The 57,671-nt window shown below is 57.2% G+C and carries 49 protein-coding genes and 1 tRNA gene (1 of these 50 running past the window's edge); 26 read left to right on the top strand and 24 right to left on the bottom strand.

Annotated features, from left to right (window positions below):
- On the bottom strand, positions 1–813 hold the 5' portion of the coding sequence (locus tag H6G62_RS04195) for an SLC13 family permease (protein WP_199324733.1). 1,113 nt of this gene lie to the left of the window's left edge; the window shows 813 of its 1,926 coding nt (coding positions 1–813); the start codon lies at positions 811–813; the stop codon falls past the left edge of the window.
- A 655-nt stretch (positions 814–1,468) separates the two neighbouring features.
- Between H6G62_RS04195 and H6G62_RS04190 the strand changes: the two genes are divergently transcribed.
- The gene (locus H6G62_RS04190) at positions 1,469–2,269 is read left to right on the top strand and encodes a Crp/Fnr family transcriptional regulator (protein ID WP_190492860.1); all 801 of its coding nucleotides are present in this window, start codon (positions 1,469–1,471) and stop codon (positions 2,267–2,269) included.
- A gap of 17 nt (positions 2,270–2,286) precedes the next feature.
- Here the strand turns inward: H6G62_RS04190 and H6G62_RS04185 are convergent, their stop codons facing one another.
- Positions 2,287–2,688, bottom strand: coding sequence for a hypothetical protein (locus H6G62_RS04185; RefSeq protein WP_190492859.1), 402 nt, complete (start codon positions 2,686–2,688; stop codon positions 2,287–2,289).
- A 227-nt stretch (positions 2,689–2,915) separates the two neighbouring features.
- Between H6G62_RS04185 and H6G62_RS04180 the strand changes: the two genes are divergently transcribed.
- Together H6G62_RS04180 and H6G62_RS28235 are read left to right on the top strand one after the other, a co-directional pair.
- The gene (locus H6G62_RS04180; RefSeq protein WP_242051818.1) at positions 2,916–3,695 is read left to right on the top strand and encodes a glycoside hydrolase family protein; all 780 of its coding nucleotides are present in this window, start codon (positions 2,916–2,918) and stop codon (positions 3,693–3,695) included.
- Between the two features lie 193 nt (positions 3,696–3,888).
- Positions 3,889–4,023 carry a hypothetical protein gene (locus H6G62_RS28235; RefSeq protein WP_277882997.1) on the top strand — a complete coding sequence of 45 codons (135 nt, stop codon included), beginning with the start codon at positions 3,889–3,891 and terminating at the stop codon, positions 4,021–4,023.
- Between the two features lie 276 nt (positions 4,024–4,299).
- On the opposite strand, the gene H6G62_RS04175 is transcribed toward H6G62_RS28235, so the two are convergent.
- Both H6G62_RS04175 and H6G62_RS04170 read right to left on the bottom strand, forming a co-directional pair.
- A complete protein-coding gene (locus H6G62_RS04175; RefSeq protein ID WP_190492858.1) occupies positions 4,300–4,443 on the bottom strand; it encodes a hypothetical protein in 144 nt (47 codons plus the stop codon).
- 186 nt (positions 4,444–4,629) lie between these two features.
- Complete coding sequence (locus tag H6G62_RS04170) at positions 4,630–6,654, bottom strand: tetratricopeptide repeat protein (RefSeq protein ID WP_190492857.1); 2,025 nt, start codon at positions 6,652–6,654, stop codon at positions 4,630–4,632.
- Positions 6,655–6,985: 331 nt separating this feature from the next.
- On the opposite strand from H6G62_RS04170, the gene H6G62_RS04165 reads away from it, so the two are divergent.
- Positions 6,986–7,058: transfer RNA gene (locus tag H6G62_RS04165), tRNA-Thr, on the top strand.
- A gap of 462 nt (positions 7,059–7,520) precedes the next feature.
- On the opposite strand, the gene H6G62_RS04160 is transcribed toward H6G62_RS04165, so the two are convergent.
- The 3 genes from H6G62_RS04160 to H6G62_RS04150 all read right to left on the bottom strand — a co-directional run bounded on the left by H6G62_RS04160 (position 7,521) and on the right by H6G62_RS04150 (position 10,848).
- A complete protein-coding gene (locus tag H6G62_RS04160) occupies positions 7,521–8,702 on the bottom strand; it encodes a bifunctional sterol desaturase/short chain dehydrogenase (RefSeq protein ID WP_190492856.1) in 1,182 nt (393 codons plus the stop codon).
- Between the two features lie 120 nt (positions 8,703–8,822).
- The gene (locus tag H6G62_RS04155; RefSeq protein ID WP_190492855.1) at positions 8,823–9,992 is read right to left on the bottom strand and encodes a hypothetical protein; all 1,170 of its coding nucleotides are present in this window, start codon (positions 9,990–9,992) and stop codon (positions 8,823–8,825) included.
- 70 nt (positions 9,993–10,062) lie between these two features.
- Positions 10,063–10,848 (bottom strand): RNA polymerase sigma factor SigF, encoded by a 786-nt coding sequence (locus H6G62_RS04150; protein ID WP_190492854.1) that lies wholly within the window; start codon positions 10,846–10,848, stop codon positions 10,063–10,065.
- Between the two features lie 576 nt (positions 10,849–11,424).
- Between H6G62_RS04150 and msrP the strand changes: the two genes are divergently transcribed.
- The gene (gene msrP, locus H6G62_RS04145) at positions 11,425–12,414 is read left to right on the top strand and encodes a protein-methionine-sulfoxide reductase catalytic subunit MsrP (protein ID WP_190492853.1); all 990 of its coding nucleotides are present in this window, start codon (positions 11,425–11,427) and stop codon (positions 12,412–12,414) included.
- Here msrP and H6G62_RS04140 read toward each other — a convergent pair.
- From H6G62_RS04140 to H6G62_RS04130, 3 genes are all read right to left on the bottom strand, one after another.
- Entirely contained in the window at positions 12,411–12,875 is a 465-nt protein-coding gene (locus tag H6G62_RS04140; RefSeq protein ID WP_190492852.1) for a DUF2214 family protein, read from the bottom strand. The genes msrP and H6G62_RS04140 overlap by 4 nt on opposite strands.
- Positions 12,876–12,952: 77 nt before the next feature.
- Entirely contained in the window at positions 12,953–13,783 is an 831-nt protein-coding gene (locus tag H6G62_RS04135; RefSeq protein ID WP_190492851.1) for a type 1 glutamine amidotransferase, read from the bottom strand.
- An 84-nt stretch (positions 13,784–13,867) separates the two neighbouring features.
- Entirely contained in the window at positions 13,868–16,198 is a 2,331-nt protein-coding gene (locus H6G62_RS04130; protein WP_190492850.1) for an ATP-binding protein, read from the bottom strand.
- A gap of 362 nt (positions 16,199–16,560) precedes the next feature.
- Here H6G62_RS04130 and cobN point away from each other — a divergent pair, with 362 nt between their 5' ends.
- From cobN to H6G62_RS04105, 5 genes are all read left to right on the top strand, one after another.
- Positions 16,561–20,619 carry a cobaltochelatase subunit CobN gene (cobN, locus tag H6G62_RS04125; protein WP_190492849.1) on the top strand — a complete coding sequence of 1,353 codons (4,059 nt, stop codon included), beginning with the start codon at positions 16,561–16,563 and terminating at the stop codon, positions 20,617–20,619.
- A 259-nt stretch (positions 20,620–20,878) separates the two neighbouring features.
- Positions 20,879–21,148, top strand: a complete 270-nt coding sequence (locus H6G62_RS04120; protein WP_190492848.1) for a YciI family protein — start codon at positions 20,879–20,881, stop codon at positions 21,146–21,148.
- 68 nt (positions 21,149–21,216) lie between these two features.
- Positions 21,217–21,882 (top strand): DUF938 domain-containing protein, encoded by a 666-nt coding sequence (locus H6G62_RS04115; RefSeq protein WP_242051817.1) that lies wholly within the window; start codon positions 21,217–21,219, stop codon positions 21,880–21,882.
- 90 nt (positions 21,883–21,972) lie between these two features.
- The gene (locus tag H6G62_RS04110) at positions 21,973–23,013 is read left to right on the top strand and encodes an agmatinase family protein (protein ID WP_190492847.1); all 1,041 of its coding nucleotides are present in this window, start codon (positions 21,973–21,975) and stop codon (positions 23,011–23,013) included.
- A gap of 327 nt (positions 23,014–23,340) precedes the next feature.
- Positions 23,341–24,945: a TM0106 family RecB-like putative nuclease gene (locus H6G62_RS04105; protein ID WP_347239289.1), complete on the top strand. Its 1,605-nt coding sequence runs from the start codon at positions 23,341–23,343 to the stop codon at positions 24,943–24,945.
- Between the two features lie 91 nt (positions 24,946–25,036).
- Here H6G62_RS04105 and H6G62_RS04100 read toward each other — a convergent pair whose 3' ends face one another.
- From H6G62_RS04100 to H6G62_RS04090, 3 genes are all read right to left on the bottom strand, one after another.
- Positions 25,037–26,167 carry a response regulator gene (locus H6G62_RS04100; RefSeq protein ID WP_190492846.1) on the bottom strand — a complete coding sequence of 377 codons (1,131 nt, stop codon included), beginning with the start codon at positions 26,165–26,167 and terminating at the stop codon, positions 25,037–25,039.
- 166 nt (positions 26,168–26,333) lie between these two features.
- Positions 26,334–28,064: an EAL domain-containing protein gene (locus tag H6G62_RS04095; RefSeq protein ID WP_190492845.1), complete on the bottom strand. Its 1,731-nt coding sequence runs from the start codon at positions 28,062–28,064 to the stop codon at positions 26,334–26,336.
- A 52-nt stretch (positions 28,065–28,116) separates the two neighbouring features.
- On the bottom strand, positions 28,117–28,806 hold the full coding sequence (locus H6G62_RS04090) for a response regulator (protein WP_190492844.1): 690 nt from the start codon (positions 28,804–28,806) through the stop codon (positions 28,117–28,119).
- Between the two features lie 592 nt (positions 28,807–29,398).
- Between H6G62_RS04090 and H6G62_RS04085 the strand changes: the two genes are divergently transcribed.
- Positions 29,399–30,634 carry a hypothetical protein gene (locus H6G62_RS04085; RefSeq protein ID WP_242051816.1) on the top strand — a complete coding sequence of 412 codons (1,236 nt, stop codon included), beginning with the start codon at positions 29,399–29,401 and terminating at the stop codon, positions 30,632–30,634.
- 21 nt (positions 30,635–30,655) lie between these two features.
- Here the strand turns inward: H6G62_RS04085 and H6G62_RS04080 are convergent, their stop codons facing one another.
- From H6G62_RS04080 to tsaB, 5 genes are all read right to left on the bottom strand, one after another.
- Positions 30,656–31,375, bottom strand: a complete 720-nt coding sequence (locus H6G62_RS04080) for a response regulator transcription factor (RefSeq protein WP_190492843.1) — start codon at positions 31,373–31,375, stop codon at positions 30,656–30,658.
- 250 nt (positions 31,376–31,625) lie between these two features.
- On the bottom strand, positions 31,626–32,045 hold the full coding sequence (locus H6G62_RS04075; protein WP_190492842.1) for an OsmC family protein: 420 nt from the start codon (positions 32,043–32,045) through the stop codon (positions 31,626–31,628).
- A 105-nt stretch (positions 32,046–32,150) separates the two neighbouring features.
- A complete protein-coding gene (locus tag H6G62_RS04070) occupies positions 32,151–32,603 on the bottom strand; it encodes a hypothetical protein (protein ID WP_190492841.1) in 453 nt (150 codons plus the stop codon).
- A 145-nt stretch (positions 32,604–32,748) separates the two neighbouring features.
- Positions 32,749–33,213 (bottom strand): hypothetical protein, encoded by a 465-nt coding sequence (locus H6G62_RS04065; RefSeq protein ID WP_190492840.1) that lies wholly within the window; start codon positions 33,211–33,213, stop codon positions 32,749–32,751.
- A 521-nt stretch (positions 33,214–33,734) separates the two neighbouring features.
- On the bottom strand, positions 33,735–34,406 hold the full coding sequence (tsaB, locus tag H6G62_RS04060) for a tRNA (adenosine(37)-N6)-threonylcarbamoyltransferase complex dimerization subunit type 1 TsaB (protein ID WP_242051815.1): 672 nt from the start codon (positions 34,404–34,406) through the stop codon (positions 33,735–33,737).
- Between the two features lie 422 nt (positions 34,407–34,828).
- Here tsaB and H6G62_RS04055 point away from each other — a divergent pair, with 422 nt between their 5' ends.
- The 7 genes from H6G62_RS04055 (at position 34,829) to H6G62_RS04025 (ending at position 43,802) form a co-directional block, all read left to right on the top strand.
- The gene (locus tag H6G62_RS04055) at positions 34,829–36,904 is read left to right on the top strand and encodes an NAD(P)H-quinone oxidoreductase subunit 5 (RefSeq protein ID WP_190492839.1); all 2,076 of its coding nucleotides are present in this window, start codon (positions 34,829–34,831) and stop codon (positions 36,902–36,904) included.
- A 406-nt stretch (positions 36,905–37,310) separates the two neighbouring features.
- On the top strand, positions 37,311–38,909 hold the full coding sequence (locus H6G62_RS04050; RefSeq protein WP_190492838.1) for an NAD(P)H-quinone oxidoreductase subunit 4: 1,599 nt from the start codon (positions 37,311–37,313) through the stop codon (positions 38,907–38,909).
- A 411-nt stretch (positions 38,910–39,320) separates the two neighbouring features.
- On the top strand, positions 39,321–42,101 hold the full coding sequence (locus H6G62_RS04045) for a UvrD-helicase domain-containing protein (protein WP_190492837.1): 2,781 nt from the start codon (positions 39,321–39,323) through the stop codon (positions 42,099–42,101).
- A 455-nt stretch (positions 42,102–42,556) separates the two neighbouring features.
- Entirely contained in the window at positions 42,557–42,745 is a 189-nt protein-coding gene (locus tag H6G62_RS04040; protein ID WP_190492836.1) for a hypothetical protein, read from the top strand.
- Positions 42,746–42,883: 138 nt separating this feature from the next.
- Positions 42,884–43,195: a DUF433 domain-containing protein gene (locus tag H6G62_RS04035; protein ID WP_190492835.1), complete on the top strand. Its 312-nt coding sequence runs from the start codon at positions 42,884–42,886 to the stop codon at positions 43,193–43,195.
- Positions 43,196–43,660, top strand: a complete 465-nt coding sequence (locus H6G62_RS27295) for a DUF5615 family PIN-like protein (protein ID WP_347239288.1) — start codon at positions 43,196–43,198, stop codon at positions 43,658–43,660.
- A complete protein-coding gene (locus H6G62_RS04025) occupies positions 43,653–43,802 on the top strand; it encodes a hypothetical protein (RefSeq protein ID WP_190492834.1) in 150 nt (49 codons plus the stop codon). Before H6G62_RS27295 ends, H6G62_RS04025 begins: the two co-directional genes overlap by 8 nt.
- 237 nt (positions 43,803–44,039) lie before the next feature.
- Here H6G62_RS04025 and H6G62_RS04020 read toward each other — a convergent pair whose 3' ends face one another.
- A complete protein-coding gene (locus H6G62_RS04020) occupies positions 44,040–44,315 on the bottom strand; it encodes a hypothetical protein (RefSeq protein WP_190492833.1) in 276 nt (91 codons plus the stop codon).
- Between the two features lie 36 nt (positions 44,316–44,351).
- Between H6G62_RS04020 and H6G62_RS04015 the strand changes: the two genes are divergently transcribed.
- Complete coding sequence (locus tag H6G62_RS04015) at positions 44,352–44,930, top strand: class I SAM-dependent methyltransferase (RefSeq protein WP_190492832.1); 579 nt, start codon at positions 44,352–44,354, stop codon at positions 44,928–44,930.
- A complete protein-coding gene (locus tag H6G62_RS04010) occupies positions 44,887–45,513 on the top strand; it encodes a Mor transcription activator family protein (RefSeq protein WP_190492831.1) in 627 nt (208 codons plus the stop codon). The genes H6G62_RS04015 and H6G62_RS04010 overlap by 44 nt, the downstream gene beginning before the upstream one ends.
- A 197-nt stretch (positions 45,514–45,710) precedes the next feature.
- Here H6G62_RS04010 and H6G62_RS04005 read toward each other — a convergent pair whose 3' ends face one another.
- Entirely contained in the window at positions 45,711–46,160 is a 450-nt protein-coding gene (locus H6G62_RS04005; RefSeq protein ID WP_190492830.1) for a hypothetical protein, read from the bottom strand.
- 284 nt (positions 46,161–46,444) lie between these two features.
- On the opposite strand from H6G62_RS04005, the gene H6G62_RS04000 reads away from it, so the two are divergent.
- Positions 46,445–46,984: a tyrosine-type recombinase/integrase gene (locus tag H6G62_RS04000; protein WP_190492829.1), complete on the top strand. Its 540-nt coding sequence runs from the start codon at positions 46,445–46,447 to the stop codon at positions 46,982–46,984.
- A 7-nt stretch (positions 46,985–46,991) separates the two neighbouring features.
- Here H6G62_RS04000 and H6G62_RS03995 read toward each other — a convergent pair whose 3' ends face one another.
- Entirely contained in the window at positions 46,992–48,068 is a 1,077-nt protein-coding gene (locus tag H6G62_RS03995) for a tyrosine-type recombinase/integrase (protein ID WP_190492828.1), read from the bottom strand.
- A 245-nt stretch (positions 48,069–48,313) separates the two neighbouring features.
- Here H6G62_RS03995 and H6G62_RS03990 point away from each other — a divergent pair, with 245 nt between their 5' ends.
- The 5 genes from H6G62_RS03990 to H6G62_RS03970 all read left to right on the top strand — a co-directional run bounded on the left by H6G62_RS03990 (position 48,314) and on the right by H6G62_RS03970 (position 53,367).
- Positions 48,314–48,913, top strand: a complete 600-nt coding sequence (locus tag H6G62_RS03990; protein WP_190492827.1) for a DUF3038 domain-containing protein — start codon at positions 48,314–48,316, stop codon at positions 48,911–48,913.
- Positions 48,914–49,057: 144 nt separating this feature from the next.
- The gene (locus H6G62_RS03985) at positions 49,058–50,524 is read left to right on the top strand and encodes a DUF4335 domain-containing protein (protein ID WP_190492826.1); all 1,467 of its coding nucleotides are present in this window, start codon (positions 49,058–49,060) and stop codon (positions 50,522–50,524) included.
- A gap of 210 nt (positions 50,525–50,734) precedes the next feature.
- Positions 50,735–50,938, top strand: a complete 204-nt coding sequence (locus tag H6G62_RS03980) for a DUF751 family protein (protein ID WP_190492825.1) — start codon at positions 50,735–50,737, stop codon at positions 50,936–50,938.
- A gap of 222 nt (positions 50,939–51,160) precedes the next feature.
- Positions 51,161–51,646, top strand: a complete 486-nt coding sequence (gene rbfA, locus H6G62_RS03975; protein WP_190492824.1) for a 30S ribosome-binding factor RbfA — start codon at positions 51,161–51,163, stop codon at positions 51,644–51,646.
- Positions 51,647–51,666: 20 nt separating this feature from the next.
- A complete protein-coding gene (locus tag H6G62_RS03970; RefSeq protein WP_190492823.1) occupies positions 51,667–53,367 on the top strand; it encodes a glycoside hydrolase family 3 N-terminal domain-containing protein in 1,701 nt (566 codons plus the stop codon).
- Between the two features lie 31 nt (positions 53,368–53,398).
- Here the strand turns inward: H6G62_RS03970 and H6G62_RS03965 are convergent, their stop codons facing one another.
- The 3 genes from H6G62_RS03965 to H6G62_RS03955 form a co-directional block, all read right to left on the bottom strand.
- On the bottom strand, positions 53,399–55,657 hold the full coding sequence (locus tag H6G62_RS03965) for a caspase family protein (protein WP_190492822.1): 2,259 nt from the start codon (positions 55,655–55,657) through the stop codon (positions 53,399–53,401).
- 45 nt (positions 55,658–55,702) lie between these two features.
- Positions 55,703–56,884, bottom strand: a complete 1,182-nt coding sequence (sat, locus tag H6G62_RS03960; RefSeq protein ID WP_190492821.1) for a sulfate adenylyltransferase — start codon at positions 56,882–56,884, stop codon at positions 55,703–55,705.
- A 470-nt stretch (positions 56,885–57,354) separates the two neighbouring features.
- A partial coding sequence (locus H6G62_RS03955; RefSeq protein ID WP_190492820.1) for a transposase occupies positions 57,355–57,671 on the bottom strand: 317 nt, incomplete at its 5' end.

Genomic DNA, 57,671 nt, shown 5'->3' with positions numbered 1-57,671 from the left:
CACGGTGTATTCGCGGGGGTCATCCACTTCGGTGATGGCGGGTTTGCGGTTGGGCAGCAGCCAGCGCTGGGCCAAAATCAGCAGCAGTATTCCCGCTAGGGCACAGGGCACCCCCACGGGCACCAGGTCAAACAGCCCCAGGCCGGGGTAGTCGGTTTCGGCAATCAGCAGCCCATTCACCACCAGGTTGGTGCTGGTGCCGATCAGAGTACACATGCCTCCCATGATGGCGGCATAGCTGAGGGGAATCATCAGTTTGGAGGGGCTAATCCGCAGCTTGCGACACCAATCGCTGACCACGGGGATGAACATGGCCACGATGGGGGTGTTGTTCAAAAACGCGCTCATACCCACCACGGGCAGCACCAGCCGCGCCATAGCCTGGGTTTGGCCCTTGGGCATCCCCAGCACGGTTCGCGAAATCATATCCAGCCCCCCGGTTTGTTGCAGCCCCGTCACCACGATGTAGAGCACCGCCACGGTAATCATGCCGGGATTACTAAAGCCTGCCAGGGCGGTGGGGGTATCCAAAATGCCCGTCAAAAACAAAATCGCCAAGGCACCAAGGAACACCACCTCCGCCGCCAGGGAGGTCAGGGCATTGAGCAGAAACGCCCCCAGGGTGACACCGAGGGTGAGCCAACCTTGCCAGCCCAGCCCCACCGAAGCCATCCCCTGGGCCAGATATACCCCCAGGATAGCTAAGACCATGGCCCCACCCCCCAGCCCAATCCAGGCCAACCCATGGCGGTAGAGCCAGCGCACCCAGGGTAGCCGCAGGGATCGTCGGGAGGGGAAAAGACCGTACTTCATGGTGAATCTACGCTGGAAATTCTTTCAATCATATCGGGTGTTGCATGAAATTCATTTGAAATTAAATTGAAATTCGCATCTAGTCTTATTTGGATCCCACCCCTGGAGCCTCCTGCTTAGGAGAATAACGATCCAGATGTTTGGAACCGTCTGGGCCACCAAGACGGAACCCTAATCCTAAATCCGGCTTGTTTGCCTCCAGTATTAGCGGGTGAGGAGACCTCTCCCCTAACGTCTGTTGGGTCGGAAATCGCGAAGCAATGCGCCCGCCGACAGCCTCGCCCCAGGGGGATAGTTCGTGATTCAAGGGAAGTACCGTTGTGCCAGGAAGAATCGTTCAGTTCCTTGACGCTGTCCGCACCCTGTTGACGATCAGAAGGCTCAGACAGCCTCAGTAGATCACAAACATGCTCTTTTGACATGATCCGGCCCACCCTGCGGGAAGCAAGCTACACCCTAAATCCCTCTCCCTCATTGGGAGAGGGACTTTGAAGCCATTCCGGCTCCCCTCGCCCTCCTGGGAGAGGGGCTGGGGGTGAGGGCGGCGGGGACGTTGCGATCTACTGAGCCTAGGTTGATGACCTCAGTCCTCTATCCTGTGAAGTTTTCTGGCCTTTCGGGGGAGAATGGAACCGTCTCTACCCAGTACCCTCCTATGACCCGGCGCAGTGGCCAGCCCCTGACTTCCGATCCGATTACGCTCCTCATAGAGAGCAGTTTTCTGTTTCATCCCATGGGGCGGGATGAGTTGGGCACCTACCTCACCGCCGACCAACTGGTGATGGAAAAGCTGTACTCCAATCGGCCCATCTACACCGCCTTTCGCCCCAACACCTGGCTGGATGCCCTTTACATCGTGGTAGACGGTGGCCCGGTGATTATGCGCAGCACCCCCCTCGACCGGATTATGGCCATCACCTATCCCTTTGGATGCTTTGGGGCGCGGAGTTTGCCCGTGGGGTTTGGGGCCGTAGGCCATGCCTTCCCCAGCTTGGTAGAAGCCTATAAAACGACCGACGTGATCAAGGTGCCCGTGGCTGTGGTGCAGACCCTCTACGACCAAAATCCCGGCTTTCGGGAACGCTACACCCACCTGTTTGAACTACGGGAAAAATTTCAGTACCATCTGCTCAATTGCAGCACCTACCCGCCCCAAGCCGTGGCGGCCCTGCTGCGGGCGTTGATTTACCAAGAGCGTAGCTTCGGTAGCCAACCCAAAGGCACCAAAAATGAATACCTGTTTGACCTACCCATTGACCTAATTGCACGGGCCTGCCAGCTCAACCACCGCACCGTAGAGCAGGTGCTGAAGGGCATGGTGCGGGCGGGCTATCTGAAGGCCCATAAAACCACCGACCACCATACCGCCGATCTCGTGCAGATCGTTGATCCCGAAGGGCTCAAGGAAGTCTATGGGGCGACTCGCGACAAGGTGGCTTGGTGGCCGCTGAAGTAGACACCGTGGCGGAACCCTCACTCTAGGGGATTAACCATGATCCATTGATCGTCCCCAGCGCGGCGCAGGTAGAGGCTGAAGGGGCGGGTTTGACGCTGTTGGCCCCACCCTAGTCCACCGCCCTTGAGGTGGTAGGTGCCGTTGACTTCTAGGGTGGGCTGGTGGTTGAGGGTCGTCCAATGGTGCCCGGTGACATGGATGCCGCTGGGCTGGGGAAATACCATGGCCTCGGTATCGGTGATGCCGCCCAACTGTTGCTGAAGGGCGACCTGGGTTTGGGCCACTTTTTGGGCCACGGCCTCTGCCACCACCGACCGAGGCGGGGCCGGATTGACCCAACCGCAGCCCCACAGCCCACCCCACAGCACGATGAGCAGCATGGCCCTAAGGGCGGGACGGAGGATAGCCGGAAGGGCCATGCGAAAACGGTAAGAAGGCGGGAATAACCTGTCCATGGCTTGCGTGGGGTAGGGGGGATATGGGCTGGGGCCGAGGCGATAGCCACTGACGAGACATCGCCACTACTATTCCTAGCCTAGGATGACAAGTCACAAACGGTGCTCGCGATTTTCGGTCTAGCAGCGGTCAGTTTTATCATCGGTGAGTTGGGTATGCACGGGCTTTCGGCGATGCGCTAGTATTAGCGATGTTTCGTTCCTCAGCCTTCCCTGTGACTCCTTTTTCCTCCCATGGCACGCCACCCCAGCCCTTGACCCGTCGCCGGGGGAGACGCCGCAAAAAACGCCAGCGGGGTTCGATCACGGTGACGCTGATGGTGTTGGCACTGCTGGGGTGGCTAGGGCTACGGGCCATTCCCACCCCCTCCCTACGCAAAATCCAAGAGGTCGTGTGGGTCAGCCATCCTGAACCCTTGGCGATGGAGGGGGGCGATCCTTACATTCGCGCCCTGATGCGCACCATTTCCGCTGCCGAATCCAACACCAGCTATCCCTACACCGTCCTCTACGGAGGGGAATCCTTTGCGCCAGGAAATCGCCACCCCAATATTTGTGTGCCCATTACCGCTGGCCCAAATACGGGCAACTGCACCACCGCCGCCGGACGCTACCAGTTCCTCACCCAAACCTGGGAGGAAAAGGCCGCCAAATATCACCCTCGCCCCCCCGCCTGGTACGACATGTGGGGGGAATATAGCTTTGACCCTGAGTCCCAAGACTGGGTGGTATACCAATGGCTCCAGGACGAAAACGCCTGGGGGTTTGATCTGGCCACGGCCCTACGGGAAGATCGTCTCGATGATGTGCTACGCCGCCTATCGGGCACCTGGACGAGCCTAGGCTACGGCATTGAATCCAACACCATGACCACCCGTCTGCCCCGCATTTACCGCAATTTGCTGGCCGAAGAACTGGAAAACGCCCCTGCCAGTACCCGCCCCAGCACCACCGAAGGCAACCCCCTCTAAGGTCTGGGCACACTTCAGGCGAATGGAGTGCGGCGATGGTGCCAGCCCATGCCCGGAAACTCAGGGTGGTTCAAGGGTTGTTTTGGCTAGACCGGGTTAACCCAGCCCTTAAGGTTGCTTAACCCAAAGTCGAAGAAACGCCATTAGAATGAGATTATTCTGTAACTTTGAACACAGTTTTTAGGAGGCTCCTATGAATTTCACCCACGATGCCGCCCGTCGCCTAGTGGCCCGCACCCGCCAACAGCAGCAACAGCGCCGCGCCACTATGCTCGAACGCTCTTCCCAGGAAATCAACAACACCGACCGTCCCCAGGCGCTTTCCTAGCCCCCCGGTTGGTCTCGCTGGTAAAAATCAGCCAACCCTAGATAGGGCCGTTTGGGTAGTACGACACTCAAACGGCCCTATCTTATGGGTGACCCTTTTTCGGTGCGAGGTCAGAGCCTTGATAGAGGATACCCAAACTAAGCCCCGGAACAAGGGTGATACCCAATCCGAATTAGAAAACCTCGATTCCCAACCCGTCAAACCGTAGGGGCGAGGTCTCCTCGTTCGTTTACACCGGGGGTAAGCCATCCGGATTTAGGATGAGGGAGGATCGGCCTAGTTTTTTTGGCGTTTTTGCAGGGCGTCGAGCATTTGTTGACGAACGGCCTCCGCCCACAGGGTAAAGCCTTCACGGTTGTGGAGGGCGTTGCGGGCCGCTGAGGAGGAGGTCGAACTGGTGGGATGTGGGGTGGAGGGCATGGGAGAAACTCCTTGATGAGAGGGTATACACGATGGAAAGACCCACGAAATCAAGCGTGACTCATCCTTAGTTCTGATCTAACAAATTTATCGATTCTGTAGGGGGCTAGAATGCAGGTTCTGCATGGAAATTGGCATCGCCCTGCATAGGATCTGCCCCTGGCCGCCGCGATCCTTTTGGGGGATCTACATTTGGGGGAGCACTCGGCCCAGCAGTTCCGGCGGCAGCTTCGAGAGGACGATTTGTTGCCCCGCCAGCCCCAAAACCTCGAAGTGTAAGCGCACGGAATAGACCAGGGCTTCGGCCAGCACATCCAGTTGTTCCGGCTGATCGCGCCATCCCTGATAGGCCGTTAGGTAGTGGTTGAGGGCCGCGTTGAGGTGGTGTTCCCGCTGGGCTGGCGGGTCAGTGGGTAGGGCCAGGGCCAACTGGTCATGGACAATGCCCGCACTGTGGCAGGTGGCCCACACATCAAACCCAGGGGCCACGGGGGGCGATTGCTGGAGGGCCTGATCCACGGCATCGAGGGCGGCTTCGTAGGCGTCTACCGCCTGTCGCAGACTCAGCAGACGTTCATCGGGCTGTTGGGTTTGCTGTTGGGCTAAGTCCCAGTAGGCGGTGCCCAGGTTGTTTTGGGTGGCCGCGCAGCCCGCTGGGGTGGTGGCGAGGGTGCGGTAGACCAGGGCCGTTTGGTAGGCATCAATGGCCTGCTCCAGCCAGGGAATGGGGTGTTCGTGCTGGGCTAGGCTCCAGAAGGCAATGCCCAGGTTGTTTTGCAGCATGGCGTATTCCTGGGGCTCCGCCTGGGGGACTCGGTAGCGCAGGGCTTCCTGGTAGGCCACAATGGCTCGGTGCAGGTGGTACTGGGGTCGATCTAGCTGAGACAGCCGCCAATGGATCGCCCCCAGGCTATTTTGGCTATTGGCATAGTCTAGGGTGTCAACGGTAGCCGGAGTGTAGTGCAGTGACTGGGTATAGGCGTCTACGGCCCGCTCCAAATGGGTTTTGGGGTCGCCTAGGTTGGCCAACAGCCCATACACACTACCCAGATTGCTGTAGATCCGGCCCAGGGTGGCCGGGGCGGCACTGGTTTGCCCCTCAATGGCCCGCTGATAGGTGGCGACACTGCGCTGAAGCCAGGATTCCATCGCCTCCGGTTGGGTCTCTAGCTGTGCCCGCATCCAGTACAGACTGGCCATATCGTTGAGGGCATCGCACCAGTCGTTTTCGCCCTCCAGCAGGCCATCCACCGCCCGCCGATAGACCTCTAGGGTAAAGTCCAGCACGGTGCCCCCCTCCGCCCCCGGCCCAATGTGATCTCGGCAGAGTTGCCCTAGGGCCAAATGGGCTCGCCCCAGGGTCAGCGGCCCCGCCTGCTGCTGGTGCAGCCGTTGAATATAGCTGCCTAGGTGGCAAATGCCCTCATGGGACGCTAGGGGCGCAGGTAGGGTGAGGGCGGATTTCGCTGCAGCAGAACCATCGGAACCCACTGAAGCCGTGGGTAGCACCTCTAACTCATCCTCCCCAGATCTCTCAGCCCAGGGCAGAGGCACCCAGGGGTGATCCTGGGGCAGGGGCCAAGCCTGGATTACAGCGGCATCGGAATCCGGCCCCCAACCCGTTGGGGTAAACGCCTCTGGCAGGACGGAATCGGGACTGGGGAGCGGGTTGGCGTTGGTGGGTTCTCCCTCAAACTCATACAGCCCATTGCGTGATTGCCAAAACCCCGGCACCACCTGCTGAATTTTGCCCAACCAGGGCCGAGGCACCCACACCAACAACCGACAATCCAACTGGGTCAGCAGGGCATCCACCCGAATCAGCGAGGCCAAAAAGCGATTTTGAACCGTGGGCGACTGCTGCGTCAGGGTTTCCACCCCCACAATTTGAAAGGCCGGAATCATCCCCGGATGGCCCCCCAGCCGTCGCTGCTGCTTCAACCACAGCAAAACTTCCCGCACAAGGTCGGGATGGCGGCTATCCAACCGCAAGGTTACCAGGGGCGATAGATTGCCCCGCCCCTGGGGTTGGCGCGGCCCAGTAGCGAAGTAAGGGCTAAGGTCAGCCTCTAGCTGCTGGGCCAACTGCCTCTGCAACCCACGGTCATCGCAGACCGCAATCAGCAACTGTCGGCGCAACTGAAGTTGTAGCGCCGCCCGCAATTCCTGGTAGACGGCCCGATTGTGCCCTAAAAACGTCTGTGAGTTCAACGAAATAGCAGCGATCACGGCAGGGAGGTGAAGAGTAGATAATCAACCTTGTCCAAGACCAGCCGACGAGGATTGCCTAACCCAGCAACCCACCCCAAACTCGCCATGGTAAGGAGTGCAGCCCAATATCCAAAAGTTTCGCTGATGCCTGTAAAAACCCGGAGGATTGGGCCGTCCCTTAACTAAAGTTTCATCACTGGCACAAGGATTTAGGCCAAAACCTGTGCCACTTCCCCCGCTGGGCGCGGCTCCTCCTTCCCCAACCCCTCCCTCCCTGGCACATCACCTCTGCCCAAAGCAGCACCAGACCGCTATACTTAAAGGTGCTTTTGCTGGTGTAGCTCAGTTGGTAGAGCAGCTGATTTGTAATCAGCCGGTCGCAAGTTCGAGTCTTGTCACCAGCTTTTCTTCAAAACCCCAGAAATTGAAAGGCTCCAGGTTTTTTGCTACCTAGTCGCCTTCGATTATTAAGTGCCTATGTACGACTCAATTAATGCTTGTGTTGGGTATTTCTAGGGCTGTTTGGGAATAAACTGGGTGCAATTCAAACGTACTGGCGAGGTTCTCCTGTGTACTCTAAAACTCCCCACGGGCAAGGCTTCTAAAGGAACGGGCAGTGCATTAATGCACTACCCAGGCCAGCGACGGGGAACTGTTGAGGAAGGCGATTGGGGAGAAGGGAAACGGGAAAAAGTAAAACGTAGAAGGGAAAAGAAAGGATGGTGCAGGGATGATGGCTTGACAAAACCTGTTAGCCAGATCCGTAAGCGGGGCAGGAAGAGAGTCAGGAGACCTAACCCCTACGATATTCAAAGGCTGTAGGGGCTTGGCATAAGCCGTTAAGGGTATCTGACGGATGACACGTCCTAGATCGTCCGGCGGGAAAAGAGCTTGAAGTAAAGCCAGTGGCCTGCCTCGTGGAAGGGAAACAGCAGGTAGGTGAGGGGATTGATGGTGACGATAATGTTACGCACATTGCGCTTGGCTAACGCTATCGCAGCCCAGGCCACCCAATCCGCCGACATCACCCCCACCGGGTTGAGGTTGCTTTTGAATGGCCCCAAAATTACCTTACGCACCACACAGGGCGCATCCAGGCGTTTTAGGGTGACCAATTGGCCCATCAGCCGCTTGGACACTTCGTAGAGAGGGCTAAAGGCTGGATTGACCTCAGCTTCGGAGGTGTTGACCCACACTTCTTTATTGGCCCGCTGGGGAGAGGTTTCCACGGTACTAAAGAATACCTCCATCAGCCGTAAGCCAGACAGGGCGTTGACCTCTAGGGATTGGGCGATGGCCTCTGGGGTGCGTTGCCCGTGGACGTTGGTGCCGTGGTTAATCACCAGAATATCTACCCGCCGCAGAGCCTCTTGTAGGTCGGCTTCGGCCCCCGGTTGCCAGCGCCAGCAGGGTACGGTTTCCGGGAAATCGGCCCCGTCGGAGGTGGTGAGGGCAATCGGCTTAGCCCGCTGCTTCAGGAGTTCATCAATCAGGGCACGGCCTAGGGTGCCCGAAGCCCCCGTGACCGCCACGGTTTTGCCCTTGAGCGAAACTGCCGTTCCCATCACCTTGTCTGCCACGGTAAAGTATCCCGCAAAGTAAGCATTGGTATCGTCAAAATGGTGCCGCCAGTGATAGGTGCGGTTTACTAGCCAGTTGCTAGGCGGGGTGATGAGTTCCCCTGGTTCGTGGGTGAGGTCGGTGGTGCGGAGCCAGCCCTGGGATCGGGCGATGGCCGCTGCCAAAAAGCCGCCGCCGTAAAGTACCCCTAGCCACAACCCCGGAATACCTGTTCCCAAGGCTACCAGGGCAATGACGGCCATCATCACCAGGGCTTCCGGCACATCGTTGTGAAGCTGAGCCTGACGGTAAATTTCGTCGCTAACGGGGGTGAAATCTTTTTTATAGGCCCGATGGTGCCAGTTGTGGAGCGCCATAATCGGCGACCAATAATGGCCGAGCACATGGTAGCTATCGCGCACAATTTCCACCACGAGCACGGAGACTAAGCCCCATAAGCCTTGTATTACAACCGTTTGCAACGGCATACCGAACGCCTCACACCAACAAAAAGCATCCCTATTCTGCCATGCCCAGGAAGCGGTCTTAGGTGAATAGGGAGAGAACGGGGGGATCTCGAGTATCGGCCTATAGAAGGCGACGATGGTTTAGCTGGCAGCGGGGGCTTCAGCCTCTTCCCGGACCCCTACAGAGTGGGAAACCTCAACCCCGTTTTGCTCAAGCACAACGATGGGTTCATTGCCACGCATATCAATGCGCTTCACCAAAACCGCTCCTCCAGCTACCCGTTGCCCTGCAGCAACATAGCGGCCCGTAGGCTCATCGGGCGACTGCACAATGGCGTAGTTGCGATCCCCAATGGTAACCACCCCCGTGACCGTCACCTGCTGGGCTTGGGTAGGCTGGGGTAGAGCAGGCAGCGGAGCCAGGGCAACCGCCCCAGGGCTAGGTGATCCAGGCTGACCACCGGGGCCAGCGGGCTGGGCGGCAGTGCCACCACCGGGGCGAGGAGCCGTCGGAGTCGTTCCCGCCGTTGTGCCACCGGGGCGAGGAGCGGTTGGAGTGGTGCCCGCCGTTGTGCCACCGGGACGAGGAGCCGTGGGGGCTACCCCCGTCGGGGCGACAGCGGTGGGCGTTGTCCCGGTCGGTGCTATGGCGGTGGGCGATGTTCCCGTGGGAGCAGCCCCTGTGGGTAGAGTGGGGGCGGGCGGTGGCGGCGGCGGGATGGGGACCGTGGCGAAGGGATCGGGGCGACGGTTATTAATCTGTCGGATGCGCTCCTCTGGGTCGGTGGATTGAATCAGTTCGGCGCTGGCAATATTGGCGAGTTGGGGAGCGGCGGGCACCATCGGAGTGGCAAACTCTGGGTTGCCATTCGCGGCGGGAGCCTGATCAATAGGGACTTGATCGACGGGGACTTGATCAACAGGCACTTGGTCGGTAGGCGGCTCCTCGATGGGCACTTGGTCAATGGGCACTTGGTCGGTGGGCACTTGGTCACTGGGGGCTTGGCCCAAGGGGCTCTCTTCCGCTTGATTCTGGAGGTCTGCCATTTGCTGACGCACAAACCCCGCCATAAAGGGAACCCCGGCCAGCATGGACAGCAACCCAGCCAGGGTGGTGATCAGGCTAATCTTGGCCCACTTGCGGCTACCCCAGAATTTAATGCAAAAGACCAGCAGGGCAAAGGGCACGAAGAAGGATAAAAGCCCCCACACCGGACTGACCCGAAAGGCATCGATGAGGCCAATAAGACCACCCACCGTGGACAACAGGACGCCCAGCGCAAACAAGATGAGAAAAATAGCGGCTCCCATGGAAACCTCTCCTTCATGGCCCTAGCTCGATGCCTCAACCATAGCTCAATTCTTCAGAGGTGGAGCGGCTTTAGGGCATTTCGTCATCAGAATTTGCAAGCAAGGTGCGCATGTGGTTTAAGCCCTGCTTTACCCGTCGCGACACCGTTACGGCACTAATTCCCATGCGTTCGGCGGTTTCTTTTTGGGTGAGATCGTAGAGGAAGACAAATTCCAACACTTCGCGAGTGCGGTTCTCTAGTTGTTGAAGCGCATGCTGAAGCCGAATTTGATCTTCCTGGGCCAGTTGAAAACTGCGGTATTTGCCATCGGGCAACAAGTCGCCCAGGCAGGCCGAGGCAGACTCTTCATCCTGCATCGGCGCATCAAGGCTGAGCAGCGACCGATTTTGACACGCCAGTTTCACGTCTTGCCATTCTTCTAGGGAAACCTCTAGGGCGGTGGCCATTTCGCTGTCATTGGGAACCCGTCCCAAATCGAGGTGGAATTGGCGAATGACGCGGCGGGACTGGGCCTCTAGGGCTTGCCAGCGGCGGGGAATGCGCATGGAACACCCCTTATCGCGCAGGTAGTGCTGAATTTCGCCGCGAATGTAGGGCGTGGCGAAGGAGCTAAAGGCATAGCCCTTGTCAGGGTTAAACCGCTCAATGGCTCGGATCAAGCCGAGACTGCCCACCTGCATCAGATCATCGAAGGACTCCGTAGATCGCTGCAACCAGTGGTAGGCTTCGCGACGCACCAGACCAATATTGAGATTGACTAACTGATTCCGAAGCTCAAGGGAGGGCTGCTGGTGGTATTGCTGCAACAGGGTTGGGGTGCTGCCTTGAGCCTGACGACAGGAGTGAGCTTGCATAGGGATGTTCAGGAAAGGGCGAGTCCGTCTGGGCGCTTAAACGGTCTACGTGCTTAAACGGTGACCTAGATATCTGTGCTATCAGCCTAATGGCGCAGCCTAGGCCGTCACAATGTCGTATCTACGGAGACAGTTGTTAACCTTTCATTAGTATATGACTCATGGAAGTGGAGTCCGCCAGTTCCCGCCATGGGGCCAAGATGGCTCTGTTATGGACGCTATAAATATGGTCTAGCAGCATGATGTAACAGGCGCTGAGCCCTCTATTTGCTAGGGTTCGACTACTTTTACGAAGCATTTACATCTCGAACAAGTTTTGGCAAATGCCGCTACGACTATCCATGCTTAGTGTGGCGGCCCCCCTCAATCGGTGTTTGATGACCTATCTTATGTTGTCGCTAGAGGGGCTAGATCTTTAGATTATCTTCGGAATCTCCGTAGGATTGCGGGGACAACTTCACAGAACTTCGCTATTCATCGGCGGGGCCGTGGCCATCTCCCTGGGCTAGGGTGATTTGGTAATGCCGCAGGCGAGTGCCACAATAGAGGGTATTGAGACTATTTTTCCCCCAAAGCATGGCTTTCTTTCACCCCAAGCCCGATTGGCAATTGTCTGAGCGGCAAATCACCCCTGAGTCGGCCTTTTGGAATCGACGACGGTTTATGAAGACGATGATTGGGGCCGGGGTGGGGCTGTCCGTTGGGCCTTTGGCGGCCTGTCAAACCACTCGCACCATCGATCCCAAACTGGAGAAAACCCTGGGGCGATCCCTCGGTGCCGTTCCCCTCAATGCGAGCTTTGCCGATGCGGGCCGGGTTCCCACCGACCAAGCCTACGCCAGCAGCTACAACAATTACTACGAATTTGGCAGTACCAAGGCCGTTTGGCCCAATGCCCAAGCCCTGCCCACCGATCCTTGGCGACTGGAGGTGTCGGGGCTGGTGAAACATCCCCAATCCTACGATTTGGACGACCTCACCCGCCGCTTTCCCCTGGAAGAGCGCATCTATCGCTTTCGCTGTGTGGAGGCCTGGGCCATGGTGGTGCCCTGGATTGGCTTTCCCATGCGATACATCCTGGAGGCCGCCGAGCCCACCGCAGCGGCCAAGTTTGTCCGGTTCACCTCCTACTACGACCCCCAGGTTTGCCCTGGGCCTGCCTACGGCTTTGCCCTTAACCTGCCCTGGCCCTACGTGGAGGGGCTGACGGTGGCGGAAATGGCCAACGACCTAGCCTTCTTTGCCGTGGGCATCTATGGTCGCACCCTGCCCAAGCAGCACGGTGCCCCGATTCGTATGGTGGTGCCCTGGAAGTACGGCTTTAAGGGGGCCAAGGCCATCGTCAAAATTGAGTTTGTCGATCAGCAACCCGCCACCTACTGGAACACCATCGCCCCCAACGAGTATGGCTTTGAGGCCAATGTGAATCCGGCTGTGCCTCATCCCCGCTGGTCGCAGGCCACGGAGCGACTGCTGGGGGAAACCACCAACCTGTTCAACTGGGAAAACCAGCCCACGGTGATCTACAACGGTTACGGGGATTACGTGGCGAATTTGTATGCCTAGGCGAGGAAGGGCAAGGCCACTCCACGGGCCAGCATGGCGGCAAGGAGGGGGATGAGGGCGAGGCCCAGCAGTTCTCCGCGCACAATCCAGATAAAGCGCTGGCCTTGGGCGGTGGTGAGGGTGGGCGGTTCCTGCTTACGTAGACCACTAATCCAGGTAATTACTGAAATCGTGGGATACAGCGACAGCAGCCCCACCAGGATAAACAGCCCCACCTTGACGTGAAACACGGGGCTGTGGAGGTAGTAGGCGGTGCCTTGGCCAAAGTACATCACCCGCAGCACGCCCGTCACTAGCACGGTGACGGCAGCTAGGCCATAGAGGCTGTCGGTGATGACTAAGCGCCAAGCTTGCTTGAGGCTGAGTTCCGACGCAAAAAGCTGGTGCTCGACCACCAGGGCGGCAAAGGCCACCATAAAGCCGAGATAGTGTAGGTAGGCGGTGAGGGTACTACTCCACATGGGCTGTCCTGGTTGGGGAATGGGATCCAAACGGTTAACTTGTCCAAATGGTTAACTTGTCCAAACGGTTAACTACCTTAGCAGAGGATCGGCAGGCTGCACGGGGGAGACTGGCGAGAGGCGAGGGCCACTTGGGTACACCAGCTTTGGGCGAGGGCTTCCGTGAACTGATCGGCCTTGGCCCAATGGGCATCAAACTGTTGCTGCACCTGATCTAAAAGCTGGGGAAACTGGGCTTTGACGGCCTCGGAGAGGAAATCCCACCAGCCCCGGACGATCTCTGGGGTGGCTTCTGGGTGAAATTGCAGCCCATAGGTGCTGGTGCCCAGGCGAAAGGCTTGGTGTTTGCAGCGGTCGCTGGTCAGCAGCCAGTCGGCGTTGGGGGGCAGGTCGAAGGTATCGGAGTGCCATTCCAGCAGGAGCATTCCAGCCGGAAAGTCCTGAATCCAAGGCTCTGGGGACGTGGTGGCGATGGGATAGATCGGCACAAAGCCCAGTTCGGGGGTGGCATTGGGGTAAACAGCGGCCCCAAAGGCTCTGGCGATGAGCTGTGCCCCCAGGCAAATGCCCAGAATCGGTTTCCCCTGGTGGTGAAACTGGCGAATCACTTCCATCACCGTTTGCAGGTGAGGAAAGGCGTCATCATCCCAGGACTGCATGGGGCCACCCAACACCAGGAGACCGTCGTAGTCGCCCTGGAGGGGGCTGGTGCAGCGGGCGGCATTCCAGGTATGGAGCCAAGCGCCTTGTAATTCCAGATATCGCCCTAACAATCCCACCGGAACGGCGTCGGTATGCTGAACGACGAGGATATCAAGGGACACGGGGATAACTCTCCAATCAGGGGCGATGGTTCCGGCCCAAGCCCAGGGAGTTTCTTGGGCAGGGATGCGGAACCTAGACAGCATATCCCTAAACTTCTAAGGATTTCATCAGTTGGCCGCATCTCCTTAGCCCTGCCCTTGGCCCTGAACCTGGCTCCCCCTTCGCCCCTACCCCAGGGCCGGATGGCGCATGAGGTGGTAGACGGCAGTGAGCAACTGCTTGGGGTTAACGGGGTGCGGCAGGGTATCGTGGGCTCCGGCCTGCTGTGCCCGTTGGGCTTGGTCGGAGGAGGCTCCGTTGACGAGGGCCAGGATTTTCACCCCCCGGTGGCCTAGGGTCTGGCCTAGGGCGGTGATGATGTCGTAGCTGTTGGCGCTGGCCAAATTCAAGTTAATGATGACGGCGGCGGGCTGGAGGAGTTCCACCTGATCCAACACCCGCGACCCGTCCACAATCCAGATCACCTGGTAGTCGGCGGCGGTGAGCATATCGCAGATGATGCTGGCGTTTTCTTCGTTGTCTTCCACTAGTACAATACGACCGACGACGGGTTCTACCTCAGGGGCGCTGGGGGGGGGGAGGGCGCTGTCGCTGCGCTGGAGGGGAATACGCACGCTGAAGAGAGACCCCACCCCCACCTTCGACACCACTTTGATCGACCCGCCGTGAAGATCCACCAGTTGTTTGGTTAGGGCCAGCCCTAGGCCCGTGCCTTGGTATTCCCGCTGGCGAACATTTTCCAACTGCTGAAATTTCTCAAACAGCAAGGATTGAGCCGATTCCGGGATGCCGATGCCCGTATCGCTAATGTCAAACACCGCCACATTTTGCTCCCGCCGCACCCGCAGCGTGACCTTGCCCGCCGCTGGGGTAAACTTCACGGCATTGCTGATCAGGTTGCTGAGGATTTGCCGCACCCGACGCGGATCGGCCACAAAGCTATCCTGATCGGGGGCAATCTTGAGGTCAAGCACCACATCCAGGTCATTTTTGGCGGCTTCGGCCCGAAAGGCATCCACACTTTGGCGACTGAGGGAGGTGAGGGAAAATTCACGCACCTCTAGGGCGGTGCGGCCCGACTCGATTTTGGACACCTCCAAAATGTCGTTGATGACCGCCAACAGGTGTTCGCCGCTGGTGTGGATGGTATTGAGATAGTCTCGCTGGCGTTCGCTCAAATCCCCCAACGACCAGCGCAGTAGGGTCGCAGACATGCCAATGATGTAGGTGAGGGGGGTGCGTAGCTCGTGGCTCATGGTGGCCAAAAAGTCGCTCTTGGCTCGGTTCGCCGCTTGAGCCGCCGCCAGGGCATCTCGCAAATCCTGGGTGCGCTCAATCACGCAGACCTCTAGATTTTGGGTTTGCTGCTGAAGCTGCTGGTAAAGCTGGGCCTGGTTGATGGCGATGGCCAGGTGCTCGGCAATGTGGCCCAAAAACTCAATTTCCCAGGCTTCCCAATGGCGCTGCTGCTGGCACTGATGGACAATCAACAAGCCCCAAAACTGTTGCCCCACCAGAATTGGGACAACCATCTTAGACTTTACCCCCACCTGGGTCAGAAAGGCATGGAGACAGGGCACCGAAGCGTAGGCGTCATCGATGTTATCCACCACCGTGGTTTGGCCAGAGAAAAAACGCTCCTGACAGGCGGGCGACTGGCTAAAACAGAAGTTTTCAGTGTAGTGCAGCACCGAGGACAGGGTTTCGTTGGACTTTGCCTCGTAGGTGATGTATCCGCCTCGATGGTTGGCCTTTTCGTCTTCTCTGGATCCCCCCAACATGGATTTCTCTGTCGCGAATTCCTTCGGCACAGATTCCCCCGGTGCCGACTCTGGGGCTAGCGCGATGGTCTGATCGGTCTCCGCTCCGACCTCCTGTTGGGGTAGGGCAAATTGGTAAATCAGCAGCCGATCCGCCTGGAGAAAATAGCGCACCTCCGACACCGTGGTTTGCAAAATCACCGAGAGATCTAGGCTCTCCTGAATTTTCGTCACCACCTGGTTCAGCACCAAACTCCGCTCTAGCTGGCGATCCAGTCGATCCTGGACGGGCTTGCAGGTGGGCGGCATCGCCGTCGTGCAAAAGTTCAACCAATCCAGCATGAACTGGGCCTGGGCAGCAGGATCCCCATGGCCAAGATGATTCCCCAAGCTGGCCAGTTGGGCGCATTGTTCAGGATTGTCTAGGGCCGTACCTACCGCTTCCAGAAAGATTCGGATCCCATCTGGATCCATCAAAAGCTGAAGTGTGGCCGAATCCGGCGGCAAATCCCGAAGATCCGCATCTTCTTGCACAGGGCCAACCACCAGCACCACTGCCAGAGATGGGCCAATCAATCCCCAAAACTGATCCAGCCCCAACGGCCCCACCGGATAATCGGCCTCCGTCATCAGGCTCAAGCCCTGACGCTGACCATACTGCGCTAGGAACAGTCCCAGGGGATCCAGGACTGATCTGGCAATAATTTGTTCGGCACTACCAGGAAAAAGCCTCGGCATTCGCTTATTTAGGGGCTGAAACCGCCCATTTCAGGTTCGTCTTTGTGAAAGCCAGCCTGTCATGAAGGGAAATCAAGGAATTAATAGAAGTCAATATCCTAGCGGTGACTTGTCCTAAGGGAATCGAAAAAACTAGATATCTTAATCGTTGAGGTAATCGCTAATGGCCCAAACCCACAGATACCACCCCAGAGCAACACTCTGCCATAGCGGCTATCCCAGGGTGATGATCTGACGAGGGCTGAGTGGCAGGGCAGGGCCTGTAAATGGTTATTGTCTATAGTAGCTTTGGCCGTGTCCCCTCTTCGGCATACGCTAGAGTTCCTTCAGATTTCGGCGTTCCTTCTCTTCAACCCTGCCCTATGCATCGCTTAGCCGCCACCCCCGGAGGGTGGACTCCCGACACCGAAGGCGTGATTTTTGTGGAACAATCCCCCGCCGATTGGGTCTTCCTCACCGCCGCCGACACCGAAATTCAGACCCTCGCCGCCGCCCAAACGCGCTTACCCCATGGCTTTCCAACTTTGCGGGTGGCCAATCTGCTCCAGCTTCAGCAGCAGTTGGCTATTGATACCTACGCCGATACCGTCCTTCGCCACGCCAAGGTCATCATTGTGCGGATTCTTGGTGGCCGCGCCTACTGGCCCTACGGCCTAGAGGTCGTCCGTGAAACCGCCACCCAAACCGGATCCCACCTGATTGTCCTCCCCGGCGACGACCGCCCCGCCCCCGACCTGATCAGCCATGCCACCGTACCCCTCACCGTGGCCAACCAACTCTGGCGCTACCTGAACGAAGGCGGCGTGGAAAACCTCACCCACGGGCTGCTGTGGCTGTGTGACCAGCTTTTTGCCACCGAGTATCAGCCTCCAGCCCCCCAAGCCATTCCTAAAGTAGGGCGATATCCCTTTGTCCTAGCCCCGGATGCCCTCACCCCTAGCCCCTCTCCCTGTGGGAGAGGGGGACTGGAGCAGTCTGAACTCTTAACGGCTAGTTCCGACTCCCGATTCCCGACTCCCGACTCTCCACTCCCCACTCCCCACTCCCGACTCCCCATAGGACTTCTTTTCTACCGCGCCCACTACCTCGCAGGCAACACCGCCCCCATTGATGCCCTCTGTACGGCCCTCGCAGAACGCGGATTGCAACCCGTTCCGGTGTATGTGTCGTCGTTGCAGGATCCCGATGTGCAGGCGGAGATGCTGGAGTTACTGAAGCCCAAGGATGGCCCTGGGGTTGACCTATTGCTGAATACCACCAGCTTTTCGGTGGCCAAGCTGGATGGCGGCACCCTCAATCTGGATCTCTGGGAAAAGTTGGATGTGCCCGTGTTGCAGGTCATCCTCAGCGGCGGCACCCAGGAAGCTTGGGCTAGTCAAAGCCTGGGCCTTTCTCCCCGCGACATCGCCATGAACGTCGCTCTGCCGGAGGTGGATGGGCGGATTATTACCCGTGCGGTGTCCTTCAAAGCCTCTCAGCAGCGCAGCGACGCCCTAGAAACCGATGTCGTCACCTATGAACCCGTGCCCGACCGGGTGGATTTCGTGGCGGATCTAGCACTGCATTGGGCCACCCTGCGCCGCACCCCTGTGACCGAACGCCGCGTTGCCCTGGTGTTGGCCAACTATCCCAACCGCGACGGTCGCTTGGCCAATGGAGTCGGGCTAGATACGCCCCAAAGCGCCATCGAAATCCTCCAAGCCCTCAAAGCCGCTGGCTACAGCGTCGAGGATATCCCCACCGACGGCGACGACCTGATCCAACGCCTCACCGCTGGCCCCACTAACGACCCCGAAGGCCGCGACTTCCGCCCCATTCGCCAAGCCCTGCCCCAGTCTGACTACCTGGCCCACTTCCAACATCTCCCCGCCCCCGTCCAATCCGGCATGGTCAACCGCTGGGGGCAACCTACGCCCTACTCTCCCGACTCCCGACTCCCGACTCCCGACTCCCCCTTCCCCATCCCCGGACTCCAACTCGGCAATATCTTCATCGGCATCCAACCCAGCCGGGGCTACGATGTCGATCCCTCCCTCAACTACCACGCCCCCGACCTCGAACCCACCCACGACTACCTCGCTTTTTACCTCTGGCTGCGGCAGAGCTTTGGTGCCCAGGCGATTATCCATGTGGGCAAGCACGGCAATTTAGAATGGCTCCCCGGCAAGGGAGTCGGCCTCTCCCAAGACTGCTACCCCGAAGCCATGTTTGGCCCCCTGCCCCACCTCTATCCCTTCATCGTCAACGATCCGGGGGAAGGCTCCCAGGCCAAACGCCGCGCCCAAGCCGTCATCCTCGACCACCTCACGCCCCCCCTCACCCGCGCCGAACTCTACGGCCCCCTGCAACAACTGGAAGGCTTGGTAGACGAATACTACGAAGCCCAAAGCCTCGACCCCACCAGGCTCAAGGTCATCGGCGACCGCCTCCTCACCCTCCTCACCGAAACCCACCTCCTCACTGAAATCTCCCCAAAATCAGCCCCCCATTCCCCAGAGTCTCCTACCTTCCCCTCCCCCAATCTCCCCATCCCCCAATCTCCCCCTCTCCCCCTCCTCCTCCCCACCCTCGACACCTACCTCTGCGAACTCAAGGAAGCCCAAATCCGCGACGGCCTCCACATCTTTGGCCGCTGCCCCGAAGGCCGACAACTGCGGGATTTAATCATCGCCATTGCCCGCCACCCCGGCCCCGGTCGCCAGGGGTTTACCCGCGCCCTTGCCGAAACCTGGAATTTGGATATCGACCCCCTCACCGCTGACTTAGGCGAACCCTTTGATTCAAAATCCCAAGCTACATCACACCCCAACTTGCAAAATTGCTGCATTATTGGCGACGTGGTTGAGGTGTTAGAGGAAGAAGCTGCTCGGTTGGTGGATGCTTTGCTGGAAGGTTCGAGCCGCCCTCACCCTAGCCCTCTCCCAGAGGGAGAGGGAACCGGAGGTAAACAGGATGCTCAGGTTGAGGTAAGCCCATCACTTTCTAAGCACCCAACTCTTTCCCCCTCTAGCTCCCCTCTCCCTATGGGAGAGGGGTTGGGGGTGAGGGCCGAACTCACCTGGATCCAAACCACCCTTCTCCCCGCTCTCCTTCGTACCCGCGACGAAATCACCTACCTGCTCAAAGGATTAGACGGTCGCTATGTGCCCAGTGGCCCCGCCGGAGCGCCCACCCGCAACCGACCCGACGTGTTGCCCACCGGACGGAACTTCTTTTCGGTGGATATTCGCGCCATCCCTACGGAAAGCGCCTGGGATGTGGGGCGGCGGGCGGCGGAAACCCTGATTGAGCAATACACCCAGGAGAACGGCGAATATCCCCAAACCCTGGGCCTTTCGGTGTGGGGCACCTCCACCATGCGAACCGGGGGCGATGACCTAGCCGAAGCCCTGGCCCTGATGGGGGTGCGTCCGGTGTGGGATGGCCCCTCGCGACGGGTGGTGGATTTTGAGATTTTGCCCCTATCGGCCCTGGGGCGGCCTAGAGTGGATGTCACCCTGCGGATTTCGGGCTTCTTTCGGGATGCCTTTCCCAATTTGATTGACCTGTTTGATCAGGCAGTGGCGGCGGTGGCGGATTTGGACGAACCCGCTGACCAAAATCCCCTGGCGGACAGGGCGCGGCGAGAAGCGGCGACTTGGGAACAGCAGGGATTGACCCCGGAACAAGCGACGGTGCGATCTCGCTATCGGGTGTTTGGCTCTAAACCCGGTGCCTACGGGGCGGGGTTGCAGGGGTTGATCGAATCCCAAAATTGGACGACGGACGAAGACCTGGCCCACGCCTACCTGAACTGGAGCGGCTATGCCTACGGTCGCAAGGCCGAGGGCCGAGCGGCACCGGAAGCCTTTGAGCAACGGCTGCGGCACCTACAAATCGTCCTCCACAACCAGGACAACCGGGAACATGACCTGCTGGATTCCGATGACTACTACCAATTCCAGGGCGGCATGACCGTGGCGGCAAGGACGATCCAAGGCCAGCAACCCACCGTCTACTTTGGCGACAATGCCATCACCGCCCAGCCCAAGGTGCGGACGCTGGAGGCGGAAATTGCCAAGGTCTACCGTTCCCGCGTGGTCAACCCCAAGTGGATTGAGGGGGTGATGCGCCACGGCTATAAGGGAGCCTTTGAAATGGCCGCCACGGTGGATTACCTATTCGCCTACGACGCCACCGCCCGCTGTGTCGCCGATCATATGTATGAAGGTGTGGCCAATGCCTATGTGCTGGATCCCAAAGTGCAAGCCTTTGTGCAGCAATCCAACCCCTGGGCGCTGCGGGACATGGCCGAACGGCTTTTGGAAGCGAACCAGCGGGGGATGTGGGCCTCGGCAAATCCGGCCCTGCTGGACGACCTGCGCCAAATCGCCAACCAGGCCGAAGGCATCCTAGAAGCCCGCCAAACCGAGGTGGGTTAGGTTCCCGTGGCCTGATAGGATCAATTGGCTGGATTAAGACTGATTAGCTGAGGCTGATCGGTTAAAAATGTTGAAAATATCTTGGTTCTCCCTTGAGTGAGGTACCCAACGGCTTAGTTCTAGATCCCCCTAGTACCTGGCTGTCTAAGCTTCACGCTGTCTCCCCCTTGGTAAGGGGGCGGGGGGATCATCAGGGTGCACTTCAACCGAGTGAAATCCACCGTAGCCCGTTAAACCGTGATTGTTGAGGCGTGAACCGATGGCCAAATACGTCCTCTGGGGTTGCTACTGCGAAAACGCCCTAGAAAAACGCACCCCCTACCGCGAGGCTCATCTCCAGGGGCTTCAGGCCCAAAAAGACAAAGGGATTTTGCTTGCCCTAGGGCCAACGACTGACAACCAAAAGGTCTTCGGCATCTACGAAGCCGAGGACGAGGCCACCGTGCGCCAACTGATTGAGGCCGACCCCTACTGGCAAAACGGCATCTGGACGGAGTACGAAGTCCACGCCTGGAACCAGGTTTTTTAGTCCACTTGTCGGAATGTCCACGCCTGGAACCAGGTTTTTCAGCCCGTTTTTTGGAATGTCTGACTAGAATGCCCTACGCCACCCCCATGGATGACCTGGCTGATGCCCGCCGCCATGCCCCCGCCACCCAGCGCAACCGCGAACCCATTTTGGCGGTATTAGAACGGGTGTTGCCGTCCAGCGGTACGGTGCTCGAAATTTCCAGCGGCACTGGAGAACATGGGGTGTTTTTTGCGCCTCGGTTGGCTCCCCGGCAATGGCTCCCGTCCGATCCTGAGCCCTTGGCCCGCCAGAGTATTTTGGCTTGGCAAACGGCGGAACCATCGGCCAATCTACACCCGCCCCTGGCCCTGGATGCACGGCAAACGTCCTGGCCTGTGGAAGATCCTGCCGCTGACCTGGGGGTGGATTTGGCCCAGCATCCGATCACCGCCATCGTCAACATCAACATGGTACACATTGCCCCCTGGGACGCCTGCCTGGGGCTGATGGCCGGAGCCGGACGCCTGCTACCGGAGGGCGGGGTACTGTATCTCTATGGCCCCTTCAAACAGGGTGGGCAACACACCGCCCCCAGCAATGCAGCCTTCGACCAAAGCCTCCAGGCCCAAAACCCCGCCTGGGGGGTGCGAGATTTGGAAGCCGTGGTGGCCGAGGCCGAAGCGGTGGGGCTGCGCTGCGTGGAAACCGTGGCCATGCCTGCCAATAATCTATCGGTGGTGTTTCGGGCCTGATCACGGGGCAAGGATTAAGATTCCCATGGGTCATCTGTGCCGCGAGTTCTCCAAATATCGGTAGGATCAGAGGGATATTCGGATAGCGCCATGACGACCCATCCCAGCAGCCTCGAAACCTTTGACCCTAGCGGCGTTGGCCTAGACAATGGCAATCTCTATGGCCTGCCCTGCACCTATGAAGAGGCCAGCACGATTGTGTTTGGGGTGCCATGGGAGGTCACGGTGTCCTACCACGAGGGCACCGCCCAGGGGCCGCAGCGGGTGCTAGAAGCCTCTCCCCAACTCGACCTCTACGACCGAGATAACCCGGAGGGCTGGCGGCAGGGCATTTTTATGCCGCCCATCCCCCAGCACCTCCACCAGTTGAACAACCAAATGCGGGAGACCGCCCAGCGGGTGATTCAGGCCACGGAAAAGGGCATTGATATTGCCAGCCAACCTCTCCTGCAAGACGCTCTCAACCAGGTCAACCACGCCTGCGAACAGATGAACGGCTGGCTCTATGGCCAAACCTGCCAAGCCCTCGACCAGGGCAAGCGGGTGGGGGTCATTGGCGGCGACCACAGCGTGCCCCTGGGCTATCTACGAGCCTTGGCCGAACGCCACCACGATTTTGGCATCCTTCACATCGATGCCCACGCCGATCTACGCCAAGCCTACCAGGGGTTCCGCTATTCCCACGCCTCGATCATGTACAATGCCCTAGCCTTGCCCCAAATCATCCAATTCGTGCAGGTGGGCATTCGGGATGTGTGCCACGACGAGGTGGCGCTGATTGAGCAATCCCAGGGCCGCATCATCACCTACGACGACGCCACCCTCAAGGACAACCGCTACCAAGGCATGACCTGGCGGGATCAGTGCGAAACCATGGTGGCTCACCTGCCGGATCAGGTCTATGTCAGCGTGGATGTGGATGGCCTTGACCCCAAGCTGTGCCCCCATACGGGTACCCCGGTTCCGGGTGGGTTGGAGTTGGAAGAGGTCTTTTATTTACTGCGCCAGGTGGTGCGTAGCGGGCGGCAGATTATCGGCTTCGACCTCTCGGAAACCGGGGATGGCGAATGGGACGGCAACGTGGGGGCCAGAATCGTTTATAAACTCTGCGGCCTGATGGGGATTCGCTAGACCCCGCTCTAACGAATCCCACCGCAATCGATGTCCGGTGGTTTTCGTTCGCCAAAAAAAGGTATACCATGCTAGAAATAACAGCCTACCTTGGTATACCTGTGCTAAATCACCAAGAGATACCCTAGGTAGAGCCTAGTCGCACCGTTTTCCTTCACCCTATTGTTTAAGGGATAGACCATCGTTCCATGGGCAATTACGACCCTACTCACCACCAACCCCAGGGCCAGAACCAGATGGCCTGTGGGCAGGTGACGGGCGTCGCCCCTCGGAGGATGCGATCTACCCCCCGTCTACCTCTCCCTTGTTTTTGCGTTACCTCGAACCTTGTCTGCTAGTGCCCCCCTGCCATCACGTAGCCATGCCGGGGGGCGTTCCGGAAGCCCCCTGAGGTTTCCGGCTGAGGCTATCGCGCCACAATCCCAGTCCTACATTCGCTGGCTCACCGATGAGATGCTGTTTCACTATCAGCGCTGCCATCGGCGGGCCTTTTTAGACATCTATGGCGATCCCAGCCAGCAGGATCCCCCCTCCGACTATTTGTTGAAGCTGCGCCAGGACAGCACCGACCATCGGCACGAGGTCTTGCAAGACTTTCAACCCATCCATCGGCCCCCGTTTAATCCAGGCGACTGGGCCGCTGGAGCCAAGGCCACCCGCGACTTGATGGCCCAAGGGGTAGAGACCATTCACCGGGCGGTGTTGGTCATGCCCTCCCCGGTGGCGGAGGTGCAGTTCGTCAGCCAGCCCGACCTGCTGATTAAACAACCGGGCTGGTCTTGCTGGGGAGACTGGACCTACGCCCCCATCGACATTAAGCTCGGCAAAAAGCCCAAGCTAGATTATCAAGTGGTGGCGACCTACCATGCCTACGTGCTGTCGCGGGTGCAGGGGGTGTGGCCGGAGCACAGTTACTTGGCCCTGCGTGATGGTCAGCGGTATCCCATCGATTTGGGGCGGCTGGTACTCAAGTTGCAAGACACCCTCAACCACTGCCTGCAAGACCTCAGATCGCCCCAGACCCCGGAACTGTTTATTTCCCATAGCCGCTGCGACCTCTGCCACTGGTTTGGCCATTGCTATGGCGAGGCCAAGGCCCAGCGCCACCTGTCCCTGCTGCCCGGAGTGACCCCCGCCCGCTACGAGTTTCTGCGCCAGCACCACATCACCACCGTCGCCACCCTCGCCCAAACGTCGCCTGCCTACCTCGCCCCCCTCCCTGGCTTTGGCGAACCCGTGGCCGAAAAGCTGGTGCACCAAGCCCAAGCCCTAATGGACAACCGCGCCATCCCCCGCACCGATTCCCAATCCCCCCATGGGTTCCCCCTCTGGCCAGAGGACTTACCGGAGGCGGAAATTGAGCTATTTTTCGACATTGAATCTGCCCCCGACCAAAACCTGATTTACCTGCACGGGGTGCTCGTGGTCAACCGCCTCACCGGAGAAGAGACCTTTCATGCCCTGCTAGCGGAAAGCCACGCCGAAGAACGACGGGCCTGGAAGGACTTCCTCGACCTAGTACATGCCTATCCTGACTCCCCGGTCTACCACTTTTGCCCCTACGAAGCCCAGACGGTGCGCAAATTGGGCCAACGCTACGGCACCCACAATCGCCACATCGACACGCTACTCAGCCGTTTTTTTGATATTCACAAGTGCGTGACGGACGGGGTTACCCTCCCCATCGAAAGCTACGCCCTGAAGCACATTGCCCGCTGGATGGGCTTCGACTGGCGCGACGAAGGGGCCAACGGTGCCCAGTCCATCTGTTGGTACAACGCCTGGGCCGAAACCGGAGACCGCACCTACCTCGATGCCATCCTGCGCTACAACGAAGACGACTGCCGTGCCACCTACCATGTCCGGGAGTGGCTGGCCAATTTTGCAGAACCCCACTGGGAACGCCTCTACACCGCCAACGGGGCACCCTAGCCGATCCCATCCCTTCGGAATTGTAGGGGACGTTACCTAACCCACGGTAGGGGCGAGATAACCTCGCCCGCTGGCGACGTGGCCGATGACCCTAGGCCACCGAATGGCCGTTGCTATGGACAACATCCTGGGCGATGGGGAGGGTCATGCGGACGGTGGTTTGCTGGCCCACAAAGCTTTCGATGTCGAGTTCACCGCCATAGAGGGCCATCGTGAGTTTGGCGATGGCAAGGCCCAGACCATTGCCGGGACGTTCGTAGATCTGGCGATGGAACTGCATATAGGCCCCAATGGCGCGAACTTGATCTGCATCCATCCCCCGACCTTGGTCAATCACAAAAAGATGCAGATGGGCCTCTTGAATGCGGCTAATCACCTTAACCGGGTTCCCGGCGGGGGAAAACTTAAAGGCATTATCCACAATTTCTTGCACTACTTTTTTCAGCCGCCAGTCGGAAATAGCAACGTAGGCATCCTCCAGTTCAAGCTGAAGATCGGCCTGACGGTTGACCTCCTTGGCCTTTTGCAGGGCGGCGGCTTGGATGATGGGGGTGGTGAGGCAGGGTTCGGTGCGCTGCCGCAGTTTCTCGACGGTTTCGGGGTTGGCGGTAGCCAGTTCCAGATCGGCGTAGGTAATGAAGTTCTGAATGAGGGAGTAGAGTTTGTTGCCGGAGGTTTCAATGGCATCCAGGAGTTCCTCAATTTCCTTCTTATCCATGGTGCTGTAGCCCGTGCGCAGCAGGTGTGCGCCATTGATAATGCCAACTAGGGGGGTGTTGAGTTCGTAGGGCAGGGCGTAGGAAATGGTGTCCCGCAGCTTATCCACCTGGCGCTGGGTTTGTTGCTGCTGGTTTTCTTGGCGGGCAAGGCGAGCGGCCACGGCCTGACGCAGTTCATCGGGGGTGAAGGGTTTGGTCAGGTAGTCATCAGCTCCGAGGGCCATTCCCTGGCGCAGATCGGCCCGGTCGGCCTTGGCGGTAAGAAAGATAAAGGGAATAGCCGCCGTTTCTTCAGCATCGCGCAGGGCGGCAAGCACCGCATAGCCATCCATCTGGGGCATCATAATGTCGCAGATGATCAGATCGGGCTTTTCCTCCTTAGCGAGGGCTAGCCCCTCGGCTCCGTCTGAGGCGGTGACGGTATAGAAATCCTCCAGGCTCAAAATGTCGTAGATATTGTCTTGAACCTGAAGATCATCTTCGATGACTAAAATCTTTTTCATGGTGTGGGTCGTCCTTGATTGGAACACTACAGGGAATTTAGATCGATGGGTCGCGCTGGGGGTCGCGCTGTTGAACGTTGTTTCGCGTTGGGTTTAGACGGGGGCCAACGCCAGGAACAGCGTGACCCAAGCACCGAGATGGATAGGGGAACCATGGCCAGCCCAACTACCGCAAAGACTGTCGGGTGGCCGATGGGGTGGCCGCATAGCCCTGTTCAAAGGCTTCGGCGCTGAGCGGTGGGCTATACCAGTAGCCCTGGACAATGTCGCACTCAATGGACTGCAAACAGGCCAGGTCGGCTTCGGTTTCTACCCCTTCGGCCACCACCTTCAGCCCCAGATCATGGGCCATCTGAATCATGGCCGCGACCAGGGTCTGGTTTTTAGGGCGAGAGGCCAAATGATGCACAAAGCACCGATCAATTTTGAGGGTACTGAGGGCAAACTGGCTGAGGTATTGAAACGAAGAATAGCCCACCCCAAAATCATCAATGGCAATGTGAATGCCGCTGTCCTTCAGATCTCGGAGGAGGTGCTGGGCCAAACTGGTATCCTGCATCAGCACCGTTTCGGTAATTTCCAACTCCAGACGATGGGGGGGCAGCCCCGTTTGGGCCAACACCTGGGTGATGGTTTCCCGTAGGTCGGGGGCCGCAAACTGCCGTGGGGAAAGGTTCACGGAGATCAGGGCATTGGTGGGGTAGTGGGGCCACCGCTGCACCTGTTCACAGGCGGTGCGCAAGACCCATTCCCCGATGGGCACCATCAGGTCTGTTGCCTCGGCAATGGGGATAAAGTGGGCCGGAGAAATATTCCCCCGCACCGGATGAAACCATCGCATCAGCGCCTCGGCCCCCGCCAGGGTTTGGGTTTTGAGATCAATCTGGGGCTGGTAGTAGATCTGGAACTCCTGGCGGTCTAGGGCATGGTGGAGGTCGGCCTCCATGGAAAAGCGATACTTCACCTGCTGATGTAAATCGGTCGAATAGAAACTGACGGGCCGATCTCCCTGTTCTGGCAACCCCGTCGCGGCCATTTCCGCCTCCAGCAGTAGCGTGTCGAAGCTGACCCCATCCTGGGGATAGATCGCCACCCCAATTTTGGGGATGAGAAAGAGATTGTGATCCTCCAGGGTAATGGGGGCATCGAACACCTGGGCCACCGCCTCGGCCCAGGTCTGGGCCTGGGACAGGGTAGGACTTGGCCCCATCACCATGGCGAACTGGTGATCGCTGATGTAGGCCATGCCCCCGCCCTGGGAGGCAGCGGTTAACCGTTGGCCAATCTGCTGCACCAGGGCCACACTGAGATCGGATCCGAGGGCCGCTCGAATAGAGGCCAACTGGTCAAAGGTGAAATAGAGCAGGGCAAGATGTTGCTGCGTTCCTCGGATGCGGGTAATAAGGGTTTGAAAGCAAGCGGCGAGGGCCACCCGGTTGGGCAACCCCGTGAGGGCATCGTGGGCACGGTGAAATTCCAGTTCGGTAGACAGATGGTGGATTTGGCTTTGGTAAAGCTGGGTTTGGGCCGTGGCTTTCCTCAGCCGCGCCCGCACCGATTCCAGCACCTCCTGGGGGGTAAAGGGTTTGGTGAGGTAGTCGTCCGCCCCTAGGGTCATGCCCTGGCGGAGGCTGGCCCGGTCGGCTTTGGCCGTAAGGAAAATAAACGGAATGGCTTCGGTTTGGGGGACTTCCCGCAGGGCGGTAATCACGTCATAGCCGTCTCCGTAGGGCATCATAATGTCGCAAATGATCAAATCCGGTAGGGCTTGCTGCGCCAGTTGAATCCCCACAAGGCCATCGGTGGCGGCCAAGGTCTCAAACCCCTCTAGGCTCAGAATATCCTCCAGATTTTCCCGGATGAAGGGTTCATCTTCAATAATTAGAATTTTTGTCATGGAGCCTCTAGGGCGTTACCAAACGATACAAACAACGGATTGATCTCCCGGATTAAATGAGCTTGAATTGGCTCAGGAGTTTGAGGTTCTTGGGAGAAATCAGGTCTTGCAGTTGGGACATCTGGTTTAGCATCATAATCTCCCGCGAACATTCTTCCCTGAGAATATTCAGGTAGCGTTCCCGCACCGCCTCATCCTCGCTAGTGGCCAAGAGTTGAATGGCAATGTTGATATTGGAGAGGGGATCCCGCAAATCGACAATGATCTTGCGCAGAAAGTCCTCCTGGGTTTCAATCAGGGTTTGTCGTTCCTGTACCTCTCGCTGATACTTCAAGGCCCGCTCCCGCTCCTGATTGTATTTTTCCATCATCACAGCCTGCTTTTGCAAGCGAACGGCAACGGCTTTTCTCAGTTCTAGAGGGGTAAAGGGCTTGGTTAAGTAGTCATCGGCCCCCGATTCCATCCCCTGACGCAGATCCACCGTTTCGGCCTTGGCGGTTAAAAAGATGAAGGGAATGGTGGCCGTAGTGGGATCCTGACGCAGTTGTTCTAGCACCCCGTAGCCATCCAGTTCGGGCATCATAATGTCGCAGATAATCAAATTGGGCTGCTCGGCCCGCGCCATCAGCACACCCAACAAGCCGTTATCCGCCGAAATCACCTTGAATCCTTCCAGTTGGAGGATATCAATGACATTATCTTGAACCCCTTTTTCGTCCTCAATTACCAGAATTTTAGTCATTGTTAGCCTCGTAAAATGCGGTGCAGACAGTACGGTGCGGGTCATCCTTAATCTCAGCCCATCTCTAAGTTGCCCGATATTGACGGAAAATATGCAGCGCAAACTTAAAGGTTTATGACACCCCGTCCCAGACAATGGGCGACCGCCCATGCCCATTGTCTGAGACACTGGCCGCTTTGCCATCCTCACCTTTTCCCAGCCGTTCGCTACTACGGCCTAGGTATAACCGTCAGCGAAGGGAGGGAGGCTTCCGTAATACGGAGAGGCGAGGGGAAAAATCGGGGCTACAGACGGGCCGTAGTAACGGCTTGGTTACAAACAGCCCCATGACCCAGCGTATCTACTTAGGTCACGGAGGAGGCTACGGAGCCCGGTCATTCACAAGTTGTTACGTTGGGCGCAAGAGGCCAAGGCCAGGGACAAAAACCGATTCAGGGTCGATGAGATGCCGTCCGGAAGCCAATTTCATCACTGACACAGGCCCGCCGAAATTCCCTGGGCCAGATTGAGGATGCTGATAGAACAGATGACCACGGCGCAATTTTCGCCGGGATGGTTCTCCTTTCGGTGTCGTTGCTAGGATTGGGTATCTATGAAGACTGCATCTACTGGCTGTACTATGGCGGCATTTCCCCCAGGGTCTCCCCCTCCCTCCCATTCCTCCCCTGAGCCAGTGGGCGGGGAGTTAGGGGCATTGACCCAGGCCATTGACCAGCTCTTTGAGAATCGCCTCGGTCGTCGGCCCGGTGGGCTAGGGGGCGTGGCGGCGCGGCTGGCGGCGGAGGTGGATCGCATTTGCCATCGCAGTGACCGCATTCAGGCGTCGGGAGATGTGCACCACTGGCAGCAGGCCTTGGTGCGTCACCGGGTCGATAAATGCTTGACCTACTACGAGGCGGGATCTCGCCAGGGGCGGGTGGATCTCCACAGCAGCCTCAGCGCCATCGTCTATCGCCATGTGGCCCCCAAGGAAAGCTACCTCAGCTTCCAGGGTCGCTACGCCCTGATTGAAGACTTCATGCAAACCTTTTACATCGAGGTGCTGAATGCCTTTCGACGGGAACACCATCTGCCCACCACCTACACGCCACGTACCCAGTTGGAACTGGCGGAATACATGGCCTTTAGCGAGCAGTATGCCAAACGCCGCATTGCCCTACCCGGTCGCCAGAGCCAGCAGTTGATTGTGCTCCGTGCCCAAGCCTTTAGCCGTCGTCAGCCCGCCGAAACCGCCGTGGATATGGGCCTGGTGAGCGAGGGGGCGAAGTTGGAGGAGGCGGAAACCTATGCCCGTAGTTCCGTGGTGCAGCAGGTTCGCGAAAAACTCAAAACCGACGCCTACGATCCGGGGGAAGCCGTCATGCGAGACCGGGTGATTAACGCCCTGGTGGATTACTTTAAAGCCCAAAACCAGACGGACTGCATCGATTATTTGGTGCTGAAGCTGGAGGATTGCTCCGCCGCCGAAATTGACGACATTCTGGGCCTTTCCCCCCGCCAGCGAGACTACCTACAGCAGCGGTTTAAGTACCACGTCGAAAAATTTTCCCAGCAGCACGAGTGGGATTTGGTCCACCAGTGGCTTGGGGCCAACCTGGAGGCCAGCCTGGGGATGACGCCGGATCAATGGCAGGGCTTTTTGGCCAGTCTGCCCGCCGATCAACGGCGGTTGATTGACCTCAAACGCCGCCAAGGCCAAGCCGATGATGCCGACCTTGCCCAAACCCTAGGCTGGACGCCCAAAAAAGTCCACCGCACCTGGAGCAAATTGCTCAAGGGAGCCTGGGACTATCGCAACCAAGGAACGCGGGCGGAGGATAAACCCTAGGTGGGCGGCAATCCGATGCCCCTAGGCCGAAACCTGGGCATCCCCGCCACCCTCGGGGGGCTCGAATTTGTAGCCCACCCCCCGCACCGTTTGGATCAGGGCGGGCTCATTGGTATCCTTCTCAATTTTTTTGCGGATTTGGCCCACATGGACATCGACCACCCGCTGGTCGCCCACATAGTCGTAGTCCCACACCTTTTGGATCAGTTCGGCCCGTCGCCACACCCGCCCCGGATGGCTGGCCAAAAAGTGCAACAGGTCAAACTCCAGGGCGGTCAGGGGCACCATCTCATCCCGCAGCATCACCTCCCGCCGCACCGGGTCGATCACCAGGCGATTAAAGGTGAGACACTGCTGTTCGGCATTGGTGACCGGACGTTGGCGCTTGAGGATGGCCCCCACCCGCACCTCCAATTCCAGCAGGCTAAAGGGCTTGGTCAGGTAGTCGTCGGCCCCCTCCGAAAACCCACGAATTTTGTCCGCTTCGTCGGTGCGACTGGTTAGCATCAGCACAAACACCCCCGTGCGCGACTGCATCTCCTTGCAGAGGTCGTAGCCGTTGGTGTCGGGTAGGTTCACGTCTAGAATGACCAGGTCGGGGGTAAACTGCTCAAACAGCGCCAGCGCCTTTTTCCCGTCCTCAGCGGCCTCCATCGTGTAGTTCTGCTTCGCCAAAAAGCGGTAAATCAAGTTGCGAATGGCAGGATCGTCGTCAACAACCAGGATTTTGGCCTCCGCCATGGTTACACCTTTGGTCTAAGTGGGCTGCAAGGATAAACTTTTAGAGGGAACCGCAGGCGATTCCTTGGCCCTTATCCTAGGAAAGGGCAAGATAGCGTAACATTCTTCCAGGGTTTTGCACCATTTCCGCCATCACTGGCCGCATAATTCCCTAGCTTACTAGAGATGTTTATGAAGATGCCATGCTAATCTCCGTAAAAACCCATGCCCATGTCCCTTTTCTGGGCTAGGCCGCAACGGCAAGGCTGACCTAGGCGTCGTCTTTCCAGGGTTCCACCACCGTGTTGACCACAATGTCGGCGTTGAGGCTAGCGGCCACGGCACAGTAGCGGCTATGGGACAGTTCGGCGGATCGCGCTAGGGCGGATTCGGTCACCGCTGGGCCAGCCCCATAGTGGGTCACGGTGATGTGGGTAAAGCGGCGGGGATGGGTGTCGGCTTGGGTGCCCGTCACTTCGATGCGGTAGCGGGCGAGGGGCTGGCGTTTTTTGGCCATAATGTCAATCACATCGTAGGCGGTGCAAGACCCCAAGGCGGCTAGCAACAGGTCGGTGGGTTTGGGGCCAATGGCGGGCTGGTCGCCATCCACCAAAATCCGATCCCCGGTCTCGTTTTGCCCTACAAATCGATGGCCACAAAGCTGTTGTAGCACAATGGTCTTGGTCGTCATCCGCGTCCTCCGCCGTCAAGAGATACCTAATTCTTATACCAAGCGTCCCTACTGCCAACGCAGCAGTTGAAACCTATAGATAAGCCGTAGCCACAGCCAGGGGGGTTAATTGCCAAAACCACGAAAATGGCCAGGGAGCAGATTAATGCCTAGGGCCGACTTTAGTAGGTAGGCGAGAAGGAACAGCCCAACGCTGACGGCCAAGTTAAAGCCGAGCAGCAGCAGCACCGCCGCCACCCAGTTCACCCAGCGAGTAACGGGAGAAATCACTGGGGGCCGAGCCGAACGCCGTCGATCTTTGCCCACCATGATCACGATGTAGTAGCGGCTGATCAAAAGGTCAATATCCATCCGGAGATCAATCAGCTTGGGGGAGGGCTTGGGCAGGGCGAGATTGACCACACGGCTAACTTCGGCCCATTGGTCGGGGGTGAGGCTATCGCGCACCGATGGAGTCATTTGATCCAGGTAATGATCGGGGGTGAGGGGACGCCCCACAGGCTGAGGGCCAGGGGACTGACGGTGCTTCTCCGCCGCAAACTGGGGTTGATGGGACATTTGATTGACCTCTGAACCTCGTGATCTCTGAATTGCTGCGATTTCCTGATGCCTGATCCCTGCCCGTCACTCCCCCACAGGGCTGTTCCCACCTACCCCATGGCCTCCCTGCTGGCTGGCAATCCCTCGCCTGACCTCCCAACGCCTAGCCCAAGGGCCACCCGGTTTGGTAGATCCAACGCCCCCCTTGCATCGCCAAAAGCATCATCCCCAGGGTGATCCCTCGTCCCCACTGGCGGTCGCGGGAAGGGCGTTGCCGCAGGTCGCTCCCCTGCTTCCCCACTAGACAGATATAGCCTAAGGCCGCCGACCAGAGCACCATGATGGTCAAGGCCCAGTACTTGTAGTGCAGATTCATTGGCCAAAATTCGGGGAAATAGTCTAGAGCGACCAACGCCGCCACCCCCATCGAACAAAAGACACTGGCCGGAATTACCCCTCCCATGCCCACACCCAGCAGGTAAACCAAGATGAGGCCAAGACCAAGGATCGGCCCCCAGGGCAGCGCTAACGCCGCCAGCCACCAGCCCCAAAACACCATCCCCAAAACCAGCAACAGCAGAATCCAGGGATGACCTAGGCGGTGGGACACAGCAACCGGGAGTGACATGGGAACAGATCAATGGCGGGCAAGACAGAGAAGCAAGACCCTGGGGCTTTATTTTATCCTAGCCTACTCAGTAGCCCTTCACTTATAAGGTAAATATTGATACCCACCTAGCGATGGATACGGGGTTGTCCTGAGGATAGCGGGGATAGCGGCAGCAATTCTCACTATGGCCATTCAGCTAGTATTGGGCAGGACTGCTAGCGGGTGCGGCCTGCTAAGACAACCCCAGTAGATCACAAACGTGCCCTTGTGCCGCGATTCAGCCCTCACCTCGTGGGAGAGGGGCTGGGTGAGGGCTGCGGGGACTTTGTGATCGACTGATCCTACGTTGATAGGCCAAAAAGGAGGGGGGTTGGGTGAAGAACACGCTAAACGAGATCAAGGCGACATCCTCTATCCCATAGCGACTGTTCTGGCCCGTGCGTTCGTCGGGTATCGATGGTAGTGGTGGACAGACTTCCCAGAACAACCGTTGGCAACCGACAGCTAGAGCCTTCGGGTTAATCGTGAGATGAAGATCGTCAGTCTACGGGATGTTGGCCGTAGTAGGGTACCACCTCGGCCCAGTGAGGTCTGTGACCAGCCTGCCAATCCTGATAAGCCAGGGACAGGACTTGGGTCACCGTTTGGGCCATGTCCTCGGTGGCAGTGACGGCCTGGATGGGGCCAGAAAATTCGGCTAAGGTCTGTTGCCATTGGGCGGGAGAGACCACCTGTTCCGCTTGCAGGGTCTTCAATCCATCGGGGGTGGGCTGGTAGAGGGCGGTGAAGCGCATCTCCCGCTGGGCTTTGAGGTCTACAGCTAGGACGGTGGCGGGATCGAGATCAGGGCGTTGCTCCACCACCGACTGGGCTAGGGCGGCAAGGCTGGAGACCCCAAACAGCGGAATATTCAACTGCTGGGCTAGGGTGCGGGCGGTAACAACGCCAATACGGGTTCCGGTGAAGCCCCCAGGGCCACGGGCCACCGCTAAAAAGGAGAGATCCGCCCAGGCGTAGGGCTGTACAAAGTCCGCCAGGGTGGTGTGCAGGTGCATGGAGAGGTCGCGGCCAAAGTTCCAAGTCTGGGTGCGGGTGATCTGTTCAAAATCGCTGAGCGCCAAGCCCAGGGCCGGACTGGAGGTGTGGATGGCCAAACCAATCATAGGGAAACGGTTCGCGGATGGGGCTTTGCCCCCGGTCGTCGCTATCATGCCATAGATCCAGCGGAAAACTGTAGGGGCGCGGTTGCCGCGCCCGCCAGGACTAGGGCCAACCCGTCGATGGGCATGGGTCGATCCTGCGATCCCCGCTAATTGACTGCTTTCAATTGACTTTCTTCTATCCCAAGGATTGTTGAGATAGAAAGAATGTTTTTGATCCCTTACTCCCCAAAACAAACATCTTTCTTAAGAATTAGAGGTCTGGGCAGCCGAATCGCCACAATAACCCTACGACAAGGGATTCAGGTAATCTAGAATAAGCCGATTTAGGGGAAAAACGGATTGAAATATGAGACCTTTCGCCCAAATAGTGTTGTTAATCTCATTATTCCCTGGGTGCGGGTATGTCAAAATGTAAGCGGTTTTTTGCCAACTCACCTCAGCTCTTGGAGTAGGCAGTCACAATGGACTCGATGGAACTTCTATATCAATACGCTTGGCTAGTGCCCGTGCTGCCCTTGATTGGGGCGGCGGTGGTGGGCACGGGGCTTGTGTCCTACAGCCAAGCCACCAACAAACTGCGGCAAGCGTCCGCTATCTTCATCGTCTCCCTCACCGGGATGGCGATGGTGTTTTCGTTCTTAATCTTTTGGAGCCAGGTGCAGGGCCACCCCGCCTACACCCAAATGTTTGAGTGGGCCTCGGCGGGAGACTTCCGCATCGAGATGGGCTACACCGTTGATCACCTGGCCTCGTTGATGTTGGTGATCGTCACCACCGTGGCCTTTTTGGTGATGATCTACACCGATGGCTACATGAGCCACGATCCGGGCTATGTGCGGTTTTACGCCTACCTCAGCCTGTTTAGCTCCTCCATGCTGGGTCTGGTCATCAGCCCCAACCTGCTTCAGGTCTATGTATTTTGGGAGCTGGTGGGGATGTGTTCCTACCTGCTGATTGGCTTTTGGTACAACCGCAAGCCCGCCGCCGATGCCTGCCAAAAGGCGTTCGTCACCAACCGGGTGGGCGACTTTGGCCTGCTGCTGGGCATCCTCGGCCTGTTTTGGGCTACGGGCAGCTTCGAGTTCGACATCATGGGCGAACGGCTGACGGAACTGGTGAACGTGGGTAGCCTTGCCCCCAGCATTGCCGCGATTTTTGCGGTGCTGGTGTTCCTCGGCCCCGTGGCCAAGTCAGCCCAGTTCCCTCTCCATGTGTGGCTACCCGACGCCATGGAAGGCCCCACCCCGATTTCGGCCCTGATCCACGCGGCCACGATGGTGGCGGCAGGGGTGTTTCTGGTGGCGCGGATGTACCCCGTGTTCGAGGAAATCCCCACGGTGATGAACGTGATTGCCTACACGGGTGCGTTTACCGCCTTCATGGGGGCCTCCATCGCCATCACCCAAAACGACATTAAGAAGGGCCTCGCCTACTCCACCATGTCCCAGTTGGGCTACATGGTAATGGCCATGGGCGTTGGCGCATACTCGGCGGGTCTGTTCCACCTGATGACCCACGCCTACTTCAAGGCCATGCTGTTCCTCGGTTCCGGCTCCGTCATCCACGGCATGGAAGCGGTGGTGGGCCACGATCCCGTCTTGGCGCAAGATATGCGACTGATGGGCGGTCTGCGGAAGTATATGCCCGTCACGGCGATTACCTTTTTGATCGGGACTCTGGCCATTTGCGGGATCCCCCCCTTCGCCGGATTCTGGTCGAAGGATGAGATCCTGGGCGCAACCTTTGCCGCTAGCCCCGTCCTCTGGGCGGTGGGCTGGCTGACGGCGGGGATCACCGCCTTCTACATGTTCCGCATGTACTTCTCGACCTTTGAGGGCGAGTTTCGCGGCAACGACGAAGGCATCCGCAGCGACCTGAAGCGGGCACAACTGCAAAAGATGGGCCTCTCCCTTGGCCCTGGGGCGATGAACCCCCAAGAGCTGACCCTCGATGCCGATGATCATGGCCACGACGACCACGATCATCACCACGCCCACGAACCCCACGAATCGCCCCTTTCCATGGTCTTCCCGCTGGTGGCCCTGGCGGTGCCCTCGGTACTGGTAGGTCTGGTGGGAACCCCCTTCGCCAACTACTTCGAGGCGTTCATCCATCCCCCCAGCGAGGTGTTTGATGCCGCCGAAGCCGCCGAAGCCTTCGACCTCAGCGAGTTTGCCCTGATGGCGGGTAGCTCCGTAGCCATCGCCACCGTGGGCATCATCGTGGCGGTGCTGATGTATCGCACCAAGGCCATCGATCCCAAGGCCATCGCCGCCAAGATCCCCTTCCTGTACAACCTGTCGCTCAACAAGTGGTACGTGGACGATATTTACGAGGTGGTTTTCGTCCAGGGCAGCCGCAAGCTGGCCAAGCAAGTCCTGGAAATCGACATCCGCATCGTGGATGGTCTAGTCAACCTGGCGGGCTTCGTCACCCTGATCACCGGGGAAGGGCTGAAGTACCTGGAAAATGGCCGCGCCCAGTTCTATGCCCTGATTGTGTTTGGGGCCGTCCTCGGACTGGTGCTGCTGTCGGGTGTGACCTAACGTAGGGTGGGCACTGCCCACCATTGCCTAGTCCCTGGAGGATCCCCCCTAGCCCCCCTTATGAAGGGGGGAACCGGACTCAAAGTCCCCCTTTCTAAGGGGGATTTAGGGGGATCTCCCAGATATTGGCCGATGATGACGAGATCTCAGGTGGGCAGTGCCCACCCTACCTTCTTCAAAGTCCCTCTCCCATGTTGGGAGAGGGATTTAGGGTGAGGGCTCCGGGGATTTAGGGGGATCACCCTTTCATTTCCTTCTTTCGTATAAAAACTGTTTCAATTTCTCCCCATTTTCAAAATTTTCCCGTTAGATACAAGCAAGGCCAGATACAAGCAAGGCCAGCCTCCCGGCAGAATGTCTCCCCGACACCATGCCCCTTTGACAAACCGCGACGAGAAACAGCTTTATGGACCTCGCGACTTTTCCTTGGTTAACCACCGTTACCCTGCTGCCCTTGGTGGCCTGCATTGCCATTCCCTTTTTGCCCGACGACAACGGCAAGACGGTGCGTTGGTATGCCCTCGTGGTGGGGTTGATCGACTTTGTGTTGATCGTCACCGCCTTTTACCTCAATTACGACTTCAGCAACCCCGGTCTCCAGCTTGTGGAGAGCTATACCTGGGTACCCCAGCTTGATCTGAAGTGGTCGCTGGGGGCCGATGGCCTGTCGATGCCGCTGATTTTGCTGACCGGGTTTATCACCACCCTGGCGGCGTTGGCAGCGTGGCCCGTCACCCTCAAGCCGAAGTTCTTTTACTTCCTGCTGCTGGCTATGTATAGCGGCCAGATTGGGGTGTTTGCGGTACAGGATATGCTGCTGTTCTTCCTGTTCTGGGAACTGGAGCTGATCCCGGTGTACCTGCTGCTGTCGATTTGGGGCGGCAAAAAGCGCCTCTACGCGGCGACCAAGTTCATTCTGTATACGGCGGGTGGGTCGCTGTTTATACTGGTGGCGGCGCTGGCGATGGCCTTCTACGGCGACACCGTCACCTTTGACATGACCGCCCTAGCGGAAAAGGTCTACCCGATGCGGCTGCAACTGCTGCTCTACGGGGCCTTCCTGATCGCCTACGCCGTTAAGCTGCCGATTATTCCCCTCCACACCTGGCTACCCGATGCCCACGGGGAAGCGACGGCCCCGGTACACATGCTGCTGGCGGGTATTCTGCTGAAAATGGGCGGCTATGCCCTAATTCGCATGAACTTTGGCATGCTGCCCGAGGCCCACGCCTATTTCGCGCCAGTTCTGGTGATTTTGGGCTGCGTTAATATCGTCTATGCAGCGTTGACCTCCTTTGCCCAGCGCAACCTCAAGCGCAAAATCGCCTACTCCTCCATTTCCCACATGGGCTTTGTGCTTATTGGGATTGCCTCCTTCACCAACCTGGGCCTGAGCGGGGCGGTGCTGCAAATGGTGTCCCACGGGCTGATTGGGGCTAGCCTGTTCTTCCTGGTGGGGGCCACCTACGACCGCACCCACACCCTAATTTTGGAAGAAATGGGCGGCGTGGGTAAGAAAATGCCCAAAATCTTCGCCATGTTCACCGCCTGCTCCCTGGCCTCCCTGGCCCTACCGGGGATGAGCGGCTTTGTGGCCGAGCTGATGGTGTTTGTCGGCTTTGCCACCAGCGATGCCTACAGCCTCACCTTCCGGCTGGTTGCCATCACCTTTATGGCCATTGGCGTGATTCTCACCCCCATCTACCTGCTTTCCATGCTGCGGGAAATCTTCTACGGCCCCGAAAACAAGGAACTGGTGGAACACGAAGAACTGGTGGATGCCGAACCCCGCGAGGTGTTCATCATCGCCTGTCTGCTGGTGCCGATCATCGGCTTTGGTCTCTATCCCAAAATGCTGACCCAAATCTACGACTCCACCACCGAAAAGCTAAACACTCGCCTCAACCAGGTGTTTGTCTCCCAGGGCGATACGGCGGAACTGACGGTGCCTCTGGCGGCGTTGCCTGTGCTCAAAGCGCCCTCGGTGGGCGAACCTGGAGTCTAGATCGTCTGGTTATGTCTCATCTAGGCGGGTTTGTCCTTGGACGACCCGCCTTTTTGCGTTAAAGAGTCTTAAATTACGGGGCACCCAGGGTATCGGGTGTTTATACTGAAATATCCCACCTATGATCTCATATAAGGGTATTAGGCGGAAAATTTCCCTCTAATAAAGAGTTATGCCGCCTCAAGTTGTCGGTAGGGACAGAACCGAGAGGTAATTTTTGGGATGTATTGCGCTAAGTAACTACGACTGTTGAACTAGGCTAGGCGACAACAGTGTGAGAAGACTGCTATGACGTGATACTGGGTGAAGATTTGTGGGTGGTATGTGTTCCTGGTTCGGATCTAGGGGAAAGCTAGGGTTGGGTGCCGAGGTTCTTTCAATTAGTTGCATGAAAACTACAGTAAATCCTCAATGGAAAGTATCAGCATAAGGGACAACTTACAGATTGATAATGTCCAAGAATTTGCCAAAGCTGTTGATGGAAACGATAATCTTTGGCACTGTCTAGTTGGGCGAGAAGTGACCAATTGTACATGGGGAAAGGGTGAAGTATCACTTATAAATACGCACCGCATTTTCTTGAAGAATTTTGGTGGCCCTACAAGTTATCCCAAAAATAAATTTATTGAGGAGTTTCAAGAGATAAAGCCAGGAATATCTGCTTATGACCTTCTTGACCCTTGCACAATAGAAGAAATTCAGTCGTCATTAAAAAGATTAGAAGAAATATTTGAAAAAGATTTTCTCAATGCCAAATATTTCTATGAATCTAATTGCGTCAAATATATTTCTCTCAGTGATTTTGAACAGAGGAAGGTAAATTTCGTAAAATTGTGGGCATCTAAAAACTTAGCGTTTGAATTAGATGATGAACAGTCAAGAGCGATTGGTGCAGTTGAAGACCATGTTCAAGTGGTTGCGAGGGCTGGCAGTGGTAAAACCCGAACTTTAGTTAGTCGATCTCTGTTTTTACAAAAACATTGTGGTGTTTCTCCAAATGAAATGTTGTTGTTAGCTTTTAATAAAAAAGCTGCAAATGAAATGCACGACCGTCTAACAAAACAGCTTCAAGGCTCTATTCCTCATGTTATGACGTTTCATGCTTTAGCTTATGCACTTGTTCATCCTGAAGAAGATATTCTTTTTAATGAACCGGATGGAGCGCAAAGTAAAAGTCGTGCATTGCAGACAGTCATTGATGATTACCTGCGCGATGCGGATTATTGGGTAGAAATCCGTGATTTGATGACAGCCCATTTTCGTGAGGATTGGGAGCGCATCATTATGGGTGGTTACGATAAAAGTCCTCAAGAAATACTAAAATATCGTCGTTCTCTACCAAAAGAGAGCCTTAGAGGAGAATATGTTAAGTCATTTGGTGAAAAAATAATTGCAGATTTTTTATTTGAACACGGTATTAATTACAAGTATGAGCGTAGTTTTTGGTGGAGTGGAATCAACTATCGTCCTGATTTCACAATTTTTACTGGGGATAATCAAGGTGTAATTATTGAATACTTTGGGCTGAGGGGTGACCCTGACTATGATGAAATGTCAGATAAAAAACGACAATATTGGGAGAATCAAGATAGCTGGCAGCTACTTGAGTTTTATCCTAATGACTTAACAAAAAATGGAATCGAAGGCTTCTATGCTTTGCTAAAGCAGTCTCTTGAGAAGTGCCAGATTTCCTGCTGTCGTTTAAGTGAAGAAGAAATATGGCTCCGCATCAAAGACCGAGCTATTGACCGATTCACCACAGCGATGGAAAATTTCATTCAACGATGTCGAAAGTTAATTCTTTCAGTTGAAGACCTAGCTGAAATAATAGCTAATCACACTTGTGTTAATGAGGTTGAAGAGCGTTTTTTAGAACTAGCCAAAGTATTCTATCAAGCCTATCTTGAACGTCTTCAAGAAACGGGTGAAGAAGATTTTGATGGATTAATGCAAAGATCATCAGAGATAGTTGCTTCAGGACAAACAGTATTTCGGCGAAAATCTGGAAATGGAGATCTGAAGAACCTAAGATATATATTTATCGATGAATATCAAGATTTCTCCAATCTCTTCCATTGCTTAATAGAAGCTATTCGGACGCAAAACTCTAGTGTGCAAATTTTTTGCGTTGGTGATGACTGGCAAGCGATCAATGGATTTGCTGGTTCTGATCTATCTTTTTATCAAAACTTCGAGAAGTTTTTTCAACCCTCTATCAAGCTTTCTATTAATACTAATTATCGTTCAGCAGACTCTATTGTGAGGGTTAGTAATCAGCTAATGAACGGGCTTGGCGATCCTGCCCGTGAGATTAACAAATCGTTAGGGAAAGTAGAGATTGCTAATCTTAGTAATTTTAAGCCGTTGCCAGTTGAACAAGAGAATCATCCAGGAGATGATTTTACACCTGCTATTTTACGCTTGATCAATAAAGCACTTCAGCACGATAAAAGCGTAGTTCTACTGAGCCGAAAAAATAGTCTACCTTGGTACATAAATTATGGAGAAAAGCGTAATAAAAGGCGAGATCAACTAGGTAGCTTTTTAGAGCTATTACGCTCAAAATTCCCTGAGATCTTAAGAGAAAAGATAAATATATCGACTACTCACAAGTATAAGGGCTTAGAAAAAGAAATTGTTATTATCCTAGATGCTGTCCCTCGATCTTACCCATTGCTACATCCAGACTTAATGTTTACATTTGTTTTGGGAAGCTCAGTTGAAGGTACAGTGAATGAGGAACGCCGCCTTTTTTACGTTGCACTAACTCGTGCCGCAGAACACTTATTTATTTTAACCGAGACAAATAATATGTCTCCTTTTGTTGAGGATTTGCAAAGTAGAATAAATATTTCTTTGTTGGACTGGTCAACCTATGACCCTGTTGTTGGAGAAGCAAGGCGAATCACTGTTAAAGTAACTAACCAAAATGGAAGGGGTAGTAATGGTACCTTCGCAATTAAGGAGCTACTAAGGGCCGAAGGTTATGAGTGGAATAGTCGATTGAAAGCTTGGTGGCGAAATTACTCAGCACAAAATTTCTCGATACAGTCCTTTTTCGCCAATACTCAATGGGTTTCTCATGCAAACGGCATTCACCTGCAATTTTATGACGACTTCGAGAATGTGCTAGCTACCTATGTTATTGATCGTGGACAGTGGAGTTGTATTTTTGATAATTTCCCTGTATAAGGTTCAGAACATTGATTCAGATATATAGCGGTTCTCGCTGGTGTGAGGTACGTTGAGACGCCTGTAACGTATATGCAACATGGCTTTTGCTGTGCTGTATCCAATGGGGAACCACTATAGAATCGTTACTTACTTTAGCTGTTCTCTTGTTGTAATTCCGGTGGCATAGCAACCCCAACGCAACGGACTGACGAAAATTGCTCGTGTTGAGTCAAGGTGATCTGCCGCCGCTGGTTGGGAACGTTAGGCTGCAACCCCTGTCTTACTCACGATCATTGGATTGGAGCAGAAGCCCTAGTTTTGCATCTCAGTCGGAGCTTGGCATACAGGAAAGACAAGGGATAAATCCTAGCCTTCGGTGGGAGATACCCCCGTCCCTGCATTTATGGGACAATTCTGCAAACGCTGATAGCCAGAGAAAGTAAAATTCACATCAATAGTGGATGGGCATTGTTATGAGTACTCAAATCACGATTACCTTGCCAGACGACATTTACCAACGAGCCGAACGCTTTGCGCGTCTTGCAAACCGAGACATTGCCAGTGTTTTAGCCGACACGATTCAACATTCCATCCCACCCGTCAGCCTAGATGTTCTTGGCCTACAACCCGTCGCCGCTCTCCCTAACGACCCCGACGAGTAACCGTTCACATCCCCCCTACATTTGAATGAGAGATTAAGGATTATAGCGATTTAGCCAGAAGGGAGCGAATGATGACCTAGTGGCAGCAAAGACTATACTGTAAGAATATGGCAGCTTAGCTAGGTAGAATGAGATCGTATGCTAGCCCTGAGTTATCCACACATCCAGAAATTAGAAAATCAGCCTGCGCGACTACAGCGATTGCCACGCATTCGAGTCGCGAAAATTGTCATGGACTATCTCGCCTATGGTTGGTCTGTAGAAGAAATATGCCGACAGCACCTTTACCTAAAGCCAGCCGAAGCCCATGCCGAAATGGGCTACTATTTTGACCACCAGGAAGAAATCGACCAAGAAATCACCCAAGAGTGGAATCAGTTACAAACTAGCATAGCGCAAAGAGCTAGATCGCCTTTTTACACCAGAATGAAAGCAAAAGGACTGCTGTAAGTGGCCATTGCTCTGTATATGGATGTTCACATTCCCCAAGCCGTTACAGATCAGTTGCGTCGTCGAGGTATAGACGTACTGACGGCCTTTGAAGACGAATGCCAAGAACTCCCTGACGATCAGCTTTTATTAAGGGTGACTCAACTTAATCGCATTCTGTTTACCCCAGACATTCGATTTCGCGTTTTAGCCGAAACCTGGCAAGTAGAAGGAAAGCCATTTTCTGGACTAATCTTTGGCCATCAACTTTCCCCCGCTAACGCTGAGGTCATTGATTATTTCATTTGGTTGGACGGCTCAATGTCTCCCCCCAACGGAACCCAGGACACCACCCGTAGGGTATGGAAGCCACGTACCCTAGCAGCATGGCAAAAAGCCTGGGATGAGGGCCGACTAATTCACGATGCCGTAGATCGCAACCTAGCCTACGGAGGCAAGCGTGGGGCGATCAATCAGCGTGATTGATCGCCCCACGCTTGAGCCGCTGCTATTCATGCCCGAATCAGACCTGATTCGGGAGGGCGGGGTGTGTGACACCGTTTGCGAGTTTGTGAACACCTACTTTGGCGGCGACATCTACCAAGAGGTTGCTGTTGTTCGGTTGTAAGTTTCAGCGGTAGTGCATTAATCTACGGACCAGAGAAAAATCAGCCCGAAACAGCGATCTACTGCCGTAAGGTCTTTAGGGGCACCTGATTATTCTCTGGCCTGTACGAAATGGGACTACCAACGTTAGAACCGAGACCTGGTATCCTGTCGGCCCCAACACAGGCCGCCTACACATCTGTCACCAGGCCCGCCTCATCCGAGAGCAAAAGGCCCAAGCCCAGCACCTCAAAAATAGCTAGAGACCGTCCCCACCCATCAACCGAGTAACGACCGCCTCAATCGCCGGGGCAAACGCTTGCAGCACAGGCGAAAGGGTGATGACGGTACCCGCCGTAATGATGATCGTCCGTGCCGTCACCAGGTTCTCACGGGTGAACTGAAAGAACCGCTCATCCCAGCGCCCCACCTCATCCTTGAGTTCCTGACGGCTACGTTCAAGCTCCGACCGCAGTTCTTGGATCTGCTCAACAATGTCCTTTAGGGTGGGTTCTCTCTCTGGGGTGCTGGTCATAACTACCTGCCTTGTATACCCTTCCATCCTATAACCATGCACCAACTAAGCCTAATCGAACCCGTCATAGAACAGGGCTGGACACCTGACGCTTGGCAAACCCCCGCCGCCGTCGCCAAAGTACTGGCCAGCCACGTCAACCTCACAGACCATCGCCGCCCCATTGATGATGTCATCGTAGAGTCCGGGGCTGGGACTGGGCAGATCGCCCGCTTTCTGCCTGAGGGTAGCCACGCCGTTGAACTCAAACCCCACCGCCTTGAACAAGGCCGCGCTAGGGCACCCCATTGCCACTGGCACCAAGCCGACTACCTCACCTGGGGAGAGCCGGACACCGTGGATCTGGTTATCGGTAACCCGCCCTTTAGCTGCATCGTAGAGTTCATTAACCACAGCTTCGAGCTGCTACAGCCTAGGGGGCGGCTGGTGTTCTTGGCCCCCTGCGACACCTTCCACAAACCCACCATCCTAGACGCCATCCCCCAGCCCTTCCACCTGGCTGAGCAGCGCATCGTGGGGCGTGTCGCCTACCTTGGCCCAGACGGCAAACCCCAGCGAGGCAGGCAGGTGTATGACAGCATCTTTACCCTGTGGCTTCTCCCCAGCCCTCACTAGGTTTTGCCGTTGGCAGGGTTGCCACCTACCGCCGCCCCCTGTGGCTGGCCATGGTGAGAAACGTAGCATTGGCGGTGACAGCATGGCGCAAAACTCGAAGGGTAGCTTCACCAGGGCGCTCACAGAACTGATCGGCCCGGTGGCCACCCAAGCCCTGATAGACGCTTTTCCAGGGCAACCTCTCTACATTCCCCATGCCCCCATCCCCCCCGATCACCCCATCGCCGCCGCTATCGGTCTTGGCCCCGCCCAAACTCTAAGCCAGCATTACGGCGGGTGTCGTCCCCTCATCCCCCTTGGTTACGATTCCCGCATCCGCCGCCGAAATGTGGCCATCCTAGCCGCTCACCAATCCGGGGCCAGCACCCCCGCCCTAGCCCAGCAGTTTGGCCTGTCTAATCGCCAAATCCGATCTATCCTGTCCCGTTTCAGACGGGGCCATGTGCCAGTTACCCCCCAGCGCTGGACTAACTTTTCAGAAACGACGGGCTATCCCCCGTGTGCCAGTTGCCCATTTTTGGCCAAAACCCAAGCCACCCCCAACGACAGAATCAGGGATTCCGCCGCCGCCGTCGGTGAGTAGTTGCCTCGCAACGCAACCAATCAGCCCCCTATTCCATCCCAAAACACCCCGGAAAGCCCCGGAACTTCCCAGACGAAAACCTACCCCCATGGGTGCCCCCTGCCAACCAAGGGTATCCCCCGCAAACCCCCGTCAGGCAGGGCTTAGGGGAGTGGGAAAGGTAGTCGGCTGTACTTTACTGGCAATGCACCTGTACGTTAGTCGGTTACGTGCAGCCATCGTGACGTGTTTGAACCAGGGATTCGCCGAGTGATATCGCTGGCCAGGTTGAATCTGCTCATGAGCTGCTCTGGGGAGAGGCGGCGGAATCGTTCGTAGCTCACGTCTGGCTCGGTCAGGGTTTCGTAGGCTTGACGGGTAGAGAGCCACCGCACACGAGTAGGCGCTGGGGGTGGGGCGGCGGCTTGGGCCTGCCTCAGTTCATCGAGCGCCGCCTCTAACTGATGAAACTTGGCTTGGGTGGCCTCTATGGCCGCTTCATCAAACTCCCCAGGGAACAAGACGCTGCGAGGGCACCGTAGCACCGCTTCAGATTCGGACTTGACGCCCCCTACCGATTGCTTCCATTCGATCAGGCGTTCGTAAACTTTGGTGGGCAAGTAGCAGGTGATTTGAACTAAATCACGCCCTTTAACTTGAATAGCCATGACCACCTCCAGGGGTGGGTTATTTTGTCGATTGTAACTTACATTTTGGTTGCCAGAATCAACCAGGGGTAATGCACATTCCGGTTAACCATGGGCAGAAAATGTACGGTTTTTTGTGCCTTGTGCCCAAAAGCGGTATGGCACCGCATTTCTAGCAAAACTAGAGTTTTGGCCTGGTCATGCCCAGCCTAACCGCGTCCTGGTCGTAAATTTTGGTTCGTTAAAAGACAGGACTTTTGGCCCTTAGTTTCTCTACGATATGGAAGAGTAACTAGGCCAAAATCATGCCTAAAAAATGTCGTGAAGGGCAAGCGGCGGTTTGGAGTCAAGAAACCTTTGAAGCGGTTTTGAACCAGCTTCCAATGCCCCATAAACTCATCTTTGCGATCTGTGGCTATACGGGCTGTCGCATCTCCGAGGCCCGTCAACTTTGCGCGGGTGATGTGGGCAAGGCTGATATCCACTTTCGCCGCGCCATTGTGAAGGGGAAAGACCACAGCCGATCTGTCCCGATCTGCCATCGCCTGGGTGAGCTGCTGGCCCAGTATGAACTGCCCACTAGCGGCTACCTCTTCCCAGGCCGTCACCGTGGCCAGCCGATCACCCGCGTGGCCTGTGACCAGGCCTTGCGGCGGGCCTGTTCTGTTCTGGGCCTTGAAGGCTACTCTACCCACTCATGCCGTAGGAGCTGGGCAACTCGCCTAGACAAAGCTGGGGTGAGATTGAAGGCCATCGCCGCCCTGGGTGGCTGGGCCAGCCTGGAAAACCTAGGCCGCTACCTTGATGTTGATGAGGGTGAACTGAGGGCGGCGGTAGAGGTATAGAGGCCCATCACAGTTCTGGCAGCCGCAAATCTTGAGCCACCCCGGCATAGTGGCGAAAAATCATCCCAGGGGAGTTACCCACCAAGGCCGCTACATCCTGCACGGCCATGCCCCGCCGTAGCGCCGCCGTGATAAACGTGCTGCGAGTTTGGTAGAGGCTGCGATCCTCAAGGCCCAGCTTGGCCAGCAGGGGACGCCACAGCGTTCGGTTTAGGTGATCGCCGTTGACCATCCGCCCCTTTGGGCTGGTGAACACCAGGGCATCCCCCGCCGTCTGCTCAGGCCGTAGCCCATCCAGCAGCGCCTTAGTCTTGGCATCCAAGGGCACCCGCCGCCGTCGTTGGCTCTTCAGATGCAGGCGACGATACCGCCCCCCTTGGGCACGGGAAACGGTGGCCAGAAACGTCACCTCATCCCCCCGAACGTTGCCCCACTGAAGCGCCGCCGCCGCCCCAATTCGGCACCCCGTCCGAAACAGAAACTCAATGAAGGCCCGATAGTGATGGCCTTCCAGCGCCGCCAAAATCAGATCCCGCTCTTCTAGCGTGAACGGGTGGGGGTCGGGTTCTGACTCGGGCTGGGGTGCCCTCAGGTGCTCCCAAGGGTTCGTTCTGATCTGCCCTGTCTTCAGTCCCCACTCACAGGCCGCGCTCAGCAGGGTGGTGAGGCGGTAGGCGATGTGTTCGGGGTGCCGCTCGATAATGAACCGGAACACCTCCCCAGCATCTTCTAGACGGTGGCTGGGTAGCGCCTGAACGTGACCATCCAGCACCCCATAAAACCGCTGGGTGCTGGGGGCTAAGCGGCGCTTCTTCACCTCAAGATACCCCCGCCAAAGTTCGCCCAAATTTGGCCCGCCGCTTTTCCGCTTGGGCACGGCGTAGCGCTCCAAGGTGTGGTCAAAAATCCCCAGCCTCAAATCATCGGTCATTCGCTGGGCAATGCGAGCGGCCACCGCCCGATTGGTGGCATTGTCCCCCAGGCCCGTGAGGGCTTGCCGTCGCTTCTTCTCTTCAGTCCAGCGGTAAAACAGTCTCCCTCTGGAGGGGTACACCGAGACCGTCCCGTTTTTTGCTCTGGCCATAGCTCAAAAAATTGGCTGATGATCCGCCCAATTGGCTTCTATGGGCACCCTTTGAAGTGCTTATAACCATTAAACTAGATCTGACGTACTACAGCCTAATTTAGGCTAGATCTGCTCAAACCCACTGAACTTAAAGGGTTTAGGGCTGCTGTAACCCACTCGGTTAACAGGTAGCATGGTTTCAATAATGGCAACCCCCATGCCACAATTGGCCCAATCTCTTAGGGTAGAGGGTAGAGGAAACGGTGGAGCTATCGTCTCAGCCGGGGCCAAATGTTGGCCCTCGTTCAGGGCAAAATCTGGGGCAACCATTGACGGGAACGCCCACACCCCAGCAGTTGCAGAGCATCAAAGCCCAGCTTGATCTGGTGCTGCTAGCCCTAGAATCCCTCACCGGGCTAGGGTCTGAAGCGATGTTAGCCGCAGCGACCCACTTGGGCCTGTCGGATTTGTTGAGTGATCGCGTCAACCTTTGGCGGTTACGGCAGGCCAGCCCCCTGCGTAAGGGGCAAGGTCGCAAAAAGCTCGATATTGATGAAGCCCGCGCCCTAGTCTTGGTTATCACCCACCTCGCGCTCGATCACCAAACCACTATCCGCCAAGCCGTTACCCACCTGGAATCCGCCCTCGACCAAGGTCGCCCCCCCCACCGCACCGCCATGCTGGGCAATTACCTCGATGCCTTTGTTAACGCCTACCAAGAACGCATGGAGGCCGACCCAACCTCCACCCCGGATGACCTCAACCCCCTCGCCCTCAAACTGCTGATTGATTTGTTGTTCTATGGCAACCCCGACGGTTCCCGCAAACTTTGGTTGGCCCTGCTAGACCGCTCCAAAACCTAGTCCCGGCCATAGTCGGAAGTCGGACGTACAACGGTACATCTCCACCAAGGCCCCAATAGCCAACCCTTCACAACCAACCTTCAATAACTAACCCACAACAACTCATAGCCAATAACCAATAACCAATCCCCAATCACTAGTTCCATGCCCACCCTTGCCACCCTATCCTCCTACCAATACGCCGCTGGCTCTTGGGCCTTGCAGCTAACGGGGCAGGTGTCGCCTTTGAGTACCCTGGCGGATCGGGTGGTGCTGAAACGTTCACGGTTTCAGCTATGCCTATGGGAAAGGGCCGACACCCCAGACCATGTTCAGGCCGATGGACAGCCACCCTCCCCCGCTGAAACGTTCCCTGCTGATGGATCCCGCCAATCTCCCCCCGCCTTCGAGGTCTCTGGCCATGGCCCAGACCTAGCCGACCTCAGCTATTTGGTGCAAACCTATGTGCAGCATTACCTTCAGGCACAAGGGCTAACCCCATCCCAAGGACTTAGCCAAGGGCAGAACCGTTTGGCTCCCGTGGGGCTCACGCGCCATCGACTGACGGTGACCGGGGCATCTTCCCCCGCCGCTGTGAACTTGTCTTTGGTGCAGTTGGCGGATTTGGCCACGGTGCTAGACCAAGCTGAGCAAGCCGTAGCCCATTGGTCGGAGGAACTAGCCCCGGCCCAGCGGCGACCATCGCGGCTACGGTGGCCTGCTAGGCTGCCCCTGTGGACGGGATCGGTGGCGGCGGTACTGGTGGCGGCGGTACTGGGAAGCCAATGGCTAGGGTCGTCTCCCCCGGCCCTAGTGCTGTCTCCCACACCCACGGCAGAAACATCTGCCCCAGCAGACATTGCTGGAGGCACCGCCGAGGACAACGGGGCCATAACCGAGGGCTCTCCTCCGCTCGATGCTGATCCGTTAGAGGCAGGCCCATTCGCTGGGGCAGACCCATTAAATGACTCATTAGATAATGATGCTCCAGCCTTAGCCCCAGTCCCTAGGGCATCCGACCAATCCCCGACCCCAAATCCCCCCTCAAACGCCCCTAGGCCAGACGTGGCATCAACCGGGCCAGACCGTGCGGTTGCCCCAGCCCCCCAACCCAGGCCGGATAACCTCGCAGCAGTGCCCCCTCAGGCCGCCTCGCCTTCCTCCCCGGAGGAGTCTTCGCCACCGCCCCCTCCCGCTCCTATGCCACCACCGGAGGCCATTGGATCGCAAGCTAGAGTGTCCGCAACGGCATCCTCTGCGCCCCCGCTAGTATCCCCAGAGTCCCCAGAAACCCAGCCCCCTGAATCGGCAGATGAACTGGCCCCAGCCCCTTCGGCAGGTTTGGCCGATAGTGCCCCCGCTCACACCCTAGATTCCCTACGACTAGCTTTAGCCGAGATCTGGAACCCAATTCCAGGACTAGCCTCACCCCTGCGCTATCGCCTCACCCTGGGGCCAGCGGGAGAGATTCTGGCTATCGAGCCCCTAACCGCCCCATCGCGCCAATATCTGACCCAAACGCCCCTGCCCTCGGTGGGCACCGTGTTGCCCAACCTACGCCTAACAGAACCCACCACCGTTGAGATTGAACTCCTACCCTCCGGCGATGTGCAAGTTCACCCAACCCCCTAAATACCCCAGGCGACGACACCCACATCGTTAGCACTGGGTGAGATCTACGACCCAACGCCTAGACAAAATGCTCAAGGCCGATCACGGAATTCCAATCAAGGGTCTGGCCGTCAGCCTAGACCATGCTCTGGGGCTTGGGTTAGGATGGAATGCGGGCAAAGCTTGGATAACGGTATCCTGTGGCCCTACCTGCCCTGTTAAAACGCCGCCATGAAAGAGTTTTTTGAGAACGTTTTCCGCTATCCGCGCTACCTAATCTCCTTCTCTTTGGGGATTCTCTACAATGCAGTGCAGCCCTTGGTGCCCCTGCTCCAGCGTCCGACCACGGCGGTGGCATTGGTTGGAGCGGTGGTGGCGGGGTTTCTGTTTCTTACCTTCACCCTGCGGGCCATGCTGGGCCTGGGTGCCGCCTAGGGTTTGTCGGTCAGATGGATGCCAAGGTCTCCGCTGCCCTCACCCTAAATCCCTCTCCCCAACTTGGGAGAGGGACTTTGAAGAGTCTTCCGGCTCTCATCTCCCCGTGGGAGAGGAGCTGGGGGGAGGGCCAAACCTAGCTACAGAGAGAATGCTTGCCATCAGCCAAGGCTAGGACAAGCACCGTCGAGAAGATTGTTTAGCACGTTGGAGTACGGGGCGATGGCCAATAGTCGTCGAGTGGAGCGGGTGGCGTCGTTGATTAAGCGCGAAGTCAGCCACATGTTGATGGGCGATATTAAGGACGACCGGGTGGGGGCTGGCATGGTCAGCGTCACCGATGTGGATGTGTCTGGGGATTTGCAGCACGCCAAGGTGTTTGTCAGCATCTATGGCACCGAGGAAGCCCGCGCCGAAACCATGGAAGGGCTGAAGGCAGCGACGGGCTTTGTGCGAAGCGAACTAGGCCAGCGCATTCGACTGCGGCGTACCCCAGAGATTCTATTTAAGGAAGATACTTCCATGGAGCGGGGCACGCGGGTGTTGTCGCTGATCAACCAGCTCAGCCAAGAGCGGGAGGAAAAGGGCATGGATGACGCCTGGTTTGAGGCGGGGGAAGAGGGGGATGAAGCGGGAGACGATCTCGACGGAGATTTCCTCGATGATGCCATTCCCAGCGCCGAGGACGATGGGGACGATTTGGCGTGAGGACGGCTCCCAGTGCCATCATGCCCTCCCCCGACGCGCTTTCCCTAGCGGAACAGGTGGCGCAAATGGTGGTGGTGCGTACCTCCGGCCATTTGTTTGACCACGAAATTCGCTATCCCGCCTGGGAAGCCGACCGGGACACCTTGCACCACTACCTTGCCGACCTAGGCGTGGGCGGAGTGATTTTGCTGGGGGGCAGTGCCGCCGAGGTGGGCCTCAAAACCGAGGAATTACAAACCCTGGCCCAGGTTCCCCTACTAATCGCCGCTGACATCGAAGAAGGGGTAGGCCAGCGATTTAGTGGGGCCACTTGGTTTCCGCCCCCCATGGCCTTGGCCGAAATTGCCAAACGGGATCTTCCCCAGGCCGAAGCCTACGCGGAAGCCATGGGTGCCGTCACCGCCGAAGAAGCCCTGGCCATCGGCCTCAACTGGGTGCTGGCCCCAGTGGCCGATGTGAACAACAATCCCGAAAACCCCGTCATCAACGTGCGAGCTTTTGGGGATACGCCGGAGATTGTCGCCGCTCTGACAACAGCCTTTGTGTGCGGTGCCCAGCGCCAGGGTGCCCTCACCACCGCCAAACACTTTCCGGGCCATGGTGATACAGCAGTGGATTCCCATCTAGAACTACCCACCTTGCCCCACAACTGGGAACGACTCCAGCGGGTGGAATTGCCGCCCTTCCAAGCGTTGATTGCCGCTGGGGTGGATACGGTGATGACGGCACACCTCACGATCCCGGCCCTGGATCGGCAGTATCCCGCCACCCTGTCTGACCGTACCTTGACGAGACTCCTACGCGAGAAAATGGGCTTTACGGGGCTGATTGTCACCGATGCGCTGATTATGGGAGCCATCACCCGCACCTACGGCCCCTACGAAGCGGCGGTACTGGCGGTGGAAGCTGGGGCGGATGTGCTGTTGATGCCCACCGACCCCGAAGGCTGCATTAAGGCCGTGGTGGAGGCCGTAACCACCGGACGCATTCCCCCAGAGCGCATTGCCGATTCTGTAGAACGCCTGTGGCGAGCCAAGCAGCGGGTGGCCTCTCGCCTTTCGGTGCCGCCAGAATCCTGCCACGCCTGGGAACATATTCCGCCCCCGCCGATTCACCTCGATCCCTTCCTGCGGCCAGAATCTCAGCGCCTTGCCACCAATATCCTCACGGCATCCATGACCGTGGTAGGTCAGGTGCCACCCGGCGACGCCCAGCATCCCGGCGACAATCTGATCCTGGTGGATAGCGTGGTGGATTGTCCCTTTTTGAACCGCACCGCCCCCGCCATTGCCCTGCCTGCCCAATCCCACTACCAGCTTCAACTAGTGGATCACCAGGGTTGCCAACGCTGGCCCCAGGCCGACACCCTGCGCCCGACGTTGATGCAAATCTTTCTGCGGGGCAATCCCTTCCGGGGTTCGGCGGCGGTGTCTCCCCTGGTGCAAGCTTGGATCGAGGCGATCTTGAATGCCCAATGCCTTCAGGGGTTGGTCATCTACGGCAGTCCCTATGCCCTGGATTACTTGAAAACTCAATACCTTGGCGTACCCACCCGCACCGTTACGGCATCCGCCGAAGCCCCCGATCCCTCCCATCAAGACCTTCCCTACGGCTTCAGCTATGGCCAAATGGCGGCGGCTCAGCATCACCTACTAACAGCCCTCGGCCTGGGGACTACCACCACCGAACGCCCCACCCAAACCGTCGCCTTCACAGATTAGTCGCTGGTCAGAGGGTCTCCCACAGCCGTCATCAGGATGAACTGACCACATAGTTGATCTGAAACGTCGCCCATTGCTGGTGATTCAGGGCGTAAACGTCTCCCGCACTGCGGCCTTCCGGCAGTGCCGCATCGCTATGGAGATCTTGTAGCAGAGCTTGGGCAAATTTGAGGGGTTGCTCAACTCGGCGCAAATCGGCTTGCACAGAGGCCATGGGGCCATCGGCGGCGAGCGCCTCTAGGCTGTGGGTAAAGGGTTGAACACTGAGGATAATGTGAGTCTCGACCTGCGCTGTAGACCCTAGGATGCCCCAACCGCTAGGGTTATTGGGCACCAGCAGGGTCTGCCGGGGATCCAGGGACGGGCCGATTAGCTGTGTTCCGTCGGTGTTTCCGCTGTCTTCGGGGGCCACCACTAGGGCCGAGCAGTCTCCCTGGCCGTTGATGCGAATTACTAGAACATGAAGGGGGAGATCGCTGTGATTGGTGATGCGGTACTGAAAACGGGCATCTCGCGAGAGGGTGAGGGTGGTGGGGCCGCTGCCGGGATCCGTCAGGCCGGGATGGGTGAGGCGGCTGGCTTCGGTTTGTTGGCGCAGTAGCACCGTGGGTTTGGGGCCGACGGCTTCCACGGCAACGAGGGCGGCAAGGCCAGAGGCAAAGCGGTTTTGGGTAAGGCGCACCAGCTTTAGGGCTAGCAGGGATCGTAGGGTGGGGGTGAGGCGGGTGAGGGCGGTTTTGACGGCCTCTTCCTTGGCCAGCATGGTGCCTGGTACCAGCGTGCGGTTGGGGGCAAACAGACCGTAGCTGCTTTCTGTGAGGCGTTCGCTGCCAGCGCTGGAGAAACGGTCGCCATCGGCAGGACTCCCTCCTGGCCCCACGGGTAAGCGCCCAAAGAGACAATCGGCGTTGCGTTCGCCAGCGGCAATCGCGGTAACAAAGGGCACCCCCGCTAGGGCACTGGTCGCATCCACCCGTTCCACCCGCTTCAGTTGGCTATCTAGGGCCATCGTGAGGGTGAGGTTGGTGGGCAGCACCCTCACTTTCTCGTAGAGTGGCTGGGCTTGGGCGGATAGGGAAACTTCGGCCATCACAGGTTTAGCCACGCCATGCAGGCCGCTGCGCGACTCTAGGCGCAGGTCTAGCACGGGATCGGGTACGACGGAATTGGGGGCGACGGCATCCGTAGGCGTGGCGGCATCGTGGGCGGAAGGATTGGGGATGGTAAACCGAGATCCAGGCTGGAGGTAGTGCAGCAGATCCGGCGATAGCCCGCCCAACCAGAGGTCTAGGGTGCGTGGGTCGGTGGGTTGCGCGAGGCCAACGGCGTTGGGTTGATCGGGGGGCAGGCTGTAGGGCATGGTAACGGCCTTAGGAGCCAGCACATTACCCAAAGTAGGTACCTGATCCGGCCCAGTCCAGTGCTGGATCCGATCCCCCGTCCGCTGGATCAGCAGCTTAGGATTGGGATCCGCCACCGCTTCCCACAGGCTTTGGGTGAGGGCGTAGGTAAAGAGTCCAGCACTAAAGCCATCCCATGGCCCCTCTAACACCAGGTTTCCAGGATTGTTCGCTCTCAGCAGCAGCCCTGGCCAAGGGGTTTCGCCTTCCCTGGCTCCCTCCACCGTGCCTAAAAAAGGTTCCGGTAAATTGCCAACGGGCACTATGGGCCGGGATCTCACCTTCATATTGCCCCAGCGCAGATATCCCGTGTCCTGGCTTCCGGCGTCGATTACCGTGGTTAGGTTTGGTGTGGCGACCCGTCGCAGAATTGCCGCAATTTCCACTTCTAAAAGGTCGTTTAAGGCGGGCTGATCGCTGCTGGGCAAACGTCCGTCCACGGGTACCCAGGCGCGATAGGTGAGGTTGGGATTGCCCTCCCAGCGCACTTGGCTACCGTAGCCACTGAAATGCAGCAGCACCACGTCATCGGCCTGGGCCTGTTGGACGAGGTGCTGGTCGAGGGCGTTGACAATGCCCTGACGGGTAGCCGCCTGGTTAGTGAGGGTGAGGATATCCTGGGGCGCAAAGCCAAACCGATGGATCAACAACTGCCGCTGCATCCCCACATCAGTCAAGCAACCTTTGAGGGCTACATCTTGACCGGGCGTGACGCTGATCGCTCGATCCGGGTACTGGTTAATGCCGATCAGCAGGGCCAGTTTGCGACGGGCGGGTTTGCTGAGTGCTTGGGCATAGGGGGTTGCCCTCAGGAAGCTACTTCCCCCCACGCCTAACGCCCCTAGCGCCAGACTCGTCCGTTGCAGAAACGACCGTCGATTCAGTGTCACGGGATGGCTTGCCCCACCGATGGTTTGCCCTAGGTAGAGGATACCTTAGCCGACTGCTTCGGGTACCCGCATGGCGCGAGCCAGTTCCGCCGCCACTTCAGGACGGGAAAATTCCGGCGGGGGTAATTCTCCTCGGCGCAGCATCTCGCGTACCTTGGTGCCGGACAGGTGGATGCGCTCCTCCTTGCTGCTGGGGCTGGTTTTGGAGGTGGCCATGCCGCCCGTGCGGGTGCAGTAGAAGGCGTGCTCAAACTTCATCGGCACAATGCCCAGCTCGGCGGGGTCAAACTCGTCGAAAATGTACTGGGCATCGTAGGTGCCGTAGTAGTCGCCTACCCCGGCATGGTCGCGCCCCACGATGAAGTGGGTGCAGCCGTAGTTTTTGCGAATCAGGGCGTGGAAGATGGCTTCCCGTGGCCCCGCATAGCGCATGGCGGAGGGGTTAATGGCCAGAATCACCCGATCCTGCGGGAAGTAGTGCTCCACCATAATTTCGTAGCAGCGCATCCGCACATCGGCGGGGATGTCGTCGGACTTGGTGGCCCCCACGAGGGGATGCAGAAACAGGCCGTCCACGGTTTCGAGGGCGCACTTTTGAATGTACTCGTGGGCGCGGTGGATGGGGTTGCGGGTTTGGAAGCCCACTACGGTTTTCCAGCCCTTTTCCCGGAACATCGCACGGGAAGCGGCGGGGTCAATTTGGTAGTTGGGGAACAGGGGGTGAGGATCCCGCTGCATTAGCCAAATCGGGCCAGCCAGGTTCACGGCACCCTGCTCGTAGACCACCTTTACACCGGGGTGCTTGTCCTCGTCGGTGCGGTAGACGTGGATGGCCTCGCGGGTTTTGTCGTAGGTGTACTTTTCTTCCAGTTCCAGCACCCCAACGAAGCGCCCGGTGGGGTCATCTAGCCGCACCAGAGAGCCTTCCTTCAGGGGGGCCGCTACGTCCTCAGACACCGACAGGGTAACGGGCACCGCCCAGGGCAGCCCATTGGCCAACCGCATATCCGTGACGACGGGATCGTAATCGGCCTTCTTCATAAAGCCGTCTAGGGGGCTAAAGCCGCCAATGGCGATCATCACCAGGTCAGAAAAGGCCCGCTCATCCAGGGCGACACGGGGCAGACTGTTAGCCTGCTCCAAAAAGTGCGCTTCCTTTTCGGGGGAAACCAGGCGATTAATCAGCGTGCCACCGTGGGGGGCAATACCATCCTTATGCATCGTCATGGGGATACCGTTTTCCTACACTGGGCGACATAATCCGCGAAGTCAGACCCAGGCAGCCGCAACCCTCGCAGGAGGCCATTCGCTGAGGCCGCCAAGGGTGTGAAACACAAAATGGCTGTACTGACTCGCTTACTCCATGAAATTACATCTTGGTACCGATGTCACCTGCAATGGAGATATTTTTCGGCTTGAATTCAATTTTGACTTAGATTGAATCACAATTCATTTGAACTTCGAGTCTAGTGCTACTCTATTCCCCACTGGGATCGCATCATTAATCTAGCGAAGAGGGGCTATCGATCCAGCCACAGGCAAAGGATCATCTGATCAGCCAAGGTGCCTGCCTGTACGGATGTCTAGACCCATGCGCTTGGCAAGAGGCATGTGGATAGTTGAGGGGGCTATGCAACCCACGCATGACTATTGGCTAGGTCTAGCCTGCTCATGGGCAATACTAAGCTGATATGCATTTAAATTACATTGACTGTGTTTCCTTTATTTTTGATCTTGCGATCCCAGTTGATGACAAGCTGCCCTTCGTTCAATAGGTTATGAACAAGCGCTTCTAAATCCTCAATCGACTCAAATAGACGATTGGCAATGAATTCCTTTGCAGAGTGCCAAACTAACTCGATTAAATTATAGTCCGGACTGTAGGGTGGCAGAAATTCTAAAACAATGTTGGGCATCTCCTTCGCTATCTTCTCTAGAATCTCTGCCTTTTTATGAATACTTGCATTGTCTAAAATGATAAGAATCTTAGGGCCATCCTGCTCAAAGTCTTCAA

Origin of the sequence: Phormidium sp. FACHB-1136 (assembly GCF_014697375.1) — a bacterium.
GTDB lineage: Bacteria > Cyanobacteriota > Cyanobacteriia > Phormidesmidales > Phormidesmidaceae > Nodosilinea.
Note: the sequence above shows the minus strand (reverse complement) of the source record. Positions and strands in the feature narration are given on the sequence as shown.

Excerpts from the sequence above, each read along its gene's own strand:
- H6G62_RS04190 (WP_190492860.1), top strand. The coding sequence starts at position 1,469 with ATGACCCGGCGCAGTGGCCAGCCCCTGACTTCCGATCCGATTACGCTC.
- H6G62_RS04185 (WP_190492859.1), bottom strand. The coding sequence starts at position 2,688 with ATGGCCCTTCCGGCTATCCTCCGTCCCGCCCTTAGGGCCATGCTGCTC.
- H6G62_RS04180 (WP_242051818.1), top strand. The coding sequence starts at position 2,916 with ATGTTTCGTTCCTCAGCCTTCCCTGTGACTCCTTTTTCCTCCCATGGC.
- H6G62_RS28235 (WP_277882997.1), top strand. The coding sequence starts at position 3,889 with ATGAATTTCACCCACGATGCCGCCCGTCGCCTAGTGGCCCGCACCCGC.
- H6G62_RS04175 (WP_190492858.1), bottom strand. The coding sequence starts at position 4,443 with ATGCCCTCCACCCCACATCCCACCAGTTCGACCTCCTCCTCAGCGGCC.
- H6G62_RS04160 (WP_190492856.1), bottom strand. The coding sequence starts at position 8,702 with ATGCCGTTGCAAACGGTTGTAATACAAGGCTTATGGGGCTTAGTCTCC.
- H6G62_RS04155 (WP_190492855.1), bottom strand. The coding sequence starts at position 9,992 with ATGGGAGCCGCTATTTTTCTCATCTTGTTTGCGCTGGGCGTCCTGTTG.
- H6G62_RS04150 (WP_190492854.1), bottom strand. The coding sequence starts at position 10,848 with ATGCAAGCTCACTCCTGTCGTCAGGCTCAAGGCAGCACCCCAACCCTG.
- msrP (WP_190492853.1), top strand. The coding sequence starts at position 11,425 with ATGGCTTTCTTTCACCCCAAGCCCGATTGGCAATTGTCTGAGCGGCAA.
- H6G62_RS04140 (WP_190492852.1), bottom strand. The coding sequence starts at position 12,875 with ATGTGGAGTAGTACCCTCACCGCCTACCTACACTATCTCGGCTTTATG.
- H6G62_RS04135 (WP_190492851.1), bottom strand. The coding sequence starts at position 13,783 with ATGCTGTCTAGGTTCCGCATCCCTGCCCAAGAAACTCCCTGGGCTTGG.
- H6G62_RS04130 (WP_190492850.1), bottom strand. The coding sequence starts at position 16,198 with ATGCCGAGGCTTTTTCCTGGTAGTGCCGAACAAATTATTGCCAGATCA.
- cobN (WP_190492849.1), top strand. The coding sequence starts at position 16,561 with ATGCATCGCTTAGCCGCCACCCCCGGAGGGTGGACTCCCGACACCGAA.
- H6G62_RS04120 (WP_190492848.1), top strand. The coding sequence starts at position 20,879 with ATGGCCAAATACGTCCTCTGGGGTTGCTACTGCGAAAACGCCCTAGAA.
- H6G62_RS04115 (WP_242051817.1), top strand. The coding sequence starts at position 21,217 with ATGCCCTACGCCACCCCCATGGATGACCTGGCTGATGCCCGCCGCCAT.
- H6G62_RS04110 (WP_190492847.1), top strand. The coding sequence starts at position 21,973 with ATGACGACCCATCCCAGCAGCCTCGAAACCTTTGACCCTAGCGGCGTT.
- H6G62_RS04100 (WP_190492846.1), bottom strand. The coding sequence starts at position 26,167 with ATGAAAAAGATTTTAGTCATCGAAGATGATCTTCAGGTTCAAGACAAT.
- H6G62_RS04095 (WP_190492845.1), bottom strand. The coding sequence starts at position 28,064 with ATGACAAAAATTCTAATTATTGAAGATGAACCCTTCATCCGGGAAAAT.
- H6G62_RS04090 (WP_190492844.1), bottom strand. The coding sequence starts at position 28,806 with ATGACTAAAATTCTGGTAATTGAGGACGAAAAAGGGGTTCAAGATAAT.
- H6G62_RS04085 (WP_242051816.1), top strand. The coding sequence starts at position 29,399 with ATGAAGACTGCATCTACTGGCTGTACTATGGCGGCATTTCCCCCAGGG.
- H6G62_RS04080 (WP_190492843.1), bottom strand. The coding sequence starts at position 31,375 with ATGGCGGAGGCCAAAATCCTGGTTGTTGACGACGATCCTGCCATTCGC.
- H6G62_RS04075 (WP_190492842.1), bottom strand. The coding sequence starts at position 32,045 with ATGACGACCAAGACCATTGTGCTACAACAGCTTTGTGGCCATCGATTT.
- H6G62_RS04070 (WP_190492841.1), bottom strand. The coding sequence starts at position 32,603 with ATGTCCCATCAACCCCAGTTTGCGGCGGAGAAGCACCGTCAGTCCCCT.
- H6G62_RS04065 (WP_190492840.1), bottom strand. The coding sequence starts at position 33,213 with ATGTCACTCCCGGTTGCTGTGTCCCACCGCCTAGGTCATCCCTGGATT.
- tsaB (WP_242051815.1), bottom strand. The coding sequence starts at position 34,406 with ATGATAGCGACGACCGGGGGCAAAGCCCCATCCGCGAACCGTTTCCCT.
- H6G62_RS04055 (WP_190492839.1), top strand. The coding sequence starts at position 34,829 with ATGGAACTTCTATATCAATACGCTTGGCTAGTGCCCGTGCTGCCCTTG.
- H6G62_RS04050 (WP_190492838.1), top strand. The coding sequence starts at position 37,311 with ATGGACCTCGCGACTTTTCCTTGGTTAACCACCGTTACCCTGCTGCCC.
- H6G62_RS04045 (WP_190492837.1), top strand. The coding sequence starts at position 39,321 with ATGGAAAGTATCAGCATAAGGGACAACTTACAGATTGATAATGTCCAA.
- H6G62_RS04040 (WP_190492836.1), top strand. The coding sequence starts at position 42,557 with ATGAGTACTCAAATCACGATTACCTTGCCAGACGACATTTACCAACGA.
- H6G62_RS04035 (WP_190492835.1), top strand. The coding sequence starts at position 42,884 with ATGCTAGCCCTGAGTTATCCACACATCCAGAAATTAGAAAATCAGCCT.
- H6G62_RS04020 (WP_190492833.1), bottom strand. The coding sequence starts at position 44,315 with ATGACCAGCACCCCAGAGAGAGAACCCACCCTAAAGGACATTGTTGAG.
- H6G62_RS04015 (WP_190492832.1), top strand. The coding sequence starts at position 44,352 with ATGCACCAACTAAGCCTAATCGAACCCGTCATAGAACAGGGCTGGACA.
- H6G62_RS04010 (WP_190492831.1), top strand. The coding sequence starts at position 44,887 with ATGACAGCATCTTTACCCTGTGGCTTCTCCCCAGCCCTCACTAGGTTT.
- H6G62_RS04005 (WP_190492830.1), bottom strand. The coding sequence starts at position 46,160 with ATGGCTATTCAAGTTAAAGGGCGTGATTTAGTTCAAATCACCTGCTAC.
- H6G62_RS04000 (WP_190492829.1), top strand. The coding sequence starts at position 46,445 with ATGCCTAAAAAATGTCGTGAAGGGCAAGCGGCGGTTTGGAGTCAAGAA.
- H6G62_RS03995 (WP_190492828.1), bottom strand. The coding sequence starts at position 48,068 with ATGGCCAGAGCAAAAAACGGGACGGTCTCGGTGTACCCCTCCAGAGGG.
- H6G62_RS03985 (WP_190492826.1), top strand. The coding sequence starts at position 49,058 with ATGCCCACCCTTGCCACCCTATCCTCCTACCAATACGCCGCTGGCTCT.
- H6G62_RS03980 (WP_190492825.1), top strand. The coding sequence starts at position 50,735 with ATGAAAGAGTTTTTTGAGAACGTTTTCCGCTATCCGCGCTACCTAATC.
- rbfA (WP_190492824.1), top strand. The coding sequence starts at position 51,161 with ATGGCCAATAGTCGTCGAGTGGAGCGGGTGGCGTCGTTGATTAAGCGC.
- H6G62_RS03970 (WP_190492823.1), top strand. The coding sequence starts at position 51,667 with ATGCCCTCCCCCGACGCGCTTTCCCTAGCGGAACAGGTGGCGCAAATG.
- sat (WP_190492821.1), bottom strand. The coding sequence starts at position 56,884 with ATGACGATGCATAAGGATGGTATTGCCCCCCACGGTGGCACGCTGATT.